This window comes from Porphyrobacter sp. THAI-01a, assembly GCF_056868655.1.
In genome coordinates this window covers 444,403-499,282 of record NZ_CP180579.1, presented here as the reverse complement: position 1 = coordinate 499,282, position 54,880 = coordinate 444,403, and the positions used below count along the sequence as shown (strand labels likewise).

57 protein-coding genes (2 of these 57 running past the window's edge) are annotated in these 54,880 nt (G+C 69.4%); 27 read left to right on the top strand and 30 right to left on the bottom strand.

What is annotated here, in order from left to right; genetic code table 11:
- On the top strand, positions 1-480 hold the final stretch of the coding sequence (trpS, locus tag ACMX37_RS02435; protein ID WP_483147378.1) for a tryptophan--tRNA ligase. 540 nt of this gene lie to the left of the window's left edge; 480 of the gene's 1,020 nt are visible here — the last part of the coding sequence; its start codon lies beyond the left edge, outside the window; its stop codon occupies positions 478-480.
- A gap of 132 nt (positions 481-612) precedes the next feature.
- Complete coding sequence (locus tag ACMX37_RS02430) at positions 613-1,287, top strand: DUF4136 domain-containing protein (protein WP_483147377.1); 675 nt, start codon at positions 613-615, stop codon at positions 1,285-1,287.
- 134 nt (positions 1,288-1,421) lie between these two features.
- Here ACMX37_RS02430 and dut read toward each other — a convergent pair whose 3' ends face one another.
- The 5 genes from dut to ACMX37_RS02405 form a co-directional block, all read right to left on the bottom strand.
- Entirely contained in the window at positions 1,422-1,874 is a 453-nt protein-coding gene (gene dut, locus ACMX37_RS02425; RefSeq protein WP_483147376.1) for a dUTP diphosphatase, read from the bottom strand.
- A complete protein-coding gene (locus tag ACMX37_RS02420; RefSeq protein WP_483147375.1) occupies positions 1,871-3,553 on the bottom strand; it encodes a bifunctional phosphopantothenoylcysteine decarboxylase/phosphopantothenate synthase in 1,683 nt (560 codons plus the stop codon). Before ACMX37_RS02420 ends, dut begins: the two co-directional genes overlap by 4 nt.
- Positions 3,554-3,625: 72 nt before the next feature.
- Positions 3,626-4,747 (bottom strand): hypothetical protein, encoded by a 1,122-nt coding sequence (locus ACMX37_RS02415; protein WP_483147374.1) that lies wholly within the window; start codon positions 4,745-4,747, stop codon positions 3,626-3,628.
- The gene (gene ubiB, locus ACMX37_RS02410; protein WP_483147373.1) at positions 4,744-6,300 is read right to left on the bottom strand and encodes a 2-polyprenylphenol 6-hydroxylase; all 1,557 of its coding nucleotides are present in this window, start codon (positions 6,298-6,300) and stop codon (positions 4,744-4,746) included. Before ubiB ends, ACMX37_RS02415 begins: the two co-directional genes overlap by 4 nt.
- Before the next feature lie 4 nt (positions 6,301-6,304).
- On the bottom strand, positions 6,305-7,060 hold the full coding sequence (locus tag ACMX37_RS02405; protein WP_483147372.1) for a class I SAM-dependent methyltransferase: 756 nt from the start codon (positions 7,058-7,060) through the stop codon (positions 6,305-6,307).
- Between the two features lie 57 nt (positions 7,061-7,117).
- Between ACMX37_RS02405 and mutM the strand changes: the two genes are divergently transcribed.
- The 6 genes from mutM to ACMX37_RS02375 all read left to right on the top strand — a co-directional run bounded on the left by mutM (position 7,118) and on the right by ACMX37_RS02375 (position 12,015).
- Positions 7,118-7,933: a bifunctional DNA-formamidopyrimidine glycosylase/DNA-(apurinic or apyrimidinic site) lyase gene (gene mutM / locus ACMX37_RS02400; protein WP_483147371.1), complete on the top strand. Its 816-nt coding sequence runs from the start codon at positions 7,118-7,120 to the stop codon at positions 7,931-7,933.
- A gap of 151 nt (positions 7,934-8,084) precedes the next feature.
- Positions 8,085-8,345, top strand: a complete 261-nt coding sequence (gene rpsT, locus ACMX37_RS02395; protein ID WP_088915304.1) for a 30S ribosomal protein S20 — start codon at positions 8,085-8,087, stop codon at positions 8,343-8,345.
- 524 nt (positions 8,346-8,869) lie between these two features.
- Positions 8,870-10,273 (top strand): chromosomal replication initiator protein DnaA, encoded by a 1,404-nt coding sequence (dnaA, locus tag ACMX37_RS02390; RefSeq protein ID WP_483147370.1) that lies wholly within the window; start codon positions 8,870-8,872, stop codon positions 10,271-10,273.
- 97 nt (positions 10,274-10,370) lie between these two features.
- Positions 10,371-10,790, top strand: coding sequence for a DUF983 domain-containing protein (locus ACMX37_RS02385; protein WP_483147369.1), 420 nt, complete (start codon positions 10,371-10,373; stop codon positions 10,788-10,790).
- A complete protein-coding gene (locus tag ACMX37_RS02380; protein ID WP_483147368.1) occupies positions 10,787-11,566 on the top strand; it encodes a HesA/MoeB/ThiF family protein in 780 nt (259 codons plus the stop codon). The genes ACMX37_RS02385 and ACMX37_RS02380 overlap by 4 nt, the downstream gene beginning before the upstream one ends.
- A 98-nt stretch (positions 11,567-11,664) precedes the next feature.
- Entirely contained in the window at positions 11,665-12,015 is a 351-nt protein-coding gene (locus ACMX37_RS02375; protein WP_483147367.1) for a hypothetical protein, read from the top strand.
- Here ACMX37_RS02375 and ACMX37_RS02370 read toward each other — a convergent pair.
- The gene (locus ACMX37_RS02370) at positions 11,996-12,706 is read right to left on the bottom strand and encodes an NAD-dependent deacylase (RefSeq protein WP_483147366.1); all 711 of its coding nucleotides are present in this window, start codon (positions 12,704-12,706) and stop codon (positions 11,996-11,998) included. The genes ACMX37_RS02375 and ACMX37_RS02370 overlap by 20 nt on opposite strands.
- 109 nt (positions 12,707-12,815) lie before the next feature.
- Between ACMX37_RS02370 and dapB the strand changes: the two genes are divergently transcribed.
- The 4 genes from dapB (at position 12,816) to ACMX37_RS02350 (ending at position 15,957) form a co-directional block, all read left to right on the top strand.
- Positions 12,816-13,544, top strand: a complete 729-nt coding sequence (dapB, locus tag ACMX37_RS02365; RefSeq protein ID WP_483147365.1) for a 4-hydroxy-tetrahydrodipicolinate reductase — start codon at positions 12,816-12,818, stop codon at positions 13,542-13,544.
- A 69-nt stretch (positions 13,545-13,613) separates the two neighbouring features.
- Positions 13,614-14,807 (top strand): M48 family metalloprotease, encoded by a 1,194-nt coding sequence (locus ACMX37_RS02360; RefSeq protein ID WP_483147364.1) that lies wholly within the window; start codon positions 13,614-13,616, stop codon positions 14,805-14,807.
- Positions 14,804-15,478: an endonuclease III gene (gene nth, locus ACMX37_RS02355; protein WP_483147363.1), complete on the top strand. Its 675-nt coding sequence runs from the start codon at positions 14,804-14,806 to the stop codon at positions 15,476-15,478. Before ACMX37_RS02360 ends, nth begins: the two co-directional genes overlap by 4 nt.
- 56 nt (positions 15,479-15,534) lie before the next feature.
- Positions 15,535-15,957 (top strand): hypothetical protein, encoded by a 423-nt coding sequence (locus ACMX37_RS02350; RefSeq protein WP_483147362.1) that lies wholly within the window; start codon positions 15,535-15,537, stop codon positions 15,955-15,957.
- A 12-nt stretch (positions 15,958-15,969) separates the two neighbouring features.
- Here ACMX37_RS02350 and ACMX37_RS02345 read toward each other — a convergent pair whose 3' ends face one another.
- From ACMX37_RS02345 to dapE, 4 genes are read right to left on the bottom strand one after another with little or no spacing between them, the layout of a single operon-like run.
- The gene (locus tag ACMX37_RS02345) at positions 15,970-16,491 is read right to left on the bottom strand and encodes a DUF1643 domain-containing protein (protein ID WP_483147361.1); all 522 of its coding nucleotides are present in this window, start codon (positions 16,489-16,491) and stop codon (positions 15,970-15,972) included.
- A gap of 11 nt (positions 16,492-16,502) precedes the next feature.
- Positions 16,503-17,831, bottom strand: a complete 1,329-nt coding sequence (locus tag ACMX37_RS02340; RefSeq protein ID WP_483147360.1) for a dicarboxylate/amino acid:cation symporter — start codon at positions 17,829-17,831, stop codon at positions 16,503-16,505.
- A 50-nt stretch (positions 17,832-17,881) separates the two neighbouring features.
- Positions 17,882-19,117, bottom strand: coding sequence for a dicarboxylate/amino acid:cation symporter (locus ACMX37_RS02335; RefSeq protein WP_483147359.1), 1,236 nt, complete (start codon positions 19,115-19,117; stop codon positions 17,882-17,884).
- Positions 19,118-19,121: 4 nt separating this feature from the next.
- Positions 19,122-20,276 (bottom strand): succinyl-diaminopimelate desuccinylase, encoded by a 1,155-nt coding sequence (gene dapE, locus ACMX37_RS02330; RefSeq protein WP_483147358.1) that lies wholly within the window; start codon positions 20,274-20,276, stop codon positions 19,122-19,124.
- 29 nt (positions 20,277-20,305) lie between these two features.
- Here dapE and ACMX37_RS02325 point away from each other — a divergent pair, with 29 nt between their 5' ends.
- A complete protein-coding gene (locus ACMX37_RS02325; protein ID WP_483147357.1) occupies positions 20,306-20,773 on the top strand; it encodes a cupin domain-containing protein in 468 nt (155 codons plus the stop codon).
- Positions 20,770-21,393 carry a LysE family translocator gene (locus tag ACMX37_RS02320; protein ID WP_483147356.1) on the top strand — a complete coding sequence of 208 codons (624 nt, stop codon included), beginning with the start codon at positions 20,770-20,772 and terminating at the stop codon, positions 21,391-21,393. Before ACMX37_RS02325 ends, ACMX37_RS02320 begins: the two co-directional genes overlap by 4 nt.
- Positions 21,394-21,400: 7 nt before the next feature.
- Here the strand turns inward: ACMX37_RS02320 and ACMX37_RS02315 are convergent, their stop codons facing one another.
- Positions 21,401-22,063, bottom strand: coding sequence for a glutathione S-transferase family protein (locus ACMX37_RS02315; RefSeq protein ID WP_088915316.1), 663 nt, complete (start codon positions 22,061-22,063; stop codon positions 21,401-21,403).
- 110 nt (positions 22,064-22,173) lie between these two features.
- Between ACMX37_RS02315 and ACMX37_RS02310 the strand changes: the two genes are divergently transcribed.
- Positions 22,174-22,593: a VOC family protein gene (locus tag ACMX37_RS02310; protein ID WP_483147355.1), complete on the top strand. Its 420-nt coding sequence runs from the start codon at positions 22,174-22,176 to the stop codon at positions 22,591-22,593.
- On the opposite strand, the gene ACMX37_RS02305 is transcribed toward ACMX37_RS02310, so the two are convergent.
- The 3 genes from ACMX37_RS02305 to ACMX37_RS02295 are packed head-to-tail and all read right to left on the bottom strand — an operon-like array spanning position 22,553 to position 26,488.
- Entirely contained in the window at positions 22,553-23,473 is a 921-nt protein-coding gene (locus ACMX37_RS02305; RefSeq protein WP_483147354.1) for an alpha/beta hydrolase family protein, read from the bottom strand. The two genes, ACMX37_RS02310 and ACMX37_RS02305, sit on opposite strands and share 41 nt — an antisense overlap.
- Before the next feature lie 16 nt (positions 23,474-23,489).
- Positions 23,490-24,818, bottom strand: a complete 1,329-nt coding sequence (locus tag ACMX37_RS02300; RefSeq protein ID WP_483147353.1) for a sigma-54-dependent transcriptional regulator — start codon at positions 24,816-24,818, stop codon at positions 23,490-23,492.
- Complete coding sequence (locus ACMX37_RS02295) at positions 24,815-26,488, bottom strand: sensor histidine kinase (RefSeq protein ID WP_483147352.1); 1,674 nt, start codon at positions 26,486-26,488, stop codon at positions 24,815-24,817. The genes ACMX37_RS02300 and ACMX37_RS02295 overlap by 4 nt, the downstream gene beginning before the upstream one ends.
- A 238-nt stretch (positions 26,489-26,726) precedes the next feature.
- Here ACMX37_RS02295 and ACMX37_RS02290 point away from each other — a divergent pair, with 238 nt between their 5' ends.
- The 4 genes from ACMX37_RS02290 to ACMX37_RS02275 are packed head-to-tail and all read left to right on the top strand — an operon-like array spanning position 26,727 to position 33,293.
- Positions 26,727-28,097 carry a dicarboxylate/amino acid:cation symporter gene (locus ACMX37_RS02290; RefSeq protein ID WP_483148439.1) on the top strand — a complete coding sequence of 457 codons (1,371 nt, stop codon included), beginning with the start codon at positions 26,727-26,729 and terminating at the stop codon, positions 28,095-28,097.
- Entirely contained in the window at positions 28,094-29,035 is a 942-nt protein-coding gene (locus tag ACMX37_RS02285) for an alpha/beta hydrolase (RefSeq protein WP_483147351.1), read from the top strand. The genes ACMX37_RS02290 and ACMX37_RS02285 overlap by 4 nt, the downstream gene beginning before the upstream one ends.
- A 2-nt stretch (positions 29,036-29,037) precedes the next feature.
- Entirely contained in the window at positions 29,038-32,094 is a 3,057-nt protein-coding gene (locus tag ACMX37_RS02280; protein ID WP_483147350.1) for a TonB-dependent receptor domain-containing protein, read from the top strand.
- Positions 32,095-32,108: 14 nt separating this feature from the next.
- Complete coding sequence (locus tag ACMX37_RS02275) at positions 32,109-33,293, top strand: M14 family metallopeptidase (RefSeq protein ID WP_483147349.1); 1,185 nt, start codon at positions 32,109-32,111, stop codon at positions 33,291-33,293.
- On the opposite strand, the gene yihA is transcribed toward ACMX37_RS02275, so the two are convergent.
- The 6 genes from yihA to ACMX37_RS02245 all read right to left on the bottom strand — a co-directional run bounded on the left by yihA (position 33,294) and on the right by ACMX37_RS02245 (position 37,744).
- Positions 33,294-33,974, bottom strand: coding sequence for a ribosome biogenesis GTP-binding protein YihA/YsxC (gene yihA, locus ACMX37_RS02270; RefSeq protein WP_483147348.1), 681 nt, complete (start codon positions 33,972-33,974; stop codon positions 33,294-33,296).
- A 4-nt stretch (positions 33,975-33,978) separates the two neighbouring features.
- Complete coding sequence (gene yidC, locus ACMX37_RS02265) at positions 33,979-35,724, bottom strand: membrane protein insertase YidC (RefSeq protein WP_483147347.1); 1,746 nt, start codon at positions 35,722-35,724, stop codon at positions 33,979-33,981.
- Positions 35,725-35,787: 63 nt separating this feature from the next.
- On the bottom strand, positions 35,788-35,997 hold the full coding sequence (yidD, locus tag ACMX37_RS02260; protein ID WP_483147346.1) for a membrane protein insertion efficiency factor YidD: 210 nt from the start codon (positions 35,995-35,997) through the stop codon (positions 35,788-35,790).
- Positions 35,994-36,371, bottom strand: coding sequence for a ribonuclease P protein component (rnpA, locus tag ACMX37_RS02255; RefSeq protein WP_483147345.1), 378 nt, complete (start codon positions 36,369-36,371; stop codon positions 35,994-35,996). Before rnpA ends, yidD begins: the two co-directional genes overlap by 4 nt.
- A gap of 148 nt (positions 36,372-36,519) precedes the next feature.
- Positions 36,520-36,654, bottom strand: a complete 135-nt coding sequence (gene rpmH / locus ACMX37_RS02250; protein WP_026092078.1) for a 50S ribosomal protein L34 — start codon at positions 36,652-36,654, stop codon at positions 36,520-36,522.
- A 73-nt stretch (positions 36,655-36,727) separates the two neighbouring features.
- The gene (locus ACMX37_RS02245) at positions 36,728-37,744 is read right to left on the bottom strand and encodes an alpha/beta hydrolase (RefSeq protein ID WP_483147344.1); all 1,017 of its coding nucleotides are present in this window, start codon (positions 37,742-37,744) and stop codon (positions 36,728-36,730) included.
- A 179-nt stretch (positions 37,745-37,923) separates the two neighbouring features.
- On the opposite strand from ACMX37_RS02245, the gene ACMX37_RS02240 reads away from it, so the two are divergent.
- Together ACMX37_RS02240 and ACMX37_RS02235 are read left to right on the top strand one after the other, a co-directional pair.
- A complete protein-coding gene (locus ACMX37_RS02240) occupies positions 37,924-39,414 on the top strand; it encodes a YifB family Mg chelatase-like AAA ATPase (protein WP_483147343.1) in 1,491 nt (496 codons plus the stop codon).
- A gap of 71 nt (positions 39,415-39,485) precedes the next feature.
- The gene (locus ACMX37_RS02235) at positions 39,486-40,298 is read left to right on the top strand and encodes a hypothetical protein (protein WP_483147342.1); all 813 of its coding nucleotides are present in this window, start codon (positions 39,486-39,488) and stop codon (positions 40,296-40,298) included.
- 110 nt (positions 40,299-40,408) lie between these two features.
- Here ACMX37_RS02235 and recQ read toward each other — a convergent pair whose 3' ends face one another.
- Together recQ and ACMX37_RS02225 are read right to left on the bottom strand one after the other, a co-directional pair.
- Complete coding sequence (gene recQ, locus ACMX37_RS02230; RefSeq protein ID WP_483147341.1) at positions 40,409-42,208, bottom strand: DNA helicase RecQ; 1,800 nt, start codon at positions 42,206-42,208, stop codon at positions 40,409-40,411.
- A gap of 80 nt (positions 42,209-42,288) precedes the next feature.
- Positions 42,289-42,840 carry a winged helix-turn-helix transcriptional regulator gene (locus ACMX37_RS02225; protein ID WP_483147340.1) on the bottom strand — a complete coding sequence of 184 codons (552 nt, stop codon included), beginning with the start codon at positions 42,838-42,840 and terminating at the stop codon, positions 42,289-42,291.
- Positions 42,841-43,048: 208 nt separating this feature from the next.
- On the opposite strand from ACMX37_RS02225, the gene ACMX37_RS02220 reads away from it, so the two are divergent.
- Positions 43,049-43,393: a DUF8200 family protein gene (locus tag ACMX37_RS02220; RefSeq protein ID WP_483147339.1), complete on the top strand. Its 345-nt coding sequence runs from the start codon at positions 43,049-43,051 to the stop codon at positions 43,391-43,393.
- A gap of 124 nt (positions 43,394-43,517) precedes the next feature.
- On the opposite strand, the gene ACMX37_RS02215 is transcribed toward ACMX37_RS02220, so the two are convergent.
- The 3 genes from ACMX37_RS02215 to galE form a co-directional block, all read right to left on the bottom strand.
- Positions 43,518-44,120: an HAD-IA family hydrolase gene (locus ACMX37_RS02215; protein ID WP_483147338.1), complete on the bottom strand. Its 603-nt coding sequence runs from the start codon at positions 44,118-44,120 to the stop codon at positions 43,518-43,520.
- 93 nt (positions 44,121-44,213) lie between these two features.
- Positions 44,214-44,339 (bottom strand): type B 50S ribosomal protein L36, encoded by a 126-nt coding sequence (ykgO, locus tag ACMX37_RS02210; RefSeq protein ID WP_017666014.1) that lies wholly within the window; start codon positions 44,337-44,339, stop codon positions 44,214-44,216.
- 106 nt (positions 44,340-44,445) lie between these two features.
- On the bottom strand, positions 44,446-45,453 hold the full coding sequence (galE, locus tag ACMX37_RS02205) for a UDP-glucose 4-epimerase GalE (RefSeq protein ID WP_483147337.1): 1,008 nt from the start codon (positions 45,451-45,453) through the stop codon (positions 44,446-44,448).
- A 119-nt stretch (positions 45,454-45,572) separates the two neighbouring features.
- Between galE and ACMX37_RS02200 the strand changes: the two genes are divergently transcribed.
- Positions 45,573-46,211 carry a hypothetical protein gene (locus tag ACMX37_RS02200; RefSeq protein WP_483147336.1) on the top strand — a complete coding sequence of 213 codons (639 nt, stop codon included), beginning with the start codon at positions 45,573-45,575 and terminating at the stop codon, positions 46,209-46,211.
- Positions 46,208-47,347 (top strand): M14 family metallopeptidase, encoded by a 1,140-nt coding sequence (locus ACMX37_RS02195; RefSeq protein WP_483147335.1) that lies wholly within the window; start codon positions 46,208-46,210, stop codon positions 47,345-47,347. Before ACMX37_RS02200 ends, ACMX37_RS02195 begins: the two co-directional genes overlap by 4 nt.
- A 10-nt stretch (positions 47,348-47,357) precedes the next feature.
- Here ACMX37_RS02195 and ACMX37_RS02190 read toward each other — a convergent pair whose 3' ends face one another.
- The 3 genes from ACMX37_RS02190 to ACMX37_RS02180 form a co-directional block, all read right to left on the bottom strand.
- The gene (locus ACMX37_RS02190) at positions 47,358-47,780 is read right to left on the bottom strand and encodes a cytidine deaminase (protein ID WP_483147334.1); all 423 of its coding nucleotides are present in this window, start codon (positions 47,778-47,780) and stop codon (positions 47,358-47,360) included.
- Between the two features lie 116 nt (positions 47,781-47,896).
- A complete protein-coding gene (locus ACMX37_RS02185) occupies positions 47,897-48,622 on the bottom strand; it encodes a glycoside hydrolase family 25 protein (protein ID WP_483147333.1) in 726 nt (241 codons plus the stop codon).
- A 16-nt stretch (positions 48,623-48,638) separates the two neighbouring features.
- Positions 48,639-49,172, bottom strand: coding sequence for a UPF0262 family protein (locus ACMX37_RS02180; RefSeq protein WP_483147332.1), 534 nt, complete (start codon positions 49,170-49,172; stop codon positions 48,639-48,641).
- A gap of 137 nt (positions 49,173-49,309) precedes the next feature.
- On the opposite strand from ACMX37_RS02180, the gene ACMX37_RS02175 reads away from it, so the two are divergent.
- Positions 49,310-50,830, top strand: a complete 1,521-nt coding sequence (locus tag ACMX37_RS02175; protein ID WP_483147331.1) for a replicative DNA helicase — start codon at positions 49,310-49,312, stop codon at positions 50,828-50,830.
- A 45-nt stretch (positions 50,831-50,875) separates the two neighbouring features.
- Here the strand turns inward: ACMX37_RS02175 and ACMX37_RS02170 are convergent, their stop codons facing one another.
- Entirely contained in the window at positions 50,876-52,081 is a 1,206-nt protein-coding gene (locus ACMX37_RS02170) for a phospholipase D-like domain-containing protein (RefSeq protein WP_483147330.1), read from the bottom strand.
- Positions 52,082-52,162: 81 nt separating this feature from the next.
- Entirely contained in the window at positions 52,163-53,515 is a 1,353-nt protein-coding gene (gene chrA / locus ACMX37_RS02165) for a chromate efflux transporter (protein WP_483147329.1), read from the bottom strand.
- A 238-nt stretch (positions 53,516-53,753) separates the two neighbouring features.
- Between chrA and ACMX37_RS02160 the strand changes: the two genes are divergently transcribed.
- Both ACMX37_RS02160 and ACMX37_RS02155 read left to right on the top strand, forming a co-directional pair.
- A complete protein-coding gene (locus ACMX37_RS02160; RefSeq protein ID WP_483147328.1) occupies positions 53,754-54,422 on the top strand; it encodes a hypothetical protein in 669 nt (222 codons plus the stop codon).
- Between the two features lie 106 nt (positions 54,423-54,528).
- On the top strand, positions 54,529-54,880 hold the start of the coding sequence (locus ACMX37_RS02155; RefSeq protein WP_483147327.1) for a trypsin-like serine peptidase. The gene runs 860 nt beyond the window's last position; 352 of the gene's 1,212 nt are visible here — the first part of the coding sequence; the start codon lies at positions 54,529-54,531; its stop codon lies off the right edge, out of view.

The window sequence follows — 54,880 nt, the reverse complement described above, 5'->3', positions numbered from 1 at the left end:
CCCGAACCGATCATCCCGGCCGAGGCCGCGCGGATCATGTCCCTGCGCGACGGCAGCGCCAAGATGTCGAAGTCGGACCCGTCCGACATGAGCCGCATCAACCTCTCGGACGATGCCGACACGATGGCGCAGAAGGTGAAGAAGGCGAAGACCGACCCCGAGCCGCTTCCTTCGGAGGAAGCGGGCCTCGAGGGGCGGCCCGAGGCGCGCAATCTGGTGGGCATCTATGCCGCGCTCGCCGGGCAGTCGCAGGCCGAGGTGCTGGCGCAATATGGCGGGCAGGGCTTCGGCGCCTTCAAACCGGCGCTTGCCGATCTGCTGGTGGCGAAGCTCGGGCCGATCCGGGACCGCTTCGTGGCGCTGAAGGACGACCACGAGACGCTCGACGCGATCCTCGCCCGCGGCGCCGCCAAGGCGCGCGAGCGCGGCACGCCGACGCTCGATGCGGCCTACCGGGCGCTGGGGCTGGTGCGCCACTGACCTCTGCAACCTTGCGACGAAGCGGGGCCGGCGCGCGGCAAATATTCAATTGACGTTCATTCGCACGCGATATGATATCGCGCACAACGGTCATTGCCGGCAATGCAATGGCCTGAGAACGAGGGTTGTGCCATGTTGCGTACCATGATGTCGATGAAGTCCCTGACCCGCCTTGCCCTGCCGGTGGCGCTGGCCATCGGGGCGACGGCCTGCTCCACCCCGTTCAAGGCGGACGTGTCGCGCTTTGCCGTGCCGCTGCCCGCGCCGGCAGGCCAGACCTTCGCCGTGGTGCCGGAAGACCCCAAGAATGCCGGCGGACTCGAATTCGCCACCTATGCCGACACCGTCGCGGCCGAGATGACGCAGCTCGGCTATGCCCGCGCGGCCTCGCCCGAGACCGCCGACATGCTGGTCCGGCTCGACTACCGCGTGGACGGCGGGCGCGAGCGGGTGCGCACCGATCTCAACGGCGCCGGCTTCGCGCGCGGCCCGTGGGGGCCGTGGGGCGGCTGGGGCGGCTGGGGCGGCGGTTGGGGCTTCGGCTTCAACGACCCGTTCTTCGGCGGCCCGAACGTGCGCAGCTACACCGTCTACACCAGCGCCATCGACCTGAAGATCGACCGCCGCGTCGACGGCCAGCGCCTGTTCGAGGGCAAGGCCGAGGCCGTGTCGCGCTCGAACCGCCTGCCGCGCCTGGTGCCCAACCTCGTGGACGCGCTGTTCACCGACTTCCCGGGCAACTCGGGCGAGACGGTGCGCATCACGATCCGCGACGACAACGAAAAGACCGTGCGCCCCACCGATTGATGGTGTAAGGCTACACGCAACAGACCCTTGGACGGGAAAAAGAAGGCGGCGCAGGGGATCGCGCCGCCTTTTTTGTTATCTGCCGTCGTTCTTGGCGCAGACCTCTGTCTCCGGCGCCAGCGCGGCCCGCAAACCTAGAGCTTCGCGTGGCCCCCTGTGGAGCCGAAACCGCCCTCGCCCCTTGTCGTGGCGTCCAGTTCCGCGACTTCGTCCCACGCCGCCTGTACCACGGGGGCCAGCACCAGCTGGGCGACGCGGTCGCCGCGCTGGATCGCGAAGGGTTCGGGCCCAAGGTTGATCAGGATCACCTTCAGCTCGCCCCGGTAATCGCTGTCGATCGTGCCGGGGGTATTGGGCACGGTGATGCCGTGCTTCAGCGCAAGGCCCGAGCGCGGGCGCACCTGGATCTCGTAGCCTTCGGGGATTGCCAGCGCGAGGCCGGTGGCGACCGCATGGCGGGCGCCCGGCGCGATGGTCACGTCCTCGGCGCTCACCACGTCCATGCCTGCCGCGCCCGAGGTGGCATAGGCAGGGAGCGGCAGGCCCGCGCCGTGGGGCAGGCGCTTGACCTCGACCCGAACGCTCATTCCGCCGCCTCGGCGTGCAGCGCCGCCGCGATCCGTTCGACCAGCGCCATCGCCACCGCAGCCTTGGGCATCTCCTCGAGCGTCTCGATCCCGTTGCCGCTGACGATGGTGACGCGGTTCATGTCGCCGCCCATCACGTCCCCGCTGACATCGTTCGCCACGATCCAGTCCGCACCCTTGCGCTTGCGCTTGGCCTTGGCGTTGTCGAGCACGCTGTCGGTCTCGGCGGCGAAGCCGATCACCAGTTCGGGCCGCCGCGGCGCGCCCGCGACATTGGTGAGGATGTCGGGGTTCTCGGTCAGCATCAGCGCGGGCGGCGCATCGCCGCGCTTCTTCATCTTGGTGCCGCGATATTCCTTGGGCCGCCAGTCGGCGACGGCGGCGACCATCACCGCGACATCGGCGGGAAGCGCGCGCTTGACCGCCTCGGCCATGTCGCGCGCGCTCTCGACATCGATGCGGCTCACGCCCGCCGGGGTCTTCAACGCGACCGGCCCGGACACCAGCGTCACCCGCGCGCCCATCGCGGCCGCCGCGGCGGCAATGGCGAAGCCCTGCTTCCCGCTCGAACGGTTGGCAATGTAGCGCACCGGATCGATCGCCTCCCAGGTCGGCCCGGCCGTGACGAGCACGTGGCGACCGTGCAACGGCCGGTGACCCGCCGAAAGGCCGAAGTCCTCGCCCCCGGGCACCTCGCCGAGATCGGCCTCGATGTCCTCGGGCACCTCGGGCGCCTGGGGTGCGGGGGGCGCCTTGCGCGGATCGATCAGGTGATTGAGAGCGCCCGCATCCATCGGCGGGGCGGCGCCGGCCTTGCCCTTCTTGGCGAGCAGCGGGCCGCTGAAATCGGGCTTGAACTCGGGCGCGGGCTCCTCGGGCGGGAAGTCCTCGAAGCCTTCGGGCAGGAAGTCCTCGGGGATGTGCTCGGGCAGGTCCTCGTACTCGGCCTCGATCTCGTCATGGGTGCGCTTGGCGGTGGAACGCGGGATGATCCGCGACAGCATCCCGCCGAGAATGCCCTCGGGCAGGGCGACGCTGCCGTCTTCCTCCGCTTCCTCGGGCTCGAGCGCCTCGACGGGCAGCGCGGCCGGCTGGGGCTGCGGCTCGGGCACGGCGATGCCGAGCCGCGCGGCGATCTCGCGCCAGATGGCCTCGGGCTCGGGCAGGCGGCCATAGCCGAACTCCCCGCAAGCCATCGGGCCCTTGTCGGGGTGCAGCACCTCGACCCCGGCGGCCTTGAGCAGGCCGATATTGCGTTGGGTCGCCTCGTGCTCCCACATCCGCACGTTCATGGCGGGCACGGCCATCACCGGCTTGTCGGTGGCGAGGATCAGCGTGGTGGCGAGATCGTCGGCGATCCCGGCGGCCATCTTGGCGAGCAGATCGGCCGTCGCCGGGCAGACCACCACCAGATCGGCCTCGCGCGAGAGCTGGATGTGACCCATCTCCGCCTCGTTCTTGAGGTCGAAGAGGCTGGTATAGACCTGGTTCTCGGACAGGGCGGCCAGCGACATGGGGGTGACGAACTGCTGCCCGCCCTTGGTGACGACGCAGGTCACTTCGCCCCCGCCCTTGCGGATCAGGCGCACCAGCTCGCAGGCCTTGTAGGCCGCGATGCCGCCGCCCACGACCAGCAGGATGCGTGGGGAATGACCCGCTGCCGCTGCCGCCTCGCTCATCTCGCCTTCGCCTTTCGCGCCTCGCCCTCGGGATTCAGACATAGTGCAAGCCTCACCCATCGCAAAGCTTGGTTAAGTTTGCCTTGCCGAAACGCCCGCCGCCCGGCGCAGGAGTTCGCCGATCACGCGCGGGGCGAAGGCGAGGCCGAGCGCATAGGCGGGCAGGGCAAGCTCGATCCAGTAGAAATTCGCAGGCCGCGCGAACAGGGCCATCATCGTGGCTACCCCTGCGAACCACAGGGTGGCGAACAGCCCGAGGCGCCCGCCCAGCCCCGCCCAGCCCGCGAGCGGCAGGATCGCCAGCGGCGCGGCGAGCGGCGGCGGGAGGAACCGCAGCCCGGTCAGCTCGCCCAGCGCGGCGAGCGGGAGGCCGAACCCGGCGCGCGCGTTCCAGCCCTGCGAGGCAAGGTCCCCCGGCAGGCGCGCGGCGTCCACCGCGAGACAATGGAGCCACATTCCGATCCCGAAGAGGCCGAGTAGCGCCAGCAGCGCGAGCGCCTCGCGCCTGCGGCCCGCGGCGCAGGCGAAGGCCAGCCACAGCAGCACGAAGGGTGCCGCCAGCTCGCGCACCGCCAGGGCGGCGGCAGCGGCGGCGAGCGCGGGCCACCAGCGATCCGGGCGCCAGGCGAGCAGCGCGAAGGTCAGCAGCAGCCCGGCGATAAAATCGTGATCATACCCCGCCACCGGCGATGCCGCCGCCCCGCCGCCGAGCGCGAGAAGGATGCTCGCAGCGAGCCGCTCGGGGAGCGTGCCGAGGGGGACGGCGCGCCGCCACAGCGCCGCGATCCCCGCCGCCGTCAGCACCAGCGCCAGCCCGCGCACACCGTCGGTGCCGATCGCGGCCTGCACCCGGGCCAGCGTCGGCAGGCGCACCGCGACGAAGGGGCGGGCGGGATAGCCGCTCGCCCGATGCTCGGCGGTCGCGGCGGCGTAGTAGCCCTCGCCCGCCGCCACTCGCGCGGCGATGCGGGCATATAGCGCCATGTCGCCGGTCTCCCGCACGGGCACAGGCGATGCGGCGGCGACGGGGCTTGCGGGCGATTCTGCCGGTGATGCGGGCGCGCTCGCCAGCGCACCCAAGGCCAGCGCGGCTGCGACCAGCCCCAGCACAAGCAGCGCCGCCCGGCGCGGCAGGTGCGGGAACGGCCGGCCGAGCGCCTCCCAGCGCGCCAGCCAGCCGGAGAGCGGCCTCATCCGATCCAGCCGAGCGCCATCGCCCCCCACAGCGCGCCTGCCCCGCCGAGCGCGGCAAGGATGTAGCCCAGCACGCCCGGCCCCTCGCGCTTGTCGGTGAGCAGCACGATCTCGGGCAGCGGCGGCGGTTCGGGCGCGCCGCCCTTGGGCGGGAACATCTCCTCCACGCGCCGGATCAGGCCGGGCAGGCGCAGCAGGGTCTCGGTGTCCTGCTTGAGCCGGTCGGCCAGCGCGGCTTCCGGCCCCAACTCGTCACGGATCCACTCGCGCACATAGGGCGCGGCGGTGTCCCACATGTTGATGTCGGGGTTGAGCTGGGTGGCGATGCCCTCGACCATCACCATCGTCTTTTGCAGGAGCAGCAGGTGCGGCTGGGTCTGCATGTCGAAATCGCGGGTGATCGCGAACAGCCCGTCGAGCATCTGGCCGACGGAGAGTTCCTTGACCGGCTTGCCCCGCATCGGCTCGCCCACCGCGCGCAGCGCGGTCGCGAATTCGCCGACCGAGTGATAGGAGGGCACGTACTGCGCCTCGAAATGGATCTCGGCGACGCGCTGGTAGTTGCCCGTCGTCAGCCCGTAGAGGATCTCCGCCAGCCATTGCCGCGCGCGGCGGTCGATGCGGCCCATGATCCCGAAGTCGATCGCGACGATGGTGCCGTCGTCCTCGATGAACAGGTTCCCCTGGTGCATGTCGGCATGGAAGAAGCCCGCGCTGATCGCCTGGGTCAGGAAGCTGATCACCAGCCGTTCCGAGATCGCCGCCAGATCGTGCCCGCGCGCGCGCAGTTCATCGACGCGGCTGATCTTGATCCCGTCGATCCACTCGACCGTCATCACCCGCCCGTTGGTGCGGTCCCAGTCGATCGCCGGGATGCGGTAGCCGGGGACGCCCGCCATCTGCTCGGCTAGTTCGCTGGCGGAGGCGGCCTCGCGCCGCAAGTCGAGTTCCGAATTGGTCCAGCGCTTGAAGTTGGCGATGGTGAGGCGCGGGCGCAGGCGCGCGGCCTCCCCGCCCATCGCCTCGACATGGGCGGCGGCCCATTCATAGGTCTGGATGTCGCGCGCGAACTTCTCGCGGATGCCGGGGCGTAGCACCTTGACCGCGACCTTGCGCCCGTCGGTGGTGACGCCCTTGTGGACCTGGGCGATGGAGGCCGCGCCGACCGGTTCGGGGTCGATCTCGCTGAACAGCTTCTCGAGCGGCTGGCCGAAGCTCGATTCGATCGCCGCCCTGATCTGCGCGAAGGGCACCGGCGGGAGCGAGTCCTGCAGGCTCAGGAGATTGTTCGCCGCCTCCTCGCCGACAAGGTCGGGGCGGGTGGCGAGCGATTGCCCGAGCTTGATCGCAGCCGGGCCGATGGCGCGGAAGGCGCCCGCGTAATCGGGCTTGCCGCGCTTGCCGGTCAGCGTCGCGAGGCGGGCGAGGCGCACGAACTGGCGCACCGCGACAGGCGCATTGGGATCATTCTCGATCCCCACCAGCGCGCGGCGGCGGGCAAGCGTCACGCCCCAGCGGGCGAGGCGGGAAAGGTGGACGAGGGAGGAAGTCACAGGCTCAGATCTTCCACCCCGAATGGATCGCCACCAGCCCGCCCATGATCGGCTCGACCTTGGTGTTGGCGAAGCCGGCCTGGCGGATCATCGCCTCGAAGGCGGGCATCGGCGGGAAGCGGCGGATCGATTCGGCGAGGTAGCGGTAGGAATCCGCATCCCCCGCGATCGCCTGCCCCATGCGCGGCAGGAGGTGCTCGGAATAGAGGTCGTAAGCCTCCTTCAGCCCCGACCACTCGACCGTCGAGAATTCGAGGCAGAAGAACCGCCCGCCCGGGCGCAGCACGCGCAGGGCCTCGGCAAGGGCGCGGTCGATGTGGGTGACGTTCCGGATGCCGAAGGCGATGGTGTAGGCATCGAAGCTGTTCGACGCGAAGCTCACGCTTTCCGCGTTCTGGCAGGTGAAGACGAGGCTGCCGTCCTCCTCGGAAAAGCCCCGCTCCATCGCCCGTTCGGCGCCGACGTCGAGCATGTCCTGGTTGATGTCGGCGACGGTGATGTGCGCGCCGCGGGCCGCCATGCGGAAGGCGATGTCGCCGGTGCCGCCGGCCATGTCGAGGATCTGCTCGCCCGGCTGCGGCTTCACGCGCCTGACAAAGCGGTCCTTCCACAGCCGGTGCATCCCGCCCGACATGGCATCGTTCATGATGTCGTACTTGCGCGCGACGCTGGAGAAGACCTCGCCGACCTTGCGGGTCTTTTCCTGAGGGGTGACCTGCTGGTAGCCGAAGGAGACGGTTTCGTCGGTGTTGTCGCTCATGCCCGGTTCCCTAGAAGGAATTGCCCGATAGGCAAAGGGTGTTAGGGGGGTCGGGCCATGCCCGAATTACCCGAAGTCGAAACTACCGTCCGCGGCCTTGCGCGGTTCCTCGAAGGCGAGCGGATCACGCGCGTCCAGCTCAACCGCGCGGACCTCAGGCGCCCCTTCCCCGCCGATCTCGTGCAGGTGATGACGGGGGCCACGGTCACGTCGCTGTCGCGGCGGGCGAAATACGGCCTCGTGCATCTCGACCGCGGGGCGACGATGATCTTCCACCTGGGCATGAGCGGGCGCTGGCGGATCGACCCCGAGAGCGCCGACACCCACGATCACCTGCTGCTGGAAACCGCCTCGCACCGCTTCGCCCTGTGCGATCCGCGTCGCTTCGGCTCGGTCGATCTGGTGGGCACCGAGACGCTCGAAGCCTGGCCGCAATTCGCCGCGCTCGGGCCGGAGCCCCTCGGCCCGGGGCTGACGGCAGCCCACCTCAAGGCGGCGCTCAGGGGCAAGACCCAGTCGATCAAGCTGTGCCTGCTCGACCAGCGGATCGTGGCGGGGCTCGGCAATATCTATGTCTGCGAGGCGCTGTGGCGCGCGGGCATCCGGCCGACCAAGCCCGCGGGCAAGGTCACGGGGCCGCAGCTGGCGCGCCTCGTGCCCGCGGTCGTCGCCGTGCTCGAGGCCTCGATCCGCGACGGCGGCTCCACCTTGCGCGACTATGCCCGGCCCGACGGCGAACTCGGCTACTTCGCCAGCTCCTTCGACGTCTACGGCCGCGAGGGCGAGGCCTGCCGCAGGGACGACGGCGGCGTGATCCAGCGCATCGCGCAAGGGGGCCGCAGCACCTGGTACTGCCCCGTCTGCCAGAAGTAGGCGAGAATCGTTGACCTCAGGGGCACTTCTGACTATGTGCGCCGCTTTCCGGCGGTCGGACCATGAGTCTGCTCGCCCCTTTCGAGCACACCCACGGATTTCCTTTCAGCCGCTTGTGGCGGCCTGAACCAAACGCGAGACAGACACGAATATGGCCAATACGCCGCAAGCCAAGAAGCGCATCCGCCGCAACGCCAACCGCGCCGCCATCAACGGCGCGCGCGTGAGCCGCATCCGCAGCTTCATCAAGAAGGTCGAAGCCGCCTGCGAAGCCGGCGACAAGGAAGCGGCCGCTGCTGCGCTCAAGGCGGCCCAGCCGGAAATGGCCCGCGGCGTCGCGCGCGGCGTGCTTCACAAGAACACCGTGGCGCGCAAGATGTCGCGCCTGACCCGCCGGGTCGCCACGCTCTGATTCGATTCGCCGCGATTCCGTTAGCCCCGATCTAGGGGTGAACACGGGGTCGAAAGGCCTGCAAACGGCAAAGGGCCGCGCTCGTCGAGCGCGGCCCTTTTCAATTGCGACAAATGCGACAACTCTTTCCCGCACAAATGTCAGGATTCACCGCGATTCGCGTGTCCGGTTTCGGGATTTTCGCGGAAAAACAGACGCTTCAACGCAAGTCTGCGGGGTAGAGGCGAGTCAACAGGATTATTTCACTTTTTTTAAAAACTCGCGCTTGCGCTCAGGCACGATGCGTTCTTTACATGAACTCCACCCGGCGCGGGACAGTCCGGGTGCTTTAACAAACTGACCGACAGGGGGGGTCCTCGGAATTGCGATTCCGGGGAAGGGAAAGGCGTTTGCCTGTCGCAATGGAACGAAATTGAGTCTGCCGGATCCGGGGCGGTCCAGCAGGCGGTGTTTGAATTGGGGATGAGCTTGTGCACAGGACTGACAAGGCGCGGGCCGCTGGCCGCCAGGCTGACGAACATCTGATGGAAGACGCCGAAGCCGTGAATCTCGCCGCCGACTGGGCCGATATCAGTCAGGGGCTGCGCAAGGATCTGGGCCACCAGCTGCACAGCCAGTGGATCAAGCCGATCCAGCTGGGCGCGCTCAACCGCGACTGCGGGACGCTCGATCTCTACCTGCCGACCGAATTCTCGGCCAACTGGGTGCGCGACCGTTTCCACGACCGCCTCCAGCTCGCCTGGAGCATCGCGCGCTCCGAAGTGCGCAAGGTCAACATCATGGTCCACCCGGGCCGCCGCCAGCTGCCCGACCTGCGCCTCGACGATGGCCGCCGCCCCGCCAATGACGGCGCGAGCGCGATCGCGATGGCCGCCGGCAGCCTTGGCGATGCGACCTTCACCTCCTCGGTCGGGCTCGATCCCTCGCTGACCTTCGCCGCCTTCGTCACCGGCGAGGCGAACATCCTCGCCTGCAATGCGGCGCAGCGCATGGCCGCGCTCGAACAGCCGCAGTTCTCGCCGCTCTACCTCAAGGCGGCGACCGGACAGGGCAAGACCCACCTGCTCCACGCGATCGGCCACGGCTACCTCCAGGTCCACCCGCGCGCGCGCATCTTCTACTGCTCGGCCGAGCGTTTCATGGTCGAATTCGTGCAGGCGCTGAAGTCGAGCCAGACGCTCGAATTCAAGGCACGGCTGCGCAGCTTCGACCTGCTGCTGGTGGACGACATCCAGTTCATCATCGGCAAGGCGAGCGCGCAGGAGGAACTGCTCTACACGATCGACGCGCTGCTGGCCGAAGGCAAGCGGCTGGTCTTCGCCGCCGACCGCGCGCCCCAGGCGCTCGACGGGGTCGAACCGCGCCTCCTCTCGCGCCTGTCGATGGGCCTCGTCGCCGACATCCAGCCTGCCGACATCGAGCTGAGGAAGAAGATCCTCGTTTCCAAGCTCACCCGCTTCGCCCCCCTGAGCGTGCCGGAAGACGTGGTCGATTTCCTCGCCCGCACCATCACCCGCAACGTGCGCGAGCTGGTCGGCGGCCTCAACAAGCTGATCGCCTATGCCCAGCTGACCGGGCAGGACGTGTCGCTCCTGCTGGCGGAAGAACAGCTCACCGACATCCTCAGCGCCAACCGTCGCCGGATCACGATCGACGAGATCCAGCGCACGGTCTGCCAGTTCTACCGCATCGACCGCGCGGAGATGAGCAGCAAGCGCCGCGCCCGCGCCGTGGTGCGCCCGCGACAGGTGGCTATGTATCTCTCCAAGGTCCTGACCCCGCGCAGCTATCCCGAGATCGGCCGCAAGTTCGGCGGGCGCGACCATTCGACGGTGATCCACGCGGTGCGCCTGATCGAGGACCTGCGCCAGCGCGACGCCGACATGGACGGCGACGTGCGCAGCCTGCTGCGCCAGCTCGAAAGCTGAATTCGCACATAATCTCCGCCAGCTTTGCACCGCCATTTCGACAGGCCCATCCACAGGCCTGTCGACAGGCGGTGCACAGGCTGTAAACAGCCTGTCCATGCCGCATCAGCGCCTTTCCCCCGAGCTTGTCAGCCTGCCCGAGGGCTGGATTCCCGCCCTCCTGCGCGGCGCGAAGGGCACCTGCCCGCGCTGCGGCGAGGCGGCGCTGTTCCACAAGTGGCTGAAGCCGGTCGACCGCTGCGGCCATTGCCGGCAGGACTGGTCCTTGCAGCAGGCCGACGACTTTCCGGCCTATATCGGCATCTTCGTGGTCGGCCACCTGCTCGCGCCGGTGGTGATCGCGATGATCGCGGGCGGGGTCTCGGCGTGGCTGACCCTCGCCATCCTCCTGCCCCTGTCGGTCGCGATGCTGCTTGCCATGCTCCAGCCGACCAAGGGCGCGGTGATCGCCTTCCTGTGGTGGCACGGCATCGGCGCCTTCACGCAGGAGCGTCGCAAGGTGGATGACCGGTCATGACCCTGTCGTCCGCACGTCTTGACCGCTTCGCCCGCCACATCGTCCTGCCCGAGGTGGGCGGCGCGGGACAGGTGCGGCTGGCAGCGAGCAAGGTCGCGGTGATCGGCCTCGGCGGGATCGGCTCGCCCGCCCTCCAGTATCTCGCCGCGAGCGGGATCGGGCGGCTGGCGCTGGTCGACGACGACGTGGTCGACGTCTCGAACCTCCAGCGCCAGACGATCTTCACCACCCGCGATGTGGGCTACGGCAAGGCAGTCTCGGCGCGGCGCTGGCTCGCCAATTTCGACGACGCGCTTGCCGTCGACGTGTCCGATGCGCGGATCACGCCGGAGAACGCCGCGGCGCTGATCGCGGGCGCCGACCTCGTGCTCGACGGCACGGACAATTTCGCCACCCGCCTCGCGGTCTCCGATGCCTGCGTTGCGGCCGGCATCCCGCTGCTCTCGGCCGCCGTGGGGCGGTTCCAGGGACAGGTCGGGGCCTTCGCCGGGCACCTTCCGGTCGAGCCGTGCTACCGCTGCTTCGTCGGCGATGCCTTCGACGCCGAGGACTGCGACACCTGCGCCGACGACGGGATGCTCGGCGCGATGGCCGGCTGGGCGGGCACCTTCGCGGCGATGCAGGCGATCAAGGTGCTGCTGGCGGGGGTGAGCACCCTCGGCACGCCGCAATGGGGCAGGCTCCACATCCTCGACGGCCTCGCCCCCGCGATGCGCACGATCCGCATCGGCAAGGACCCGGCCTGCCGCGCTTGCGGCGCTGCCCCCTCGGCCTGACCCGCTCGCGCCACGGCGCGGCACGGAAACGCCCCTGCGCGCGGAACATCGCCCCGCCACTCCCGGTCGCCCTCCCTGTCAAGCAAGGAGGCCTCCCCATGAACTTCGATTTCGATGCGGTCATGTTCCTCGCGCTGTTCACGCTCGGCGCGGGATTGGTGATCGGTCTGGTCTCGTGGATGCGCGCCCGCAAGGCGCAGGATCACCACGAGGATGCCGCCGTCGCCGAACGTCAGCGCCACGAGGACCCGCGCGCGGACCTGGGCGGCACCCCGGGCGACATCGACCCGACGGTCTCGCACCACGGCGACGCCCGTCCCGCCCCGCGCCCCGCCGCGCCCTCGGAATCCGCGCGCGACGGGAACATCACCGGCTCGACCGATTCGGGACGCACCTGGAGCGAGGAACGCGGGGCCAACCCGCCGACGCCTAACCCGCCGCGGAACTGAGCACCTCGTCCACCCATTCGGGGACGAGCGCGCTCGCCGGGCCGAGGCGGGTCTCGTGGAACAGGCGCGATCCCTCGCTCGGCTCGAGGTTGAGCTCGAGCGTGCGCGCGCCGTTCACCCGCGCCTCCTGCACGAAGCCCGCCGCCGGATAGACCGCGCCCGAGGTGCCGATGCTCACGAACAGGTCGCAGGTCTCGAGCGCCCGGTAGATCCGGCCCATCTCGTAGGGCATCTCGCCGAACCAGACGACATCGGGCCGCAGCATCGGCGCATGGCAGACGGGGCACGGCGGGCGGTCGATCATCGGCGCCTCCCAGCGCGAGCGCGTCCCGCAGGCGGTGCACAGCGCGCTCTTGAGCTCGCCGTGCATGTGCAGCACCCGCGCGCTGCCGCCGCGTTCGTGGAGGTCGTCGACATTCTGGGTGACGAGCAGCAGCTCGCCCGCGAAGTCGCGCTCCAGCCGCGCCAGCGCCGCATGGGCGGGATTGGGTTCGACCTGCGCCAGGGCCGCGCGGCGCATGTCGTAGAAGCCGAGCACGAGGCGCGGGTCGCGCGCGAAGCCCTCGGGCGTGGCAACATCCTCGATCCGGTGCTGTTCCCACAGGCCCCCTGCGGCGCGGAAGGTGTCGATCCCGCTCTCTGCGGAAATCCCTGCGCCGGTGAGGATGACGATGCGTCTGGCTGTGTCCATGCTTCCTTCCGTTCGTCCTGAGCTTGTCGAAGGACTGCACTTCCTTGGCAACCCCGCTAAAGAGAAATACGGCCCTTCGACAAGCTCAGGGCGAACGGAAGGTGGGTTGATGCTGCAATTCGGGGTGATCGGACACAAGGGCCGGATGGGGCAGGCGCTCGAGGCGGCGATCGCGCAGGCGGGGCACGCCATGTGCGTGGGGGTGGATGCGGGAGGCTCGATCGGGCCGCACGCGGGGCACTGCGACGTGCTGGTGGATTTCTCCGCGCCGGATGCCCTCGCCGCCAATCTCGGCGCGGCGAAGGTTGCGGGCAAGCCGATCCTCGTCGGCACCACCGGTCTGGAAGAGCCGCATTTCGTGATGCTCGCCGAGGCCGCGCGCGCCGTGCCGGTGCTGCAATCGGGCAATTTCTCGCTCGGCGTCACGCTGATGGCGCATCTGGTGCGCGAGGCGGCATCGAAGCTCGGGCCGGAGTGGGACATCGAGGTGCTGGAGATGCACCACCGCATGAAGGTCGACGCGCCCTCGGGCACGGCCAAGCTGCTGGGCGAGGCAGCCGCAAGCGGGCGCGGGATCGCCCTTTCCGACAACATGGAGAGCGGCCGCCACGGCATGACCGGCGCGCGGGCAGAAGGCGCGATCGGCTTTGCCACCCTGCGCGGCGGCACGGTGGCGGGCGAGCATTCGGTGATCTTCGCCGGCCCCGAGGAGCGCCTCGTGCTGTCGCACTCGGCGGAGAACCGCATGATCTTCGCCCGCGGCGCGGTGAAGGCGGCGGAATGGCTCACCCGCCAGGGCGCGGGGCGCTACACCATGAACGACGTGCTGGGCCTGTGAGGCTTGACCGCCCGACGCGCCACCGTATTACCTGAATAACACACAAGACGAAAACGGGGAGCCACCACCATGTCCGCCACCCTCACGCCTGCGCAGGCCGCCGCGCGGATGGTCGACAGTCTCGGGGTCGAGGCACTGGCCAAGGCACAGGCCTACACCACCGGCAATCACTGGCTGCTGCTGTGGGGCGTGGTGGTATCGGTGGTGGTCGCCTTCGTGATGGTGCGCCTGCGCCTGCTCGACCGGATCGCCGCCCGCTTCGCCAACCCCGCGCGCTTCTGGGCGACCTATGCCGTCAGCGCGGCCTTCCTGGTGATTTCGGCTGTCCTCGCCCTGCCATGGACGATCTACAGCGACTGGCACCGCGAGCGCGCCTATGGCCTCTCCAGCCAGCCGCTCGGCGATTTCCTCGGACAGCAGGCGATCGGCGAGGCGATCAGCGTGGTGCTGGTCGGGCTGTTCCTCGTGGGGGTCTATGCCCTGATCCGCAAGGCCGGCCGCCGCTGGTGGCTGTGGAGCGGGGGGCTTGCCGGGGTGATGACGCTGCTCGGCCTGCTGGCCGGCCCGCCGCTGATCGAGCCGCTGTTCAACGACTACCAGCCCGTGCCGCCGGGCGAGGTGCGCACGGCGCTCGAACAGATCGCGGACGATGTCGGCATCCCCCACGACCGCATCTTCATGTATGATGGATCGCGCCAGTCCGACCGCTTCACCGCCAATGTCTCGGGGATCGGCCCCTCGGCGAGGATCGCGATTGCCGATGTCGCCCTGAAGGAGGCGAGCCTTGCCGAGGTGCGCGCGGTGACGGGGCACGAGGCGGGGCATTACAAGCTCGGCCATGTCTGGCGCTCGGCGGTGATCCTCCCGCTGCTGGCGATGGCCTTCTTCTTCCTCCTCGACCGCCTGTTCGCGCCCACCGCGCGCCTGCTGGGGAGCGATGCACGGCTGGACGAGCCGCGCGGCCTGCCGGTCTTCGCCGTCGTGGGGTCGGTGCTGGGGCTGCTCGTCACCCCGCTCACCAACACGCTGACCCGGATCGGCGAGACCGAGGCCGACCTCTATTCGCTCCGGACGGTGAACGAGCCCGACGCGCTCGCCAGCGCGCTGGTGAAGACCGCCGAATACCGCTACCCGCGCCCCTCGCCGCTCGAGGAGGTGCTGTTCTACACCCACCCCTCGGTCGAGAAGCGCGCGCTCATGGCGATGGAGTGGAAGGCTGCGCACCCCGCCCCGGCGGCACCGGCGGCACCGGCGCAGCCATGACCCGTGACCAGATCTTCGAGTTCTTCCGCCGGCTGGCCGAGGACAACCCCTCGCCGCAGACCGAGCTGGAATACGGCAATGCCTATCAGCTGGTGGTGGCAGTCGCCCTCTCCGCGCAGGCGACCGACGTGGGGGTGAACAAGGCGACCCGCGCGCTGTTCGCCAGGGTCGAGACGCCGCAGCAGATGCTCGCGCTCGGCGAGGAGGGGCTGAGGGAGCACATCAAGACCATCGGGCTGTTCAACTCCAAGGCCAAGAACGTGATCGCCCTGTCGCAGCTCCTCGTCGACGAATATGGCGGCCAAGTGCCCGCCACCCGCGAGGATCTGGTGCGCCTGCCGGGCGTGGGGCGCAAGACTGCCAATGTCGTGCTCAACTGCTGGTTCGGGCAGGAGACCTTCGCGGTCGACACGCACATCTTCCGTGTCGGCAACCGCACCGGGCTCGCCAAGGGCAAGACCCCCGATCACGTCGAGGCCAAGCTGGACAAGCGCGTCCCCCAGCCCTTCCGCCTCCACGCGCACCACTGGCTGATCCTCCACGGGCGCTATGTCTGCAAGGCGCGCAGCCCCGAATGCTGGCGCTGCAAGGTCGCGGACCTGTGCTCGTTCCGCAAGAAGGTGACGGAGCCGCCCAAGGGCCGCGCGGCGGCGGATGGCGGCGTGGGTTAAGGCAGGGTACAAGGGCCCGTGCCATGATGCTGCGGCAACCGACAGAGAGACCTGCCATGACCCTGCGCTTCCTCGCCCTCGCCCCGCTGCCGCTCCTCGCTGCGGCCTGTGCCCCGGCCGATCCCGAGACCGTCGCCGCCCGCTCCGCCGCCGCCATCGCCGCAGCGCCCGAGGCGACGGTGCTCGGCGAAGGCCAGAACTGCATCGACCGCTCGCAGGTCCGCAACACGGTGGTGCGTTCGGACCAGGTGGTCGATTTCGAGATGCAGGGCGGCAAGGTCTATCGCAACATCCTTACCCAACGTTGCCCGGGCCTCGGCATGGACCGCGCGATCAGTTACGAGACCTCGATCAACCAGCTGTGCCGCCAGCAGATCGTCTATTCGCTCCAGAACATCGGCGGCGTCGTCCAGCGCGGCGGGGGATGCAGCCTCGGCGATTTCGTGCCGGTGGAATATGTGAAGCGGGCGAAGGACTAGGCCGGGGCCGCGTCAGGCGGGGCGCTGCCAGAGCGGCAGGGGCGTCTCGTGAATCAGGATCTGCGGATGGCGCGGATGGCCGCTTTTCAGGTGCGTGAGGCATAGGAGCGGCTTGCCCGCCGCCTCGAGAAGGTCGGCGACCGCGCGCCACCGGTCGGCATGGGTGCGGGGCAGCTTGCCGGGCGCACCCCAGGCGACGCAGATCGCGTCCGCCTCGCGCGCGATCGCGGCGAGGTGGGCATCATTTTCCGGCCCCACCGGATCGGGCACCCGCGCCAGCTCCGCCACGTCGGGCGTGCGCCAGGCGAAGAGGTTGCCGATCATCGCGCGGCCGTAGCCCAGTCGTCGGCATATCGTCTGCACCCGGTCGATGGTCGGATCGTCGAGGTCGGCGGTGGCGCGCGAGGGGTTGATCATCACCACCGCGAGCGAGGGGCCCGGCCCGAGGACGCGTTCCAGGCGGTAGCGGTAGCGCTCGCAGGGCGAACAGACCGCGGGCCCCGGATGACGGGTCGGCCAGCGCCGCTCGGCCACCGAGCGCGCGCCTAGCGCCCTTCCTCGAAATTGCTCGGGTCGAGCTCCAGCCCCGCGCGGCCGTCGGCGGCGGTGTGGGCCGGGGCGTGGGGGTGCTCGACATAGTCGGGCTCGGGAGCCTCGAGCATCCCCTCCCACTTGGTGATGACCGCCGTCGCCACGGCGTTGCCGACCACGTTGGTGGCGGTCCGGCCCATGTCGAGGAACTGGTCGATGGCGAGGATGATCGCCACGCCCTCGACCGGCAGGCCGAACATCGCGAGCGTGCCGGTAATCACCACCAGCGACGCCCGCGGCACCGCGGCGATGCCCTTGGACGAGATCATCAGCGTCAGCAGGATCATGATCTGCGTGCCGATGCTGAGGTCGATGCCATAGGCCTGCGCGATGAAGATCGTCGCGAAGCTCATATACATCATCGAGCCGTCGAGGTTGAACGAGTAGCCCAGCGGCAGCATGAAGCCCGAGATGCGGCGCGGCACGCCGAAGCGGTCGAGCTGTTCGAACAGCTTGGGCAGCGCGGCCTCGGAGGAGGCGGTCGAGAAGGCGATCATCAGCGGCTGGCGGATGTAGCGGATCAGCATCCACGTCCGCGCGCCGAGGAACAGCGCCCCCGCGCCGAGCAGGATCACCCACAGCAGCACCAGCGAGAAATAGAATTCCAGCAGCAGCGTGAGATAGGTGCCGAGGATCGCGAGGCCGCTCGCCGCGACCACGTTGGCGAGCGCGCCAAACACCGCGACCGGCGCATAGCGCATCACGTAGCCCGTTACCTGAAGCATCATCTCGGCGAGCGCATCCGCCCCCTTGACCAGCGCCTGCCCGCGCTCGCCGATGGCCGACAGCGCGACGCCGGCAAAGATCGAGAAGACGAGGATCTGCAGGATGTTGTTGGTCGCCAGCGCCTTGACCGCGTTCTTGGGGAAGATCGAGAGGATGAAGTCGGTCGCCTTCAGCTCCTTGACCTCGCCCACCGCGGCAGTGGCGGCGGCAACATCGGGGATCGGCGCGCCGACGCCGGGCTGGAAGATGTTGACCAGCACGAGGCCCAGGCCGATCGACACGAGGCTCGCAGTGATGAACCAGGTCAGCGCCCGCACCCCGATGCGGCCCAGCGCCGCGCTGTCGCCCATGTGGGCGATGCCCACGACGATCGTCGATAGCACCAGCGGGGCGACCAGCATCTTGATGAGGTTGAGGAAGATGTCGCTCAGCAGCTTGAACCACGGCGCGATCGATTCCTTGATCACCGCCGGATCGATCGTCTGGTTGAGCACCTGGCCGACGATCACGCCGAGCACCATGCCGACGAGGATGTAGAGCGTGAGCTTGCGGTCCATTTCTGCCCGTTTCCGTTGAATCGCAGCGCGCAATCCACACGGACGCCTGCTCAGATGTCGTCTGCGCTGACCAGCTCTGCCCTGTCAATCTCGCCCGTGAGGCTGGCCACGGTTACGGCCACGGCGGCATCGCCGGTGACGTTGGTGGTGGTGCGCATCATGTCCATGATACGGTCGACCCCGGCGACGAAGGCGATCGTCTCGAGCGGCACGTCGACTGCGCCGAACACCAGCGCCATCATGATCAGCCCCGCCCCCGGAATCCCCGCCGCGCCGACCGCACCCAGCGTGCCCAGCAGCGCGATCATGCCGTAGTCGGCCCAGCTCAGATCCACCCCGAAGATCTGTGCCCCGAACAGCGTGGCAAGGCCGAGATACATCGCCGTGCCGTTCATGTTGATCGTCGCGCCGAGGCTGACGACGAAGCTCGCAACCGAACTCGAGACGCCGAGATTGCGCTCGGCGCAGCGCAGCGTCACCGGCAAGGTCGCGTTGGAACTGGCGGTCGAATAGCTCACCGCCATCGCATCGACGATGCCGCGGAAGAAGCCCGTGACCTGCTGGCGCGCCACCAGCCTGATCATCCCGCCATAGACCAGGACGATGATCAGAGCGCAGCCGAGGTAGTTGAGGAACACCAGCTTGCCGAGCGCCGCCAGCGCATCGAAGCCGAGCGTGCCCGCCACCCAGGCCATCAGCGCGAACACGCCGAAGGGGGTCAGCTCCATCACGATCATGGTGACCTTCTGCATCACCACAGAGCCGCTCTCGAAGATCCGCAGCACCGGCGCCCCGTCCTCCTTCGCCATCAGGATGCCGATCCCGATCAAGAGCGAGAAGACGATCAGCGGCAGCACGTTGACGTCGGCCATGACCTGAACGGGGCTCTGCGGGATCATGCCCAGCACCATGTCGCGCCATGTCGTCTCGTTGGGCGCGGGGGCTGCACCCATGTCGATGCCGGAGGTGTCGACCCCCACGCCCGGTCCGATCACGGTGCCCAGCCCCAGGCCCAGCCACACCGAGATCTGTCCGGTCACCACGAACAGCAGCATCGCCCGCCAGCCGACCGCGCCGAGCTTCCTCAGGTCACCGATGCTGGCGACGCCTGCGACGAGGCTGAAGAAGATCAGCGGCACCACCAGCATCTTGATGAAGGCGATGAACACATCGCCGATGATCTTGATGCTTTCGGCTCCGGGTCCCCACAACCGCCCGGCGATGATGCCGAGGATCAGGGCAGCGATGACCCGCTGCCACAGGGGAACCCGAAACCAGACCGACACGACGTTACTCCTTCAACTCCTCGCCCAGCGCCAGCGCCGCGCGGGCGATGCGGGCGTAGATGCGCGCGAGCACGGCGAGATCGGGGATCGCCACCGCCTCGTCGCGCTTGTGCATGGTCGCGTTGCACAGGCCGAATTCGATCACCGGGCACACAGAGCGCAGGAAGCGCGCATCGGAAGTCCCGCCGGTGGTGGAAAGTTCCGGCACCACCCCGGTTTCCGCCTCGACCGCCGCGCTCACCAGCGCCGAAAAGGCGCCCGGTTCGGTCAGGAAGGGCTCGCCCGAGATCACGGGCCGCGCCTTGCCGCCGTGCTTCTCGGCGATGGCGCAGACGCGGTCGGACAGGCTCTTGCCGGTGTGCAGGTCGTTGAAGCGGATCGAGATGCGCGCGTGGCCGGCCGCGGGAATGACGTTGTGCGCGCGGTTGCCGACGTTGATGTCGGTGATCTCGAGGTTGCTCGGCTGGAACCACTTGGTCCCGGTGTCGAGCGTCAGGGCGTCGAGTTCGGCGAGGATCGCGACCAGCCGGGGCAGCGGGTTGTCGGCGAGGTGGGGATAGGCGACGTGGCCCTGCGTGCCCTCCGCATCGATGAAGATGTTGACCGAGCCGCGCCGCCCGATCTTCACCATGTCGCCGAGCCGGTGGACCGAGGTCGGCTCGCCGACAAGGCAGAGGTCGGGCTGGATGCCCTCCGCAGCCATGTGGTCGATCAGGGCGCGGGTGCCGTGGAGCGCCGGGCCTTCCTCGTCGCCGGTGATGATGAAGCTGATCGTGCCGACGTCCTGCGGCACCTCGGCGACGGCGGCGACCATCGCTGCGATCGCGCCCTTCATGTCGACCGCGCCGCGCCCGTGGAGCAGTTCGCCGCGCACCTGCGGCTCGAAGGGATCGGAGGCCCATCCCTCTCCCGGCGGCACCACGTCGAGATGCCCGGCGAAGGCGAAATGGCGCGAGCCTTCGGGTCCGGCGCGCAGGGCAAAGAGGTTCTCGACCGGCGCCTCGTCCGATCCTTCCGGTCCATCCCCCCGCGTGAAACGGTGGACGGCAAAGCCCAGCGGCACCAGCATCGCCTCGAGTTCGGCGAACACCGCGCCGGTGGCGGGGGTGACGGAAGGCGCGGCGATCAGGCGCTTGGCAATATCGAGCGGGTCGAGCATCTTGACGGGCCTAGCAGGAGTTGCCTCCGATGCCCAAGCTCGATCTTGCCGCGATCCCCCTGACCAATGCCACAGGCTATCCGCCCCCGTTCGATGCGGCGGTGGAGGGGCGCTGGTATCGCCGCCTCGCCCCCGCCGCGGGCTTCGGCCTGATGGGCGCGAGCCACGTCACCCTCCTGCCCGGCGCCTTTTCCTCGCAGCGCCACTGGCACCGCGGGCAGGACGAACTGGTGTTGATGCTCGAAGGCCATGCGGTGCTGATCGACGATGCCGGCGAAACGCCCGTCGGCCCGGGCGACGTGCTCGCCTTTCCGGCGGGCGAGGCGAACGGGCACTGCCTCCACAACCGCTCCGGGGCGCCCTGCGTCTTCGTCGCGATCAGCGCCGGCGACAAGGCCGCCGACAGCGGGGAATATCCCGACATCGACATGGTGTTCGACGCCGATGGCTATGCCCGCAAGGACGGCACCCGCTACGACGCGCGCCGCGCACCGTGATCGACCCTCTGGTCGACTGGGCGGGCTTCGCCCTTGCCGTGCTGCTGGTCGAGGTCACGCCCGGGCCCAACATGGCGTGGCTGGTGACGCTGACCCTGTCCGAGGGGCGCGGCGCGGGGCTGCGGGCGGTTGCCGGGGTGGCGCTCGGCCTTGCGGTCAACGCCGCGCTCAGCGTGCTCGCGGCGAGCCTGATCCTCGCGCAGGGCCCGGCGCTGACCACGGCGGTTTCGGTGCTGGCGGCGGCGATGATGGCGTGGCTGGCGCTCGAGGCATGGCGCGATGCGGGCGAAAGCTCCACCACCGCCACCCCGCACCGAAGCGGGGAACGTCACGCCTTCGCCGGGTTCGCGATCAATGTGCTCAACCCCAAGTCGGCCCTGTTCCTCATCACCGTGATGCCGCAATTCGTCGCGGGCGGGCGGCCGACCGTGGAGCAGGGGCTGGTGCTGGGGGCGGTGAGCGTCGGGATCGCCACCGCGATCCACGGCGCGCTGGTGCTCGCTGCCGAGCACGCCCGCGCGGCGCTGATGGCCGAGGCACGGGCACGGCTGGTGCGGCGGGTGCTGGCGCTGGCGATGCTGGGCGTGGCGGCGTGGTTCCTGACCAAGGCTTTCGCCTAGCCGGTAATCACCGCACCATCTCGAACTGCTCGATCACCCATTCCTCCTCCTCGGCCGCGCCCGTCCATTCGCGCATCCATTCATGCTCGGTGATCGCCTCCATGTAGGCCTGCGCGAAGCCGGGGACGCCGATGCCGTAGGTGACGAAGCGCGTCACCACCGGCGCATAGAAGATGTCGGCGGCGCCGAAGGTTCCGAACAGATAGGGCCCCGCGCGGCCGTGGCGCGCGCGGGCCTCGGCCCACAGGCCGAGGATGCGCACGATATCGTGGCGGGTGGCGTCCGAGAGGCCGGGCAGTTCCACCCGGCGGCGGATGTTCATCGGCAGTTCGCGGCGCAAGCTGAGGTAGCCCGAATGCATCTCAGCCACCATCGCCCGGGCCATCGCGCGCGCAGGCTCGTCCTTGGGCCAGAACCGCTCGCGCCCGACCTTGTCGGCGCAATATTCCATGATCGCGAGGCTGTCCCACACGACGGAATCGCCGTCCCACAGGATTGGCACCTTGCCGCTTGAGGGCTGGACCTCGCCCATGTCCTGCTTCAGCCGGTCCCACTCCTCGCCCATGATCGGCACGGTGAGTTCCTCGAAGGAGAGGCCCGACTGCTTGACCGCGAGCCAGCCGCGCAGGGACCAGCTCGAATAGTTCTTGTTGCCGATGATGAGTTTCATGGGCCGTCTGCTCCACCTTGCGAGAACGGTTGAGCGGCTCCCCTAGGAATTCAGACTTCCCCTGTCGAGGCTGAACGGTCTAACGCAGGCAGGAATCGAGGAGCCCGCCCATGACCCTGCCCCCCTTCCACCTCGCCTTTCCCGTCGACGATCTCGCCGAGGCGCGGCGCTTCTACGGGGAGGTGATGGGCTGCGCGGAAGGGCGCTCGTCGGACGAATGGGTCGATTTCGACTTCCACGGCCACCAGATCGTCGCCCATCTCGCCCCGGGGCAGGCGGGGGACCGGGCGTCGAACCATGTCGACGGGCACGGCGTGCCGGTGCCGCATTTCGGGCTGGTCCTCGAAATGGCGGACTGGGAGGCGCTCGCCGAACGCCTGCGCGCGGGCGGCTGCGCCTTCGTGATCGAGCCGACCATCCGGTTCCGGGGTCAGCCCGGCGAACAGGCGACGATGTTCCTGCGCGACCCTTCGGGCAATGCGCTCGAGTTCAAGGCCTTTGCCGATCCGGCGAGCCTGTTCGCGACCTGACGGCGCCGGTCGCGATCACGCGCGCGGCGGCGCCGGCCATGCGGCCGTTGGAATGGCCGACGCCGGGGACGAACTCCATACGCCAGCCGAATGGCACCCCCGCCCGCTCCGCCGCCGCGCGGCCCGCGGCGAAGAAGCTCTGACCGCGCGCGAAGCGGTGGGGGCCCTGCCGGTTGGCCTCGGGCGTGGTGCGCAGGTCGGGATCGGCGGTGTCGGTGTCGGCCGTCCCCAGCAGCACTGTGAGCGGCTTGCCGAGCGCCGCCGCCAGCGCCCCGGCCGGGACCGGCGCTCCGCCAAGGCCATAGGGAAAACCCGTCGCGGCATCGGGCATGGTGTACCATCCGGCATTGGCGGCGATCGCCTGCTCGATCCGCGCCTCGGGCATGAACAGCACGAAGCGGTGGACGAACTGCGCTCCCGCCGAATGGCCGTAGAGCGTGTAGCGTGCGGCCCGCGTGCCGAAGCGGGCGCGCACGTCGTCGAACAGCGGCTCGATCGCCGCGAAGGACCACAGCGCGCGCGGGCGCTGGGTGCCGTCGGCGGCGGCGAAGTATCCCGCGTTGTAGCCGAGCGATCCCGGAAAGTCGGCGCGGGAGAACTCCGGCACGACGAGGATGAAGCCGTACCGCTGCGCGAGCGGGGCCCATTCGTCGCGGTAGCGGTCCGCGTCGCGATTGACGCCGTGCATCACGACCACCACCGGCGTGTCCGGCCCGGCGCTGTCGGGGAGCTGGTACCACACCGGCAGCGGCGGCCCCTCCCAGCCGGTGAAGACGAACCGCCCGCGCAGCTCGGGCGGAGCGGCGGCGCGGGCGGGTTCGGCGAGGCCGAGGATCGTCGCCAATGCGAGGATCAGGGCGGCAAGGGCGGCGCGGCGCATGCTGGTGTCCTTCCCACTAGCGGAAGCGCGAAGGCTTGAGGTCGTGTTTGGCGAGCTTATCGTAGATCGTCTTGCGCGGCGTGCGCAGCATCGCCTGCAATTGCGCGACATCCCCGCGGCAGCGGCGCAGGGCATCCTCCAGCACGGTGCGCTCGAAATCGGCGACGATCTCGGCCAGCGACCGTTCGCCCTGCAGCGGGGGTGCCACGCCCGCCTCGGTCAGCCCCAGCACGAAGGCGCGGGCATAGGCGGAGAGCTCGTGGAGGTTGCCCGGCCAGTCATGGGCGAGAACATGCCGCCACTCGGCCTCCCCGATCGCGGGAACCGCAAGGCCGAGTTCGCGGGCGTGGCGGGCGGTGAACAGGCGGAACAGCTCGGCCACATCCTCGCGCCGCTGGTCGAGCGGAGGAAAGGCGATCTGCACCGCCCCCAACCGGTGCCACAGCGGATCGCGCGCCTCTGCCGCATCGTCGGAACGGGCGATGATGATCCTCAGGTTAAGCCGCCGCGGCTGGGCGGCGCCGATGGGGAAGACCTGCCGCGTCTCGACCAGCGCCAGCAGCCGCGCCGCCAGCGCGCTGCCCGCCGCCGCGATTCCGTCGAGGAACAGCGTCCCGCCATTGGCGCGCTCGACGAGGCCGGTGCGCGAAAGGCCCGCGCCGCCTGCCGCCGGATCGCGCCCGAACAGCAGCAGTTCGGCATCCTCGTGCGCGAGGACCCCGGCATCGACGGCCACGAAGGGCCGCCCCCGGCGCGGGCCGAGATCATGGATCAGGCGCGCGGCGTGGCTCTTGCCGGTGCCGTGGGGGCCGCTCAGCACAACGTCGATCTCGGACCGGGCCACGCCCTCGATCACCGCGCGCAGCCGCTCGGCGGCGGGCGAACTGCCGGGGATCGCCCCGTGGGCGCCCCGCCCCGCCTCCTCGCGCAGGCGCCGGTTCTCGAGCGCGAGCGCGCGGCGCATCGCGGCAGAGCGCACCGCGCGGATCAGGTCGGCCGAGGCATAGGGCTTGGTCAGGAAATCCGCCGCCCCGTTCTTCATCGCCTCGACCGCCATGGCGATGTCGCCGTGTCCGGTGACGAGGATCACCGGCAGGTCGGGGTCGATGTCGCGCAGAGCGGCGAAGAAGGCGATGCCGTCCATCCCCGGCATCCGCACGTCGCTCACCACCACGCCCGGATAATCCGCCGTGAGCCAGCCGAGCGCGGCGCGGGCATCGGGAAAGGCGCTTACATCGGCCCCCTCGAGCATGAGCGCCTGCAAGGTCGCATCGCGCAGGGCCGGATCATCCTCGACCAGCGCGACCTGGAGCGGCAGGGCGGCGGAGGCTGGCGCGCTGCTCATGCTGCCGGCATCACCATCACGAAGCGGGCGCCCGCAGGCGTGGGCTCGTGCAGCAGGTCGCCGCCGAGCTGGCGCATGATGTCCTGCGCGATCGCGAGGCCGAGGCCGATGCCTTGCGCCTTGGAGGTGACGAAGGGCTGGAACAGCGTTTCGCGCAGCTCGGGCGGCACCCCCGGCCCGTCGTCGCTGACCCCGAGCCGCACCATGCCGCCCTCGCCAGCCGCGATGTCGAGCGCGATCCGGCCGCCCTCACCGCAGGCCTGCACCGCGTTCTGGAGCAGGTTGACGAGCACCTGTTCGAGCTGGACGTGGCGGGCGCGGACCGTCACCGCCATTGCCTCGGCCGGCGGGAGCGCAAGGGCGATGCCCTGCTGGCGGAACTGGTCGCGCAGCAGCAGCAGCGATCCGTCGATCACCTCGGCAACGCGGATGTCGCGCGGCTCCTCGGCCGAACGGCGGCTGAAATGGAGCTGTTCCTCGGTGATCTCCCCGATCCGGCCGGCAAGCCCCGCGATCCGGGCGAAGTTGTCCGCCGCCTCGGCGGTGCGCGCGGCGGCGAGCAGGCGCTCGCCCGTCTCGGCATAGACCCGCATCGCGGCGAGCGGCTGGCGGATCTCGTGGCCGAGGCCGGCCGTGATCTGTCCGAGCGTCGCCAGCCGGTTGGCCTGGCGCAGCTGCTCGCGCAAGGTGGAGGTCTGGGCCTCGATCTCGGCCGCGGCGCGCGCCTGCCGCTGGCGCCGCCACAGGACCGCGCCGACACACGCGAGCGCCAGCAGGCCGAGCGCGCTCACCCCCGCGAGCCGCCCGTTGGCGACGGCGACCGAAAGCCGCGCAGTAGGGTCGGCGAGCAGGTGCAGTTCCCAGCCCGCGGGGGCGATCGGCTGGATCTTCTCGATCATCCGCACCGCCCCACCGCCGCCCTTGCCGCCGCCGGGCAGTTCGAGCGGTTGCGGCTGCGCGACGCCATAGCGCATCGCGTCGCGCGCCGGATCGCGCAGGCCCGGCTCCCCCGCAGCCACGCGGAACCGCCAGTCGGGATTGCTGGCGAGCAGCACGATACCGCCCGCGTCGGTCACGAACACCCCGTCCTCGGCCTGGCGCCACTTCGCTTCGAGGCTGTCGAACTCCACCTTGACCGCGACCACACCGAGCGGCGCCCCGGCCGGGCCGACCCGTTCGGCGAGATAGAGGCCCGGGCGGCGGCTGACCGTGCCAAGGGCGAATTCCGTTTCCGTGCCGTCGCGCAGCGCGCCGGTGAAATAGTCGCGGAAGCGGTAGTTGGAGCCGATGAAGCTGTCGGGCCGGTCCCAGTTGCTCGCCGCCTGCGTGGTGCCCTCGGCGTCGATCAGATAGATCGCCGCCGCCCGCGTCTGCCGCGCCAGTGCGGCGAGCCGCCGGTTGAGAAGATCGCGCTGCGCACCATTGCCGGCAAGCAGCTCGGCCACGTCCGGATCGCCCGCCAGCACGCGCGGGACGAGGGTGAACTTGTTGAGCTCGCTTTCCAGCGCGGCGGCAAGGATGGCGGCCTGTCCGTCGGCGGCGGCGCGGGTCTCGGCGAGCGCCTGCACCCGCATCGCCCGGTCGAGGCCGAGCATGGCGAGCGCCACCAGCAGCAGCACTGCGGCAGCCGCGATGCCCGCCAGATACCAGCGCCCCAGCCTGCCCTGCACCTGCGTGCTTCTCCCGACTTGTGCCTCGGCAAAGGGTTGTGCGGATTTCCGCATAATCCGCAAGGATTTTGTGCGGAAATCCGGAAGAAATGCCCGAGGGCTCAGTCTAACACCGTGATTTGGAAGGACATCAATTCTTGCCGCGCGCAGCTTGCAGCCGCCGCCGCTTCGCCCGATCCTGCATGGCGGAAGAGGAAGGCCCCGGGGGAAGTTGTCAGGCATGGGTTTGCAAGCATCGATGATGCCCGAGGCGGCCGCGCCTGCTGCGCGAAAGCCGTTCTATCGCCTGCTCTACGTGCAGGTGCTGGCGGCAATCGCGCTGGGCGCGCTGGTGGGGCATTTCGCGCCCGAATTCGGCGCGGCGCTCAAGCCGCTGGGCGATGCCTTCATCAAGCTTGTTAAGATGATCATCGCGCCGGTGATCTTCGTCACCGTGGCGACCGGCATCGCCGGGATGCGCGATCTGAAGGCGGTCGGCTCGGTCGCGGGCAAGGCCTTCGCCTACTTCATCACCTTCTCGACCCTCGCGCTGGTGATCGGTCTTGTCGTCGCCAACGTGGTGCGCCCCGGCGAGGGGCTGGGCATCGACCCCGCCAGCCTCGATACCGCCGCCGTCGCCGACTATGCCGACAAGGCCGAGGCGACCACCATCACCGGCTTCCTGCTCGGCATCATCCCCGACACCCTGTTCAGCGCGGTCACCGACGGGCAGATCCTGCAGGTGCTGCTGGTCGCGATCCTCGCCGGCGTCGCGATCGCCGCGACCCGGCCCGCGAGCGACCTCGTCACCGACGTGCTCGCCTCTTTCGGCGAGGTGGTGTTCAAGCTCGTCCACATGCTCATGAAGCTCGCGCCGATCGGCGCCTTCGGGGCGATGGCCTTCACCATCGGCGAGTTCGGCATCGGCAGCCTTGCCAACCTCGCCGCGCTGGTGGCGACCTTCTACCTCACCTCGCTGCTGTTCGTCCTGGTGGTGCTGGGGCTGGTCGGCTGGGCCAACGGCTTCTCGATCTTCGCACTGATCCGCTACCTGCGCGAGGAGCTGCTGCTGGTGCTCGGCACCTCCTCCTCCGAGGCCGCGCTGCCGAGCCTGATGGAGAAGATGGAGATGGCCGGCTGCCGCAAGGCGGTGGTGGGGCTGGTGGTGCCCACCGGCTACTCCTTCAATCTCGACGGCACCAATATCTACATGACGCTGGCCGCGCTGTTCATCGCGCAGGCCGTGGGGGTGGAACTCTCGCTGGCCGAGCAGCTCACCCTCGTGCTGGTCGCCATGATCAGCTCCAAGGGCGCCGCGGGCGTGACCGGATCGGGCTTCGTGATCCTTGCCGCGACCCTCTCGGTAGTGCCCGGGGTGCCGGTCGCGGGCATGGCGCTGATCCTCGGGATCGACCGCTTCATGTCCGAATGCCGCGCGCTCACCAACTTCATCGGCAACGCGGTAGCGACCATCGTCGTGGCGCGGTGGGAAGGCGCGCTCGATACCGAGCGGCTGGCGGCGGCGATGGCGGGCGCGCCCGTGCCGCTCGAGCCGGAGGACATCGAACGCCACGAACGCAGCGGTCCCGTGAGCGAGGAAATCGCCAAGGTGCTGGAGAAGCAGCCGTGATCCGCCGCCTGCTCCCCCTGCTCGCCGCCGCGCTGGCGCTGCTGGCACCGGCCCCGGCGCTCGCCGCCGCGCCCGAGGAAATCCGCCTCTGGCCAGGTTCCATGCCCGGCGCGGGCAAGGTCGAGGGGCCGGAGAAGATAGGCACCGAGGGCGCAGGCCTCGGCGCGGTGTCGAACGTCGCGGTCCCGCGGATGCGGGTCTATCGCCCGGTGAATCCCAACGGCGCTGCCGTGCTGGTGGCGGGCGGGGGCGGCTATTTCCGCATCCAGCTGAAGAAGGAAAGCACCCCCGCCGCCGAATGGCTGGCCGCGCAGGGCTTCACCGTCTTCGAGCTGATCTACCGCCTGCCGAACGACGGCTGGGAAGCGAGCGCGCCGTTCATGGACGCGCAGCGGGCGATGAAGATCATCCGGACCCGCGCGGGCGAGTTCGGGGTGGACCCGAAGCGCATCGGGATCATGGGCTTCTCGGCCGGGGGGCACCTTGCCGGCTTCACCGCCTACCAGCCGGCCCGCGCGCTCTATTCGGGCAGGGATGCCTACGAGGCGGTCTCGGCCCGGCCCGACTTTGCCGTGCTGCTGTTCCCGGTGGTCACCCTGCGCAAGCCCTACGACACCACCCGCACCCGGCGCGAGATCGTCGGCGAGAAGGCCACCGAAAAGGCCGAGACGCTGTGGTCGCTGGATACCTGGGCGGGCAAGGACGCGCCGCCGACGATCATCTTCGCTTCCGCCGACGACCCCACCACGCCGCCGGGGCACGGCATCCTTCTGTTCCAGACCCTCGTCGCAGCCGGGGCGAGCGCGGAGCTCCACCTGTTCCGCGACGGCGGGCACGGCTGGGGTCTGGGCAAGCCCGAACAGGTCATCAGCCAGTGGCCCGGCCTGTTCGCGCACTGGGCGCAATCACTTCAGATCATCGAAAAACGGGGAGAATGACCATGTCCACCAAGCTTCTGAGCAGGCTCGTCCTGATGTGCAGCGGCAGCCTGATCGCCGCCACCGCCGCGCACGCGCAGGAGGCCGCGCCGCCCCCGCCCGCGCCCGAAGAGGATGTCTCGCGCGAGATCATCGTCACCGGCACCCAGATCCAGGGCGCCAAGATCAACGACGTGCTGCCCGTCACCGTGGTCGACGAGATCGACATCCAGAACGTCGCCGCGACCTCGGGCGACGAGCTGTTCCGCGCGATCCCGCAGGCGGGCGGCGTGGCCTTCAACGAGCAGAACGACGTCACCTCGAACAACGCGCGCGGCGATGCGGCCTCGATCAACCTGCGCGATCTCGGCACGGGCAACACCCTGCTGCTGATCAACGGGCGGCGCATGGTGCTCAACCCCGGCTTCCAGACCGAGCTGCTGGTGCCGGTGGTCAGCCCCGACACCAACGAGATCGCGCCCGGCAGCGTCCGTCGTCTCGAGGTGCTGCGTGACGGCGCCTCGGCGATCTACGGCGCCGATGCTGTCGCGGGCGTGGTCAACACCGTGCTGCGCGGCAACCGCAAGGGCGGCTTCATCGAGGGCGAATACCGCCTGTCGGACGGTACCAATGCCTATGCGACGCAGCTCAACGGCGGCTACGGCTTCGACTTCGCCGATGGCCGCGCCAACCTGACGGTCTATGGCAACTATTTCCACGAGAACGCGACTCCCGCCTCGGCGCGCCCCTATTCCGCCGATGACGACAAGCGCGCGCTGCTGGTCGGCACCGATTTCGCGGGCGACACCCAGTTCAACAACCGCAACACCTTCGGCCCCTTCGGCCAGTTCGATCTCCAGATCACGAACAACAACCAGACGCCGATCCGCGATGACGATTTCTACATCCAGCCCAGCACCCAGACCGGCTGCCGCTTCGATCTCGGCAACGGCTTGTGCGCCCGCAACGGCGAGACCCCGGCTGTCGACGTGCGCTACAACCGCGCCTTCGGCACCACGCTGATCAGCGAGAAGACCCGCTACAACGCCGCGCTGCTCCTCAATTACGAGTTCAGCAAAAATATCGAGGGCTATTTCGAGGGCACCTTCTACCGCTCGGAAAGCAGCCGCAACATCACCCCGGCAGCGATCCTCAGCGCCGTGCCGGTGGGCATCTCGCGCAATGCCTACTGGAACCCCTTCGGCCCGGTGACCTTCCCCGGCGGGGTGCCCAACCCCAACCGCCGCCCCGGCACCACCATCCCCGCCGCCGGCGCGGACCTCATCATGGAGCGTTACCGTTTCGTCGATGCAGGCAACCGCACGGTCGATGTCGACAAGAATTCCTACCGCCTCGTCGCAGGCCTCAAGGGCAATTTCGGCGCGTGGGATTTCGACACCGGCTTCGTCTATTCCGAGGCGCGGTCGACCGACCTCGAAGGCAACCGTGTCTCGCTGACCCTGTTCCAGCAGGCCGTCAACCGCTCGACGCCGGATGCCTACAACCCCTTCAACGGCGGCTGCATCGATGATCCGGCCAATGGCGATTGTACGCCAAACCCGGCAAGCAGCATCGATCCGTTCCGCATCAGCGTCTTCCGCAAGGGCGGCACCAGCCTTGCGCTGGCCGACTTCAAGGTCAGCAACAGCAGCCTGTTCAGCCTGCCCGGCGGCGATGTCGGGATCGCGGCCGGGATCGAGTGGCGGCGCGAGACCTTCTTTGATGACCGGGACCCGCGGATCGACGGCACGATCACCTGGACCGACAGCGTCATCCCGGGCGTGCGCGACGGCAGCGACGTGGCCGGCACCAGCGCCTCGCCCGACACCAGCGGCGCGCGCGAGGTGTGGTCGGCCTTCGCCGAAACCTTCGTGCCGCTGGTGAGCGAGGACATGGACATTCCGCTCATCAACTCGTTCAACCTCCAGCTCGCGGGCCGCATGGAGCACTTCCGCGACATCGACGCGACCGCCATCGTCCCGCGCGCCGCAGCCTCGTGGAGCGTGGTGCCCGGCCTGATGCTCCGCGGTGCCTGGTCGCAGGGCTTCCGCGCCCCGAACCTCGTGCAGGTCAATGACGAAGGCACCACCCGCTCCAACACCCGCGACGATTTCGTGCGGTGCCAGGCGCAGGTCCTCAAGGGCGAGCTCGCCAACCTCGGCGTGTGCCCGGGCGAGGGGGTCATCAGCTTCCGGTCGGGCACCGACCAGCTCGAGCCCGAAGACAGCGAGAGCATCAACCTCGGTGTGGTGCTCGAACCGAGGTTCATTCCCGGCCTGACGCTGACCGCGGATTACTGGCGCGTGAAGCAGACCGGGCTGGTCGGCACCTTCGGCGACGACAACGCCATCGCGCTCGACCTGCTGCTGCGCCTCACCGGCAGCAGCAACCCCGCCGTGGTCCGGGCCGCGCCGACGGCTGAGCAGATCGCGCTCTACGCCGGCACGGGCCTTGCGGCTGCCGGCGACATCATCAGGGTGCTCGATCCCTACATCAACCTCGACAGCCGTGTCTCGAAGGGCTGGGACTTCGGGCTGGCCTACAACGTCCCCGATTTCGGCATCGGCAAGTTCCGCCTGCGCTTCAACGCGGCGCGGCTCAACGGCTTCGTCCAGTCGGCGGGCGCGGACGGGCAGACGCTGCTCGATGCGGTCGCCGCCGGCACGCTGCCGCCCGAGGTGCGGATCGAGGGGCTGGGCCAGCTGCTCGAGCTCGACGGGCGGCCCAGGTGGCGCTTCAGCGGCTCGATGAACTGGGGCAGCGGTCCGATCGACCTCTCGGTCTTCGCCCAGTATGTCGGCGAGGTGTGGAACACCAGCGTCAGCCGCGACGTGCCGATCGTGTCGGACGATCCCAACGCCAATTTCTGGCGCGTCAACGACATGCTGACGATCAACACCGCCTTCACCTTCACCATCGACGACACCGATGGTCCGCTCGACGGCACCCGGCTGCGGGTGGGGGTGAACAACCTTTTCGACAAGGACCCGCCGCTGGCCGACGAGACCTATGGCTTCCTCAGCCAGCTGCACTCGCCGCGCGGGCGGGTGGTCCGGTTCGAAATCCGCAAGAACTTCTGATAGGCCTCGGGCCCATGGGCATCGACATCCGATACGCATGGGCCGGCCTCGCCCTGCTGGCGGGGGCGTGCGTTTCGACGCCGCTCCCGCCGGCAGGGATCGCGCTTCAAGTGCCGGGGGCGGCGTGTCGCACGCCCTCGGCCACCCTCGCCTTCGACTTCGACGGCGCGCCGCCGCTCGCCTGCGCGATCACGGGCGAGCGCGCCTTCACCCTGCTGGTGACTCCCGAACACGCCCCGCCGATCAACCCCAGCCCGTGGTATGCCTTCCGCTACGAGGCGGCGGGCGATGAGCCGGTCACGGTCACGCTGCGCTATCTGGAAGGCCGCCACCGCTATGCGCCCAAGCTGCGCGGGGCGGCGGGCCAGTGGCGCGAGGTGCCGGTCGAGACGAGCGGGGACGGCGAGGCGGCGGTGCTTCGCCTGCCCGCCGGTCAGGGGCTGGTCGCCGCGCAGGAAATCCTCACGCCCGCCGATGCCGCCGCCGACCTCGCCAGGTGGAGCAAGGCGAGCGGCGCGCGGGTGTTCACGCTCGGCACCTCGCATGATGGCCGCCCCATCGAGGCGATCCGCCTCGGCCGCACGGATGCGCCGCGGCTGGTGATCCTCCTCGGCCGCCAGCACCCGCCCGAGGTGACCGGGGCGATCGCGATGGAGGCCTTCGTCGATGCGCTCACGGGGCGCGCGGAGTCGCTGGGCGATGTGCAGGTGCTGGTGGTGCCGATGCTCAACCCGGATGGCGTCGCCCGCGGCCACTGGCGCGCGAACCGCGGCGCGGTCGATCTCAACCGCGACTGGGGTGCCTTCACCCAGCCCGAGACCCGCGCCGTGAAGGCGTGGCTCGATGCCCTGCCCGCCGCCGTGCGCCCGGTGCTGATGGTCGACTTCCACTCGACGGGGCGCAACCTGTTCTACGTGCAGGGCGACGAGGAGGCGAGCCCGGCCCAGATGCGGTTCCTGCGGGCATGGCTCGGCGGGAAGGATCAGGCCTTCCCCGGCTATGCCTTCACGCTCGAGCCGCGCAACGCCAATCCCGGCAGCGGCACGGCGAAGAACTGGTTCCACGCCGCCTACGCCATCCCCGCCTACACCTACGAGGTCGGAGACAACACCGACCGCGCCGCTACACGCGCCGCCGCGCGGGCGCTGGCGGAAAGCCTGCCGCAGGCGCTGGCGGCGCTGGAGCGCGACGCGGACTGATCAGCCCATCCACCCGTCGCCCAGCGCGTCGGCGACGACTGCGGCGCGCAGGGCAGCGATGCCCATGCCCTTCTCGCTGCTGGTGAGGTGGATCTCGGGATGCGCGGCGACGTGCTTTCGCGCCTCGGCTGCTGTTTTCTCGGCCACGGCGGCCAGTTCGCTCGCCTTGATCTTGTCGGTCTTGGTCAGCACGATGCGATAGCCGACGGCGGCTTCGTCGAGCATCTTCATCATCGCCCGGTCGACCTCCTTGAGGCCGTGGCGGCTGTCGACCAGCACCAGCGTCCGGGCGAGCACCTGCCGCCCGCGCAGGTAGCTGTTCACCAGCGCCTTCCACTTCTCGACCACCTTCACCGGCGCCTTGGCAAAGCCGTAACCGGGCATGTCGACCAGCCGGAACAGCGGCAGGGCGCCTTCGTCCTCGGGACGTCCGACATCGAAGAAGTTGAGCTCCTGCGTGCGCCCCGGCGTCACCGAGGCGCGGGCGATGGCCTTCCTCCCCGTCAGCGCGTTGAGCAGCGAGGACTTGCCCACGTTGGAGCGCCCGCAGAAGGCGATCTCGGGCACCTGCGGGTCAGGCAGGAACTGCAGCGCGGGCGCGGAGCGCAGGAAGTCGACCGGCCCGGAAAAGAGCTTGGAGGCGGCTTCCTCGCGCGCGGATTGATCGTCGGGATCGCCCATCGCGCTACCCCTTCGTCGCCTTTTCCGCCGCCGCGTTCGCCGCCTTCAGTTGCGGGTGCTTCGAGTAGAGATAGCTCTGCTGCGCCAGCGTGAGGACGTTCGAGGTCACCCAGTAGAGCAGCAGCCCGGCCGCGAAAGGCGCCATCACGAACATCAGGATCCACGGCATGATCGCGAACATCTGCTGCTGCACCGGGTCCATCGCCGCCGGGTTGAGCTTGAAGGTCAGCCACATGGTGATCCCGAGCAGGACCGCGAGCGGGCCGATGGCGAGGAAGCCCACGACCTCGTAGGGCAGGAGGCCGAACAGGTTGAGGATGTGCGCAGGGTCGGGCGCGGAAAGGTCGCGGATCCACGCCACGAAAGGCTCGTGGCGCATCTCGATCGCCAGCACCAGCACCTTGTAGAGCGCGAAGAAGATCGGGATCTGGATCAGGAGCGGCAGGCAGCCGGCGAGCGGATTGACCTTCTCGTCCTTGTAGAGCTTCATGATCTCCTGCTGCTGGCGCCGCTTGTCGTCCTTGAAGCGTTCCTGGATCTCCTTCATCTTCGGCTGCACGGCCTTCATCGCCGCCATCGAGGCGAACTGCTTCTGCGCGATCGGGAACATCAGCCCGCGGATGATCACGGTGAGCAGGATGATCGCCACCCCGAAATTGCCGACGAGGCCGTTGAGGGTGCGCAGCAGCCACAGGATCGGCTTCTCGACGATCTCGAACCAGCCCCAGCTGATCGCCTTGCCGAAATAGGTGATGCCGGCGTCCTCGTACTTGTCGAGGATCTGGCTGTCCTTGGCGCCGGCATAGAGCCGGGTTTCCTGCGTCACGTTGCCGCCGGCAGGCACGGTGACGGCGCCGTAGAGCAGGTCGGTGCGGAACAGGTTGTTGCCCAGAGCGCGGAAGCCCGCATCGTCGACCCTGACGTTGCCCTTGCCGTCACCCGGCACCAGCGCGCCGAGCCAGTACTGGTCCGTGAAGCCCAGCCAGTCGGGCGCGCCCTCGGGGCTCTCGCCGCCGAGTTCGGCCAGTTCCTCGTAGGAATGGGGGTCCCACAGGGTGTCGCCGAACACGCCGACGGGGCCCGAGTGGGAGACATACTGGTCGATGGTCGCATTGGTGCTTGTGCGCTTGATCAGTGCGAAGGGCTGCACCACCGCCGCGCCCGCCCCGCCATTGCTGACGGACTGGGTGGCGGTGATCATGTAGTCCCTGTCGACCGCGAAGCGCACCCGGTAGGTCACGCCGTTGGCATCGGTGCGCGACAGGGTGACGGGGGTTTCGGGGGTGAGCCTGCTGCCGTCGGCCTGCCACAGCAGGTTCGAGGGCTGGCGCGCCCCGCCGCTGACGAAGCCGAACTCGGCGAAATACTGCCCGGGCGTCCCTTCCGGCGCGAAGAGGCGCACGGGGCCGGAGTCCTTGTCGACCGTCTCGCGGTAGTCCTTGAGCACGATGTCGTCGACGCGCGCGCCCACGAGGTTGATCGAGCCTGCGATGCGCGGGGTGTCGATCGCGACGCGGTTACCCCCCGCGAGCGCCGTCTCGAGGTCGACCTTGCGGGCCGCCGCCTCGCCGCCGAGGTTGCCCGCGCCTGCGGGTGCGGCGGCGGCAGCGGAAGCGCCGGTCGAGGCATCGGTCGGCGTGGCCTGCGAGGAGATCGCTGCCTCGGGATAGAAGTAGCGCATGCCGAGGTCCCACCCGAGAATGAGCAGACCCGAAAGCACGACGGCGAGCAGAAGATTGCGATTGTCCAAGTGTAAGCCCCGGCTATGCGACGACAGGTGTGTTATGGGAATAGAACGGTCCCGTTTAAAGCCCTAGGGCACGGGATCGTGTCCGTGCCCGCCCCAGGGGTGGCAGCGCATTAGCCGCTTGAACGCCATCCATCCACCCTTGAACGCGCCATACTTGCCGATCGCCTCGATGGCATACTGGCTGCACGAGGGCGCATAGCGGCAGGTGGGCGGCAGAAGGCGCGATGGTCCGAGCTGCCAGGCCCGCGCGACGAGGATCAGGACCTGCTTCATGCGCGCCGGTCCCCGCGCCGTGGCCGCCGCCCGCCTGCCGGATCGCCGCGGCCCTCGCGGGCGCGTTCGAGAGCCTTGGCGAGTTCGTCGGCCATCAGGTGGAAATCGCGCTCCACCCCGCCGGCGCGGCCGATCAGCACGTGATCGTGATTCGCGAGCCCCTGCACCGGCAGCGCGGCCCGCAGCAGCTCGCGGAAGCGCCGCTTCATGCGGTTGCGCACGACCGCGTTGCCGATCTTCTTGGTGACGGTGATCCCGTAGCGGATGCCCTGCCCGCCGTTTGGGCGGGTCAGCAGCACGAACCCGGCGCGAGCGTTGCGGGTGCCGCCGTTCGCGGCGAGGAAATCGGCGCGCTTGGTGAGGACGGAAATCATGGGGTCGCCCATAGAGCAATGACGGAGGTGGCAAAAGTCAACGGGCTCCCGAAGGGAGCCCGCAAGGCCAACCGGCCGCCCGCAGCGACGCGGCCTTCAGGCCGCATGAGCGAGGAAATCGCACCCGCGCAGGCGGGTGCGCAAGGAATTAAGCGCAGAGCTTCTTGCGGCCGCGGGCACGGCGGGCGCGAAGCACCTTCTGGCCGCCAGGGGTGGCCTTGCGGGCGAAGAAGCCGTGGCGACGGGCGCGCACGAGATTGCTGGGCTGGAAGGTACGCTTCATATCATCCTCGAAAAGCTGACCGGCGCAAGAAGCCGGGGCCGCATTGCCGCGGGCCGAAAACAGACCGGGGCCGTTATGGGAAAGCGGCGGCAGAGTCAAGCAGACCCGCGCCGAGATCGGCATAGGCGAGCCGCGGGGCGGCGTCGATCGCCGGCACCGGCGCGCGCAACGGGGCCAGCAGCCCGTCCGCCAGCGCCGCCGCCGAGCGCGCCAGCGCAAGACGCAGCTGGCCGTGCAGCGCATCCTCGATCCGGCGCGAGGCCGGGGTGCGCGGGTCCGCGCCCTCGACCGGGGCGATCCAGCGCGCCATCTCCTTGCCCTCGAGCCACAGCGCCTCGGTGTGCGGCACCGAATTGGTCATGGCATAGAAGGCGCGCGCCTGGTCGAGGCTCATGCCCATGTCGGTGTAGTAGTCGAGATAGAGCCGGTTCTCCGGCGCATCGGGGGCGAAGTCGGCCGGCTCGCGGCCGAGCGCATCGCGCCAGGCGTGCACCGCGAACAGGGCGCCGGGATCGATGGTGCGCTCGGTTCCGGCAAGGAACAGCTCCACCGCGCCCGAACGCGCCGATCCGCCCGCGGGGACGTGGGTCGCAAGGCCGGCGGCGCGGATCGCGCGGCCGACGCGGAGATTGGCGATGTCGTTGCTGGTGCCCGCCGCGTCCACGAATTCGAGCACCTCGAGCCCCGGATGCGCCGCCATCATTGCCGCGAAGGCGCGCGGGCTGGCAATGTCAGTCGGCCCGACCAGCGCGGCGCGGCGTTCGTCGAGCACGCGGAAGGGGCCATAGGCCGCGATTCCCGCGCCGCGCGCATCCGCGCGGGGGCGGGCGATGAAGCGCACCGGCTGCTCGATAACCGTCTCGGTAACGGTGAGGCCGCCCGCGCGGGTGACGGAGGTGGTGGAGATGGCGCCGGCGGGCGCGATGGCGGCGGGGCTTTCCTCGATCCGCACCCATTCGCCGCGCGCCGCGTCCCATTCCTCGACCCAGGTGACGCGCTCAAGGACGCGCGCACCGGATTGGGCAACCGCCGCCGTGCCGGGCAGCAGCAGCGCCAGTGCGGCGAGCAGGAGGGCAAGGACGCGGGTCATCGCCGCATTCTCGGCCCGCGCCCCTTTCCGAATTCGCCAAGATTTATGCTTTAAAAAAGCCTTAGCAGTCATGCGGAGGGGCGCGGCAGGACGCGGTTAGCCACAGCACATGCGCCCGCTCGACAAGCCTCTCATAAATCTGCACAATCGCCCCGGGGACGGAAAACGGGGGCAAGCCCATGGTCGCGCTGGTGAGGACGGTTGCCTACCTCGGGTTGGAGGCGCGCGCGGTCGAGGTGCAGTGCCAGGTCGGGCCGGGCCTGCCGCGCTTCACGGTCGTGGGCCTGCCCGACAAGGCGGTGAGCGAGAGCCGCGAGCGGGTGCAGGCGGCGCTGGCGGCGATGGGCCTCGCGCTTCCCCCGAAGCGGATCACCGTCAACCTCTCGCCCGCCGACCTGCCCAAGGACGGTTCGCATTACGACCTCCCCATCGCGCTCGCCCTGCTCGCGGCGATGGGCGTGACCGATGCCGAGCAGCTGGGCGACTGGATCGCGGTCGGCGAACTCGCGCTCGACGGGCGGGTGGTCGCCAGCCCCGGGGTGCTGATCGCGGCGCTCCACGCGAGCGCGGCGGGCACGGGCCTGATCTGCCCCGCTGAACAGGGCCCCGAGGCGCGCTGGGCGGCGGGCGTGCCGGTGCTCGCCCCGCGCGACCTGATGAGCCTGCTCGCACATCTCAAGGGCTCGCTGGTCCTGCCCGAGCCTGCGCGCGGCGAGGTCGCCGAGGCGGCGGGCGGCAATGACCTTCGTCAAGTCAAGGGGCAGGAGACCGCCAAGCGCGCGCTCGAGATCGCGGCGGCAGGCGGGCACAACCTCCTGATGGTCGGCCCGCCCGGATCGGGCAAGAGCCTGCTCGCGAGCTGCCTCCCCGCCATTCTCCCCCCGCTGTCGCCGGCCGAGGCGCTCGAGGTGTCGATGGTGCAGTCGGTTGCGGGGATGCTCGAATCGGGGCGCATCAGCCGCGCCCGGCCGTTCCGCGCGCCGCACCACTCGGCGAGCATGGCGGCGCTTACCGGCGGCGGGCTGAAGGTGCGACCGGGCGAGGTCAGCCTCGCGCATCTGGGGGTGCTGTTCCTCGACGAATTGCCCGAATTCCAGCGCCCGGTGCTCGATTCGCTGCGCCAGCCGCTCGAGACCGGGACGGTCGACGTGGCCCGCGCCAATGCCCATGTCACCTTCCCTGCGCGGGTCCAGCTGGTGGCGGCGATGAACCCGTGCCGCTGCGGCTATGCGGGCGATCCGGCGCGCAACTGCAACAAGTATCCGCGCTGCATCGGCGACTATCAGGCGCGGCTTTCGGGCCCGCTGCTCGACCGCATCGACCTCCATGTCCATGTCGGCGCGGTGAGCGCGCTCGACATGGCGCTGCCCCCGCCCGCCGAGGGCAGCGCCGAGGTCGCCGCGCGCGTCGCCGCCGCCCGCGTCCGGGCCATGGCGCGCGGGGTCCGCTCGAACGCGGAGCTGGAAGGCGAGTCGCTCGAGACCTTCGCCACCCCCGACGAGGCGGGCCGCAAGCTGCTGCTCCAGGCGGCCGAGAAGCTGCGGCTCTCTGCGCGCGGCTACACGCGGATGCTCAGGGTCGCGCGCAGCATCGCCGACCTTGCGGGCGCGGACACCGTGGGCCGCGCCCATATCGCCGAGGCGCTATCATACCGGCTGATGACGGGCTAAGGGACGGCGCAGGGCCACCCTCCCCCGGCCCCGGCAAGGGCGCAGTGGCGAGTTTCCAGGATCTTTCGGCAGTGGCGGCAGACGAACCGCGCGGTCTCGCCGCGCTGCTCGCGGCCCTGCGCGATGCGGCACGGCGGCGCAAACTCGCGAGCCTTGCCATCGCGCTCGCGCTCGAGGCGCTGCTCCTGCTCCTGCTGCTGACGCTCGGCGCGCAGATCGCGGGGGTGGAAGATGGCGCGGACAGAGAGACGCTGACCGCGATCGAGTTCGCCGCGCCCCCCGCGCCCGAGCCCGAGGCTGCCGATACGAGCGAGGCGGATACCCCGCAGGAGGATCAGCCGGTCACCGCCGAGCCGCTCCCCCAGCCGCTACGCCCCTCGCCTCTGGCGCTCAATCCCCGGCCCGCTCCCGAGCCGCCCCCGCCCGCGCCGCCGGAACCCTCGCCTTCGCCTTCGCCCTCGCCAGACCAGCCCGCCCGCCCGAAGATCGGAGCACGGATCAGGCCGGGTGCGGCTGCCGGCCCCGCCGACACCGGCAACCCCCGCACCGCAGGCGACAGCGAGCGGGTCGGCACCGCGCCCAACGGCGAGCCGCTCTACGCCGCGCGCTGGTATCGCGAGCCGACCGATTCGGAGCTGGCGGGCTATCTCTCCACCGCCAACGGCCCCGGCTCGGCGCTGATCGCCTGCAAGACGGTCACGGGCTATTATGTCGAGGACTGCGTGCTGCTCGGCGAAAGCCCGCAAGGCTCGCAGATCGGCCGGGCGGTGATGGCGGCCGCGTGGCAGTTCCGGGTGCGTCCGGCGCGGATCGGCGGGCGCGAGCAGTTCGGCAGCTGGGTGCGAATCCGGATCGATTATTCGGTGCGGCGGGGGAAGCCCTGATCAGTCTCCGTTCGTGCTGAGCCTGTCGAAGCACCGTCCGTCTAACGCGGCACGTCAGTCGGCCAGGGAATAGTGCGGCTCTTCGACAGGCTCAGGGCGAACGGGGCTGGTTATCCCCGCAAGTGCTCCCGAACGACATCAAGGAAATCCGGCCCCCAGGTCTCGAGCTTCTTCGCCCCCACGCCCGGAATGGTGCCGAGTTCCGCCAAGGTCTCTGGGCATTGCAGCGCCATGTCGCGCAGCACCGAATCATGGAAGATCACATAGGCCGGCAGGCCATGCTCGGATGCGAGCGCCTTCCTCCTGGCGCGCAGGGCCTCGAACAGCGGGTTGCCGACGGGGTTCGGCGCGCCTTCCGCGCCGCCCCGTGAGCGGCGGCTGCGGCGTTCCCGCTTGGGGGGCGGCTCGGCAATCGTCACTCCGGCCTCGCCCTTCAGCACGGGGCGCGCCTCGGGGCCCAAGGCGAGGCCGCCGTGTTCGGTAACGGTCAGCATGCCCCTTGCCACGAGCGCGCGCGAAAGAGGCCGGATCAAGCGCGCATCTTCGCCCCCGACGATGCCGAACACCGACAGCTTGTCATGCGCGCGCGTGACGATCCGCTCGTCATTCTGGCCGGTCAGCACCTTCTCGATATGGCCGATCCCGAAGCTCTGGCCGGTGCGATAGACCGCCGAGAGCAGTTTTCGCGCCAGCTCGCTGGCGTCGATCACCTGCGGCGGTTCGCAGCAGTTGTCGCAATTGCCGCATTGCTGTGCGGGGTCTTCGCCGAAGTGCCGCAGCAGGATCGCGCGGCGGCAGGCCGGGGCCTCGACCAGCGCGGCGAGCGCGTTGAGGCGAGCCTGTTCGGCGGGCAGGCGCTCGGGCTCGACCTCGGCCAGCCATTGCCGCGCCCGGGCGAAGTCGGAGACGCCCCAGAACAGGTGCGCCTCGGCCGGATCGCCGTCGCGCCCGGCGCGGCCGGTTTCCTGGTAATAGGCCTCGATCGACTTCGGCAGGCCAGCATGGATCACGAAGCGCACGTCGGGCTTGTCGATGCCCATGCCGAAGGCGATGGTGGCGACCATCACCATGTCCTCGGAGGCGACGAACTCGGCCTGCACCCGCGCGCGCCGGTCCGGCTCCAGCCCGGCGTGATAGAAGGATGCCGCGCGACCGGCTCGGGTGATCGCGGCGGCGAGATCCTCGGCTTGCTTGCGCGAGGGGGCATAGACGATCCCCGCCCCCTCGAGCCGCTGGAGCAGGTCGGCAATCTGGCGCGGGCCCGAATCCCTCGGCGTGATGGCGTAGCGGATGTTGGGCCGGTCGAAGCCGGCGACGATCAGGCCCTCGTCGGGGATGCCGAGTTGCCGCAGGATGTCCGCCCGGGTCGCCCGGTCCGCGGTCGCAGTCAACGCGAGGCGCGGCACGTCGGGGAAGCGGTCGAGCACCGGGCGCAGCATCCGGTAATCGGGGCGGAAGTCGTGGCCCCATTCGGACACGCAATGCGCCTCGTCGAAGGCGAAGAGGGCGATCGGCGCGCGTTCGAGCATCGCCTGGAACCCGGGCGTCGAGGCACGTTCGGGGGCGACATAGAGCAGATCGAGCTCGCCCGAGCGGAAGGCCGCGGCGGTGGCGGCGTTGTCGGCATCGGCCGAGGTCATCGAGGCGGCGCGGATCCCCGCCGCCCGGGCCGAGCGGATCTGGTCGTGCATCAGCGCGATCAGCGGCGAGATCACCACCGCCGTGCCGGCCCGCGCGAGCGCGGGGACCTGGTAGCACAGGCTCTTGCCCGCGCCCGTCGGCATCAGCGCCAGCGTGTGCGCGCCCGCCATCACCCGCGCGATCACCGCCTCCTGCTGCCCGCGGAAGGCGGGATAGCCGAAGGTGCGATGCAGGATCTCGTGACATTCGGGAGGGGCGACCGCGTGCATGGCCGCCGCCCTAGCCCATGCCGCGGCCCAAGGGCACCCGCAGGGCCTGCGCTATCGACGGATTGTCGGCAGACCGCAGCCTAGCGGACGGATGCCTTCTTCGCCGCAAGGTCGACCACATCGCCCTTGGCGAGGTCGGTGCCACGGGTGGCGATGGTGCCGTCGGCGCGCTTGCCGAGATCGGCGGGGCGGGTCAGCCACAGGTCCTGATGCCCGAGAATTCGCCCGTCATGAGCGAGGATCGAGACCGGACCGATCGGCAGACGGTCACGCTCGTCGACCAGCACCGGGTCCTCGACCACCTGGTCGTTGCCGTATTTCTGGCCCCACTGGCGCAGCGCCAGCATCGCGGGGAGCAGGTCGAAGCCCTTTTCGGTCAGGCGGTATTCGATCTTGCGGCGATCGTCGGCGCAGGGTTCGCGCTTGAGGATGCCGTGTTCGACCAGCTTGGCAAGGCGGTTGGAAAGGATGTTGCGGGCGATGCCGAGCTCGCTCAGGAATTCCTCGAAGTGCTTGAGACCGTTGAAGCTCGCGCGCAGGATCATGAAGGACCAGCGTTCGCCCATCACCTCCAGCGCCTGCGGCAACCCGCATTCGATCAGTTCGCGCAGCGGTTCTCTCAGCTCACCCATAATCTCGTGTCCCTTCCCCTTCCGGGGCTGTGTGTAACCGATTTTGCAGGCCACACAAAAAAATTTCAGTTTTCAGTTGCAACTCACAACCTAATCGCATAGGTAGCGAATAGCAACTGGTTTCGAATCGAAATGTTGCGTTGCAAAATGCGGTGACAGAGACCATGGGGCCGGTGCCCCGACAAACGACAAGGCAAAGGATACCCCGATGACGAACACCTTCTCCCTCCCCCGTTCCGGCAAGCTCGCCATCCTCCTCTCGGCGCTGGTCTACACCGGCGCGAGCTTCGGCATCGCCACCAGCGGTGCGCCGCTGAACGCGGCCGGCGCGCCCTATTACAGCGCCACCCTCGCCGCCCCGGCGAGCGAGACGCGCGCGGTCGCCGACGGCGTCGCCTGGGCGTGCAAGGATGCGACCTGCGTCGCCAACAAGACCACCGCCCGCCCGCTGCGCGTGTGCCGCGGCCTGAACCGCAAGTTCGGCGAGATCGCCACCTTCAAGGTCGATGGCCAGGACATCACCGCCGAGGAACTGGCGAAGTGCAACGGCTGATCGCAGCCTGACGAGAAGTCCCTCTCCGTCCGGTCCTCCCCCCTCTCCAACCGGACGGAGCTCCACAGCCCCCGGCGCCCGCTGACCCCACAGCGCGCGGCCGGGGGATTTTTTTGGGCCAGCCCTAGAGCAGGCCTGCCGCGACCAGCTGCGCCTCTAGGGTCGCCGCATCGGTGAACAGGTGCGCGTCCCACCCCCGCGCCCGGGCGGCGGCGACATTGGCGGGGTTGTCGTCGGTGAAGAACAGCGCGGCGCCCGTCCGCCCGCTGCGCGCCTCGACGATCTCGTAGATTCGCGCATCGGGTTTGGCGACCTTCTCGACCCCCGAGACGATGATGTCCGCGAAGTGATCGAACACCGGCTGGGTCGGGCGGAACATCTCCCAGAACTCGTCGCCGAAATTCGTCAGGCAGTAGAGCGGCACGCCCGCCGCCGCCAGCCGCGCGACCAGCTCGTGCGAGCCCTCGACCGGGCCGGGCACGGTCTCGTTGAAGCGGGTCGCATAGGCGCGGATGTGATGTTCGTATTGCGGGTAGAGCGCGATCCGCTCGGGCACCATCTCGGCGAGCGGGCGGCCGGCGTCATGCTCGAAATGCCATTCCTCGGTGACGACATTGGCAAGGAACCAATCGAGCTCCTGGCGGTCGACGATCAGCTTTTCGAACAGCGCGCCAAGCTGCCAGTGGAACAGCACCCGGCCAATGTCGAAGACAACCGCTTTTCTCACCACGCCCGCCCCCCAAACGCCTGCGGCCCGCACTCCGGTGAGGAGGCGGGCCGCCGTATCCTTCAGCCGCCCATGCCGGGCGCCTGCGCCAAATCAGCCCTGACGGGCCTTGAAGCGGCGATCGGTCTTGTTGATCACGTAGGTGCGGCCGCGACGACGGATCACGCGGTTGTCGCGGTGACGGCCCTTCAGCGACTTGAGGCTGTTGACGATCTTCATGGCGCTTGTTCCAAAAGAGAAGCGCGCCGGAAACGGTCCGACGCGCGGAAATCGAAGCGTGCCGTTAGCCGCGCCGCGGGCACGCGTCAATGCGAGTCTGCCCCGATCAGCCCCGCAAATCGGACAATTTGCGCTCCCAGGCGAGGGCGTGGGCGATGATCGTGTCGAGATCGGCGTGTCGGGGCTCCCATCCCAGGGTCGCCTTGAGCCGCGCGGGATCGGAAATCAGCGAATCGGGATCGCCCGCGCGCCGCCCCTCGATCCGGCGGTCGAGCTTGCGATTCGTCACCCGGTCGACCGCGTCGAGCACCTCGTTGACCGAGAAGCCCCGGCCATAGCCACAGTTCATCGTCAGCGAGCGCGCCGGCTCGGCGATCAGCGCCTCCAGCGTCAGCACGTGCGCGGCGGCGAGATCGCTGACGTGGATGTAGTCGCGCACCCCCGTCCCGTCTGGCGTCGCGTAGTCGGTGCCGAACACGCTCACCGATTCGCGCTTGCCCAGCGCCGCCTCGATCGCGACCTTGATGAGGTGGGTCGCGCCCGCGGTCGACTGGCCGCTGCGCGCCTGCGGGTCCGCGCCCGCGACGTTGAAATAGCGCAGCACGCCGAAGTTGAGCGGGTGCGCCGCCGCGACATCGGCGAGCATCTGCTCGGTCATCAGCTTGGACCAGCCGTAGGGGTTGATCGGCCGCTGCGGCGTATCCTCGGACACGGCGGCGACATCGGGGATGCCGTAGGTCGCCGCGGTCGAGGAGAAGATGAAGTGGGGTACACCCGCCGCCACCGCCGCCGCGATCAAAGCGCGGCTCTTGGCGGTGTTGTTGTGGTAGTACTTGAGCGGATCGGCGACGCTTTCTGGCACCACGATCGAGCCGGCGAAATGCATGATCGCGCCCGTCCCCTGCTCGGCGAAGATCCGCGCCAGCAGGTCGGCGTCGGCTATGTCCCCCTCGTAGAGCGGCACGCCCTCGGGGATGGCGAAACGGAAGCCGGTCGAGAGGTTGTCGATCACCGCCACTGGCCAGCCCGCGTCGACCAGCGCCAGCACCGCGTGGCTGCCGATATAGCCCGCCCCGCCGGTGACGAGCACGGATGGTTTGCTGTCAGACATCATGGCCCCGCCCCTATCACGCAATCCGCTTAGAATTTCTCAACCTCGCTCACACACATAGCAGCCTGTGCACGTGGCAAGGCGCGTCCTATAGTCGCAGCGCCACGAAAGGAACCTGCGCCATGTTGCCTTACCGCCATTTCGCCCCGCTTGCCGTCGCCGCCGCCGCGCTGGCGCTGCCGGGCTGCGCCACCACGCCCTATACCGGGCCTGTCGAGGTGACCCGCTTCGTCGCCCCCTCGACCGCCGGGCTCGGCCAGGGGACGATCGCGCTGACTTTCCCCGAAGAAGTGAACAACGAGGCCGCCCGCAGCGCCTTTGCCGCCGCCATCGGCGCCGAGCTCGCGCGGCTCGGCTACACCGTCGTCGCCGAAGGCGCGCCGGCGGCGCAGGTCGCGGCGATCCGCACCAGCCGCCAGCCCATCGCCGCCGCCCCGGTCGACCGGGGCGGCCCGGTCAATGTCGGTGTCGGCGGTACCGCGGGGAGCTTCGGCTCGGGTCTCGGCATGGGGGTCGGGATCAATCTCGGCGGCGGGCGCGAGGGGCCGGCGGCCACCACCACGCTCGAGGTGCGGATCGCCGCCGCCTCCGGCACCACCCTGTGGGAAGGCCGCGCACAGATGGAGACGGGCGTGAAGTCGCCCTACTCCAAGGTCGAAACCAGTGCCCGCACGCTCGCCGCCGGGTTGTTCCGGGGCTTCCCGGGTGGCAATGGCGAGACCGTGACGATCGACGCGAAAAAGCTTCAAGGAACCAAATGACCTCTCTTTTCATCGACGCCGGGTTCGACAGCGGCAATATCGACGTGCTGGGGATCGAGGGCGCCACCGCCCGCCTCGCCATCCGCCGCGACAATGCCTCGGACTTCTTCCAGTGGTTCCACTTCCGCGTTTCTGCGCCGGCGGGCGAGGAGGTGGTGCTCAAGCTCACCGGCCTCAATGCCAGCGCCTATCCCGGCGGCTGGCCCGATTACGACGCCTGTGTGTCGGAGGACCGCGCCTACTGGACGCGCGCGGCATCGGCCTATGACCAGAACGAGGACGGCGGCACGCTGACCGTGCGCTACCTGCCTGCGGGCGGCGTGTTCTGGGTCGCCTATTTCGCGCCCTATTCGATGGAGCGTCACCACGACCTGATCGCCGAGGCGGCCTCGTCGGAGGGCGTTGACTACGTCCGTCTCGGCACCACGCTCGACGGGCAGCCGGTTGATTGCCTCGAAATGGGCGAAGGCGACGTGCAGGTGTGGCTCTACGCCCGCCAGCATCCGGGCGAGACCCAGGCGGAATGGTGGATGGAGGGCGCGCTCGAGTGCCTCACCGACCCCGCCGACCCGGTGGCGCGGGCGCTGCGCAAGAAGTGCCGCCTGCACATCGTGCCCAATTGCAACCCCGATGGTTCGCGGCGCGGGCATCTACGAACCAATGCGGTTGGCACGAACCTCAACCGCGAATGGGCGGACCCGACCCCCGAACGCTCGCCGGAAGTGCTCGCGATCCGTAACCGCATGGACCAGACCGGCGTCGACTTCGCGATGGACGTCCATGCCGACGAGGCGATCCCCGCCGTGTTCCTCGCCGGGTTCGAGGGCATCCCCTCGTGGAAGGAGGAACAGGGCGAGGGCTTCTACCGCTACCAGCGCATCCTCGACCGCCGCACGCCCGATTTCCAGACGAAGCTCGGCTACCCCAAGGCCGCGCCGGGCAAGGCCAATCTCTCCATGAGCACCAACCAGCTCGCCGAACGCTTCGGCGCGGTCGCAATGACGCTGGAGATGCCCTACAAGGACCTTGCCGACTTCCCCGAGCCCGAACAGGGCTGGTCGCCGGAACGCTGCAAGCTGCTGGGCCGCGAGTGCCTTGCTGCGCTGGTGGAATGGCTCGAGGGCCGCGACGCCTAGGCCCCTTTGCCTAGGCCAGATGCCCCGGCCCGAAGGCGTGCGGCAGCAGCGCGGAGAGCGTCACGCGCCGCACGTCGTCCTTGCTGACGCACAGCACCAGCGGATCGGTCGCCCCGAGCGCGGCGACCTCGTTCAGCACCTGCCGGCAGCGCCCGCAGGGGGTGATCGGCTCGGCATCGGCCTTGAGGCCGACGACGGCCACTGCCGCCAGCCCGCCGCGCCGACCTTCGCCGAGCGCCTTGGCGACCGCGACCGTCTCGGCGCAGAGCGAAAGGCCATAGCTCGCGTTCTCGATGTTGCAGCCGGTGATCACCGCCCCGTCCGCGAACAGCAGCGCCGCGCCGACGGGGTAGTCCGAATAGGGCGCATAGGCCTCTTCGGCCGCAGCGAAGGCGGCAGCGATCAGAGCGGTTTCGGCTTCGTGGTCCAGCATCGAAAACTCCGTTCGTGCTGAGCTTGTCGAAGCACCGCACTTTTTTGGAAGCCTCAGAAAAGAGGAAAAACGGCCCTTCGACAAGCTCAGGGCGAACGGAGAGTGAGGCTCGCCCGCTACTTCTGCACCACCACCCATTCGACCGGCACCTCGCTCGCCTCGGTCACGCGCGCGCTGTTGGCGCTCCATAGCAGCCACGGCCGCCCCGCATAGTCCGGCCGCGCGCGGTCGCGGGCCAGCCACAGGTCGCGCGCCAGCGTGCTCGCGGTGCGGTGGCGTTCCTGGAAGGCGGGGGAGAGCTTGAGGATCACGGGCCTGCCGGCGTGCATCTCGATCTGGTTGATGAGGGTGATGAGCTCGCTCTCCACCGCCGCATCGCTGACTTTCGAGGCGCAGCCGTCGGCCAGCCGCTCAAGCCCGATCGCGGGGGGCAGCAGGTCGGCATCGCGCGGCACGCTCTGGGCGAAGGCGTCGCTCTGCGCATCGGCGGAGAGGCAGGGGTCGAAGCCGAGCAGCACGCCGGCCTTCAACCCGGCCGAGCGCGCGCGCCGCAAGGCATCGGTGAAGCCGCCCGCCCGCTCGCCTTCGCCCGCCGCAGCGCCAAGTGGAAGATAGACGAAGCGCGCGCCGAGCGCCTTCAGCGTCTCGAAGCGCACCGGTGCCCCGCCCGCGGGCACAAGCGCACCCTGTTCGGGATAGAGCGCCTCGTCCGGGCGCCAGCTGCGCATGTCCCACCACAGCCACGCGGCGAAGGCGAGCGCGAACAGCACCGCCAACGCGGCAAGCCGCCACAACCAGCGGCGCGGCGCGCCCCGGGCGCGCGACCTGCCCCCTTTTGCCATGCCCCTTGTCTGCCCCTCAGCCCTTGATGTGCAGCACGCAGATCAGCGTGAACAGCCGCCTTGCGGTGGCGAAATCGGTCTCCACCTTGCCTTCCAGCCGCTCGAGCAGCAGTTCGGCGGCGTTGTTGTGGATGCCCCGGCGCGCCATGTCGATCGTCTCGATCTCGGCCGGGGTCGCCTTGCGGATCGCCTGATAATACGAATCGCAGATCGCGAAATATTCGCGGATTGGGCGGCGGAAGCGGGCCATGCCGATCAGCAGCGTTTCCAGCAGCGTCTCGCCGGTGTCCTTGATATCCATCGCCAGCCGCCCGTCGGTGACCGACAGGTGCAGGTGATAGGGCCCCGGCGCCCCGCGCTCGGCGCTGCGGACGGGCTTGAAGGTGTTTTCCTCGATCAGGTCGTAGATCGCGACGCGGCGTTCCTGCTCGACATCGGCGTTGCGCCACAGGATCGTCGCCTCGTCGAGCGTGACCTGGGCAATGCGCTGCGCCCCCGCACCGCCGGGCGCGAGGGAGGGAGGCAGGGAATCGGGCGGCGTGTCGGCCATGACGACCTGCCTTCGCAGATCGAAGGGGGCGACTTCAAGCACTTCAGCACGCTCTCCCCACTATCCACAGCGTGCGAAATAAATATCGCCGGCCTTGAGCCTTGCCCCGCGCGGCTGCGGCGCGCATCAGGCGCCACATGGCCGAACCCGAAAAAGTCACCCCCATCAAGCCGACCGCCGAGGGCGGCGACCTGCCGGTGAAGAAGCTCCCCGCCAATCTCGACGCCGAGGCCGCGTTTCTCGGGGCGGTGCTGATCGACAACCGCGTGCTCGAGGAGTTGCAGGTGCCGATCCGGCCCGAACACTTCTTCGAGCCGCTCCACGCGCGAATCTACGAGCGCGTGCTGGCGCTGATCGAGCGCAACGCCACCGCCTCGCCGGTCACGCTGCGCCCCTTCTTCGAGGCGGACGAGGCGCTGAAGGAACTGGGCGGCACGAGCTACCTCGCGCAGCTCACCGCCAGCGGCGCAGGCCTGCTGGTGCCGCGCGAACTCGCCCAGCAGATCTACGACCTTGCCCTGCTGCGCGAGCTGGTGAGCGTCGGGCGCGGCCTCGTCGAAGGCGCGCTCGACACCTCGGAGGACACCTCGCCGATGGAGCGCATCGCGCAGGCCGAGGCGGACCTCTTCAAGGTCGCCGAGGGCGCGAGCACCGGCCGCGAGGCTGCGACCTTCCGCGAAGCCGCGATGACCGCGATCAAGATGGCGGAAGCCGCGATGAATTCGGGCGGCGGCCTGTCGGGCAAGACCACCGGCCTTGCCACGATCGACCAGAAGACCAGCGGCCTTCACAATTCCGACCTCGTGATCCTCGCCGGGCGCCCGGGCATGGGCAAGACCTCGCTTGCCACCAACATCGCCTTCAACTGCGCCGAGGCGCACCTCACCTGGCAGCGCGAGGGCGGCGAGTTCAACTATGGCGCACCGGTCGCCTTCTTCAGCCTCGAAATGAGCAGCGACCAGCTGGCGACCCGCATCCTTGCCGAGCAGGCCGAGATCTCCTCCGAGGCGCTGCGTAGCGGCAAGCTCACCCGCGAGGACTTCCAGAAGCTCTCCTACGCCAGCCAGCGCCTTGCCGAACTGCCGCTCTACATCGACGATACGCCCGCGCTCACCATCGCCGCGCTGCGCACCCGCGCGCGGCGGATGAAGCGGCGGCATGACATCGGCCTGATCATCGTCGACTACCTCCAGCTGCTCCAGGGTTCGGGCCGGGCGAACGACAACCGCGTGAACGAAATCTCCGAGATCAGCCGCGGCCTCAAGACGCTGGCGAAGGAATTGCAGGTCCCGGTAATCGCGCTCTCGCAGCTCAGCCGTGCGGTCGAAAGCCGCGAGGACAAGCGCCCGCAGCTCTCCGACTTGCGCGAATCCGGCTCGATCGAGCAGGACGCGGACATGGTGTGGTTCATCTTCCGCGGCGACTATTACCACCTGCTGGTCAAGCCCGACACGCCCGACGCCTCCTCGCCACCGGACGTGCAGGAGAAGTATCGCCAGTGGGAGGAAAAGTTCGAAGGGCTGGTGGGCCGCGCGACGCTGATCGTGGCGAAGCAGCGCCACGGCTCGACCGGCAACGTGCCGCTCCACTTCCAGAGCGACATCACCAAGTTCACCTCGCCCAACTTCAAGGACTATTCGGACTACGGCTACGAATAGAGGTGGCGGCTTTCGGGCCGGCAGGACCTGAAAGGGACGAACGCTCTACAGCGTCCCCGTCCGGCTGATGCGGTAATCGGCAAGGTTCAGCCAATAGGCCAGCCGCCAGCGCATCCGGTTGAGGAAGGTCGAGTGCCGCACGTACCAGGCCGGGGTGATCGCCTCGCTCGACTCCTCGAGGTGGTCGATCAGCCTGCGCATCTCGGCCGCCAGCCCCGCGTCCTCGATCCGCACCATCAGCTCGACATTGATGCGGAAGGAACGCTTGTCGAGATTGGCGCTGCCGACATAGCTCGCATCGTCCACCACCAGCAGCTTCATGTGGAGCTTGCAGATCCCGAACTCGAACACCCTCACGCCCGCGCGCAGCAGCTTGCCGTATTGCAGCCGCGCCATGTCGATCGCGGCGGAAATGTCGGACTTGCCGGGCATGATCATCCGCGCGCTGCCGCGCCGGGCGATCCGGGTGAAGAGGCGGCGGAAGCTGCGCGGCGGGGAGAAATAGGCCGAGACCGTGTCGAGCCGCCGCGCGCCGACGAGGTCCTGCCTCAGGCACCATGCCCAGTGTCCGCGCCGCACCAGCGGACCGCCGACCAGCAGCCGCACCGGCCCGTCCCCGCCGTCCCATTGCCTGACGATGTCGCGCAGCCGCCTGAGCTGGCGCGTGCGCCCGAGCGCCTCGTTCTCGACCCAGCTTCTCAGCAGGCCGAACCAGCGGGTGAACTGTTCGACCACCGGCCCCTCGATCAGCACCGACAGGTCGCACCAGCCGTTCTCGGCGGGGATGGCGAAGTAGTGGTCGGAGACATTGGCCCCGCCGGTCATCACCCGCGCCTCGTCGGCGATGGTGAACTTCTGGTGGTTGCGCACCAGGTAGCGCGTGCCCCACTTGGGCGAGAACACCGCGAAGCGCCCGCCCGCCTCGGTCAGCGGGGCGAAGAAATCCGCGCCCGCATCATTGCCGAAGGCGTCGACCACGAGATCGACCTCCACCCCGCGCCGCGCCGCCGCGACCAGCGCGTCGCGCACCTTCGTGCCCGACACGTCGCTGTCGAACAGGTAGTAGAAGATCCTGAGGCTTTCCTGCGCGCTCTCGATCAGCTCGACAAGCGCGCGCAGGCGGTCCTGCCCGTGGGGGTAGAAGGTGAAGGCATGGCCCGCGCCTTCGTAGCGGAACGGGTCGAGGTCGCAGTAGTCCGGTCCGTCCTCTGGCGAAGCGGCGGGAGGCGATTCGGCGGGGGCTGTGGCCATGGAGAACAGCCTGCCGCATCGCGGGGCGAAGCGACAGGGTCTCGCGGCGAACGGAGGCTCGGCTGCGGGGGGCGCGGGCACCTACAGGGAGAGGCTCAGCGCCAACCCTCCCGCAGCGCAGATCGCCAGCAGCCGCAGCACCGACCACTTCGGCCCGAAGGCGAGCACCCCGGCGAGCAGCGCCAGCAGTGCCGCGCGCCAGTCGAGGCTGGCAGGGTCGGGCCAACTCACCCTGAGCGGCCCGATCTCCGCCTCCCCGACGCGGGCAAACAGCACGTGGAGCGCGAACCACGCGGTGAGGTTGGCGATCACGCCGACGACCGCCGCCGTCACCGCCGCCAGCCCGCCCTTCAGCCACACCGCCTGCCCCAGCCGGTCGATCCACGGGGCGAAGGCGAAGATCCACAGGAAGCACGGCGCGAAGGTCACCCAGGTCGTGAGCCCCGCCCCGATCAGCCCCGCCACCAGCGGCGTGAAGGGTTCGGGCGCGCGGAAGGCGGCGAGGGTGCCGACGAACTGCGTGACGAGGATCAGCGGTCCGGGCGTCGTCTCGGCGAGACCCAGCCCGTCGGCCATCTCGCCCGGCCGCAGCCAGCCGAAGCCCTGCACCGCCTCCTGCGCCATGTAGGCGAGCACGGCATAGGCGCCCCCGAAGGTGACGATGGCGAGCTGCGAGAAGAAGGCACCGATCTGCCACAGCACGTGCCCCTGTCCGAGCGTGAGCGCGATCAGCACCATCGGCGCGGCCCAGATCGCACCCCAGACCAGCACCGCGAGCAGGGTGCCGCGCCACGGGCGGGCGGGGAGCGTGGTCGGCGCAGGGCCGCCGGGCTTCAGCGCCAGCCAGTCCGGCCGCCCCGCCCCTGCCACCATGCCGATCGCCAGCGCCCCCAGCACGATTGCCGGGAAGGGCAGATCGAGCAGGAACAGCCCCGCGAAAGCCCCCGCCGCCAGCGCGCGCTTCAGCCCCGTGTCGAGCGCCCGCCCCGCGATCCGGAGCAGCGCCTGCACCACGATCGCCAGCACCGCCGCCTTCACACCCAGGAACAGCGCCGCCACCCAGCCTAGGTTCGCCGCCAGCGCGTAGAGCACCGAGAGGGCAAGGATCACCATCGCTCCCGGGATCACGAACAGCAGCCCCGCCGCCAGCCCTCCGCGCCAGCCATGCAGCCGCCAGCCGATCCACGTCGCCAGCTGCTGCGCCTCGGGGCCGGGCAGCAGGTGGCAGAAATTGAGCGCGTGGAGGAAGTCCTCCTCGCCGATCCAGCGGCGCTCCTCGACGAGCTCGCGGTGCATCAGCGCGATCTGCCCGGCAGGCCCGCCGAAGCTGAGGAACCCGATGCGGGTGAAGGCGGAGACAAGTTCGGAAAACGAAGGGGCGGGAGCGGTCACATCCGCACCCGGTGCAGCAGTCGATAGGTCCAGTTCGGCCATGCCTACCTCGAAATTGGCCCTGCCCCGCGGATAGCCGCAAGGCGAGGGGGATGACGAGGCAACGCTTGGGCTTTTCTCGGCCTGGACGGGAGGTTGCTGGACCCCGTGGGCACAGGTTTAGCGGGCGGACGGGTGCGGAGCAAGAGCGGGCAAGGCAGCGCCGCCGACACTTGCCGGAGCGGGGCAAAGATCATAGGTTGCAAATGCTTACGCGATCTCGCCCCAAAGGATCCGCCCCGTGCCCAGGCCCTTCCCCGCCGCGCTCGCGTGGCTCTGTCTCTCCGCCGCAACGCCGCCCCCGCCCGCAGCACCGGCCGCGCCCGTCATTCCCGAGGCCGTCCTGCCCCATATCGACATCGGACAGCGCCCGCTGATGCAGCGCCGCCTCAGGGAACTTGCGGTGATCGAGCGGCCCCTGCTGCGCGCGCGCGAGGGGCTGGCGGAATGCCGCGAGACCTTCTGCCTCACTCCCGCCGAGGCGGCGGCGGCGGCCTACGTGGCGGGTCCCGGGGAGACCGTGCGCGGGCGTTTCATTTTCGAAGTGCGCAGCGGCACCGGCCCGCGCAACCGCTTCCTGCCCAGGGACGAGACGCTCTTCTACCTCGGTTCGGAGCGTCTTTTCGGCGACTACGGCGTGCTCGTCCTCGCCATCACCCCCGAGGCGCTCGATGGCCTGATGAACCCGCCCGGCACCGCCCCGCAAAGCAAACCCGCCGCCCCCGCGACCGGGCCGATGACCCGGCGCTTCATGGGCAAGACCCTGATCGTCGACGGCGAGGTCGGCCTGCGCTTCGTCGAGAATGTCGACTGGGACACCGGCCAGCGCAACGGCACCGGCCGCTACCAGCTGTGGCTGCGCGTGACCGACCCGGGGCAGGTCAGGGTGGTGGGGGCGGAGGAGGGCTGAGGCGTCGGGAGTGATCCTGTCCCGCGCCGATCCTGATTTTTCGACCTATTGCCAATGACTTTCCTGCCTGTTACGCTCGCGCGGCACCGTCTCGGGGGGGAAGGTTATGCTGCGACTAACAACACTCGCTGCCGCGCTCATATTCGTCGGCGGCGCGGCCTCTGCTCAGCCGGCGGCGAAGGGTGATCTGCAAGTGGTTCGGAAACAGGGCGGGGTAACGGCCGACCCTTCGGAGCTGGTGATCGTCGAACTCCCCAAGGCCGACGGCACTGTGCAACGCTTGGAGATGCCGAAGTCCCTGCTCGATCCCTCGGCAAGCGAACCGATAGAGGTGCAGGCGAGGCAGATTTTCACGATTGCGCGTGAGGAGGCGCTCCGACTCTTTCGCAGGGAGGAGCTCTTCCAGCTGATCGACGGCGAAAAATTGTCGGATGACGTGCTCGATCTGGCAGCCGACT

Excerpts from the sequence above, each read along its gene's own strand:
- ACMX37_RS02290 (WP_483148439.1), top strand. The coding sequence starts at position 26,727 with ATGATGCCCGAGGCGGCCGCGCCTGCTGCGCGAAAGCCGTTCTATCGC.
- recQ (WP_483147341.1), bottom strand. The coding sequence starts at position 42,208 with ATGCACGCGGTCGCCCCTCCCGAATGTCACGAGATCCTGCATCGCACC.
- ACMX37_RS02360 (WP_483147364.1), top strand. The coding sequence starts at position 13,614 with ATGTCCGCCACCCTCACGCCTGCGCAGGCCGCCGCGCGGATGGTCGAC.
- ACMX37_RS02280 (WP_483147350.1), top strand. The coding sequence starts at position 29,038 with ATGTCCACCAAGCTTCTGAGCAGGCTCGTCCTGATGTGCAGCGGCAGC.
- ACMX37_RS02420 (WP_483147375.1), bottom strand. The coding sequence starts at position 3,553 with ATGAGCGAGGCGGCAGCGGCAGCGGGTCATTCCCCACGCATCCTGCTG.
- ACMX37_RS02300 (WP_483147353.1), bottom strand. The coding sequence starts at position 24,818 with ATGAGCAGCGCGCCAGCCTCCGCCGCCCTGCCGCTCCAGGTCGCGCTG.
- ACMX37_RS02175 (WP_483147331.1), top strand. The coding sequence starts at position 49,310 with ATGGCCGAACCCGAAAAAGTCACCCCCATCAAGCCGACCGCCGAGGGC.
- ACMX37_RS02240 (WP_483147343.1), top strand. The coding sequence starts at position 37,924 with ATGGTCGCGCTGGTGAGGACGGTTGCCTACCTCGGGTTGGAGGCGCGC.
- ACMX37_RS02380 (WP_483147368.1), top strand. The coding sequence starts at position 10,787 with ATGACCCTGTCGTCCGCACGTCTTGACCGCTTCGCCCGCCACATCGTC.
- ACMX37_RS02275 (WP_483147349.1), top strand. The coding sequence starts at position 32,109 with ATGGGCATCGACATCCGATACGCATGGGCCGGCCTCGCCCTGCTGGCG.
- ACMX37_RS02200 (WP_483147336.1), top strand. The coding sequence starts at position 45,573 with ATGTTGCCTTACCGCCATTTCGCCCCGCTTGCCGTCGCCGCCGCCGCG.
- dut (WP_483147376.1), bottom strand. The coding sequence starts at position 1,874 with ATGAGCGTTCGGGTCGAGGTCAAGCGCCTGCCCCACGGCGCGGGCCTG.
- ACMX37_RS02375 (WP_483147367.1), top strand. The coding sequence starts at position 11,665 with ATGAACTTCGATTTCGATGCGGTCATGTTCCTCGCGCTGTTCACGCTC.
- ACMX37_RS02340 (WP_483147360.1), bottom strand. The coding sequence starts at position 17,831 with ATGGACCGCAAGCTCACGCTCTACATCCTCGTCGGCATGGTGCTCGGC.
- nth (WP_483147363.1), top strand. The coding sequence starts at position 14,804 with ATGACCCGTGACCAGATCTTCGAGTTCTTCCGCCGGCTGGCCGAGGAC.
- ACMX37_RS02170 (WP_483147330.1), bottom strand. The coding sequence starts at position 52,081 with ATGGCCACAGCCCCCGCCGAATCGCCTCCCGCCGCTTCGCCAGAGGAC.
- ACMX37_RS02220 (WP_483147339.1), top strand. The coding sequence starts at position 43,049 with ATGACGAACACCTTCTCCCTCCCCCGTTCCGGCAAGCTCGCCATCCTC.
- ACMX37_RS02190 (WP_483147334.1), bottom strand. The coding sequence starts at position 47,780 with ATGCTGGACCACGAAGCCGAAACCGCTCTGATCGCTGCCGCCTTCGCT.
- ACMX37_RS02225 (WP_483147340.1), bottom strand. The coding sequence starts at position 42,840 with ATGGGTGAGCTGAGAGAACCGCTGCGCGAACTGATCGAATGCGGGTTG.
- dapE (WP_483147358.1), bottom strand. The coding sequence starts at position 20,276 with ATGCTCGACCCGCTCGATATTGCCAAGCGCCTGATCGCCGCGCCTTCC.
- rpmH (WP_026092078.1), bottom strand. The coding sequence starts at position 36,654 with ATGAAGCGTACCTTCCAGCCCAGCAATCTCGTGCGCGCCCGTCGCCAC.
- mutM (WP_483147371.1), top strand. The coding sequence starts at position 7,118 with ATGCCCGAATTACCCGAAGTCGAAACTACCGTCCGCGGCCTTGCGCGG.
- galE (WP_483147337.1), bottom strand. The coding sequence starts at position 45,453 with ATGATGTCTGACAGCAAACCATCCGTGCTCGTCACCGGCGGGGCGGGC.
- ACMX37_RS02405 (WP_483147372.1), bottom strand. The coding sequence starts at position 7,060 with ATGAGCGACAACACCGACGAAACCGTCTCCTTCGGCTACCAGCAGGTC.
- ACMX37_RS02370 (WP_483147366.1), bottom strand. The coding sequence starts at position 12,706 with ATGGACACAGCCAGACGCATCGTCATCCTCACCGGCGCAGGGATTTCC.
- ACMX37_RS02385 (WP_483147369.1), top strand. The coding sequence starts at position 10,371 with ATGCCGCATCAGCGCCTTTCCCCCGAGCTTGTCAGCCTGCCCGAGGGC.
- ykgO (WP_017666014.1), bottom strand. The coding sequence starts at position 44,339 with ATGAAGATCGTCAACAGCCTCAAGTCGCTGAAGGGCCGTCACCGCGAC.
- ACMX37_RS02310 (WP_483147355.1), top strand. The coding sequence starts at position 22,174 with ATGACCCTGCCCCCCTTCCACCTCGCCTTTCCCGTCGACGATCTCGCC.
- rnpA (WP_483147345.1), bottom strand. The coding sequence starts at position 36,371 with ATGATTTCCGTCCTCACCAAGCGCGCCGATTTCCTCGCCGCGAACGGC.
- ACMX37_RS02325 (WP_483147357.1), top strand. The coding sequence starts at position 20,306 with ATGCCCAAGCTCGATCTTGCCGCGATCCCCCTGACCAATGCCACAGGC.
- ACMX37_RS02305 (WP_483147354.1), bottom strand. The coding sequence starts at position 23,473 with ATGCGCCGCGCCGCCCTTGCCGCCCTGATCCTCGCATTGGCGACGATC.
- ACMX37_RS02430 (WP_483147377.1), top strand. The coding sequence starts at position 613 with ATGTTGCGTACCATGATGTCGATGAAGTCCCTGACCCGCCTTGCCCTG.
- chrA (WP_483147329.1), bottom strand. The coding sequence starts at position 53,515 with ATGGCCGAACTGGACCTATCGACTGCTGCACCGGGTGCGGATGTGACC.
- yidD (WP_483147346.1), bottom strand. The coding sequence starts at position 35,997 with ATGAAGCAGGTCCTGATCCTCGTCGCGCGGGCCTGGCAGCTCGGACCA.
- dnaA (WP_483147370.1), top strand. The coding sequence starts at position 8,870 with ATGGAAGACGCCGAAGCCGTGAATCTCGCCGCCGACTGGGCCGATATC.
- ACMX37_RS02195 (WP_483147335.1), top strand. The coding sequence starts at position 46,208 with ATGACCTCTCTTTTCATCGACGCCGGGTTCGACAGCGGCAATATCGAC.
- ACMX37_RS02315 (WP_088915316.1), bottom strand. The coding sequence starts at position 22,063 with ATGAAACTCATCATCGGCAACAAGAACTATTCGAGCTGGTCCCTGCGC.
- ACMX37_RS02185 (WP_483147333.1), bottom strand. The coding sequence starts at position 48,622 with ATGGCAAAAGGGGGCAGGTCGCGCGCCCGGGGCGCGCCGCGCCGCTGG.
- yihA (WP_483147348.1), bottom strand. The coding sequence starts at position 33,974 with ATGGGCGATCCCGACGATCAATCCGCGCGCGAGGAAGCCGCCTCCAAG.
- ACMX37_RS02415 (WP_483147374.1), bottom strand. The coding sequence starts at position 4,747 with ATGAGGCCGCTCTCCGGCTGGCTGGCGCGCTGGGAGGCGCTCGGCCGG.
- ACMX37_RS02180 (WP_483147332.1), bottom strand. The coding sequence starts at position 49,172 with ATGGCCGACACGCCGCCCGATTCCCTGCCTCCCTCCCTCGCGCCCGGC.
- ACMX37_RS02245 (WP_483147344.1), bottom strand. The coding sequence starts at position 37,744 with ATGACCCGCGTCCTTGCCCTCCTGCTCGCCGCACTGGCGCTGCTGCTG.
- rpsT (WP_088915304.1), top strand. The coding sequence starts at position 8,085 with ATGGCCAATACGCCGCAAGCCAAGAAGCGCATCCGCCGCAACGCCAAC.
- ACMX37_RS02350 (WP_483147362.1), top strand. The coding sequence starts at position 15,535 with ATGACCCTGCGCTTCCTCGCCCTCGCCCCGCTGCCGCTCCTCGCTGCG.
- dapB (WP_483147365.1), top strand. The coding sequence starts at position 12,816 with ATGCTGCAATTCGGGGTGATCGGACACAAGGGCCGGATGGGGCAGGCG.